The organism is Roseateles sp. L2-2 (assembly GCF_050613215.1).
Taxonomy (GTDB): domain Bacteria; phylum Pseudomonadota; class Gammaproteobacteria; order Burkholderiales; family Burkholderiaceae_C; genus Roseateles; species Roseateles noduli.
This window is the reverse complement of sequence record NZ_CP192509.1, coordinates 2022971-2079696: the sequence shown is the minus strand read 5'-3', so window position 1 is coordinate 2079696 and position 56726 is coordinate 2022971. Positions and strand designations below refer to the sequence as shown.

General features: G+C 68.4%; 50 protein-coding genes and 1 tRNA gene (2 of these 51 running past the window's edge). 18 read left to right on the top strand and 33 right to left on the bottom strand.

From position 1 onward, the window contains the following. Window positions 1-533, top strand: partial view of a sodium-translocating pyrophosphatase gene (locus ACQZ13_RS09445; RefSeq protein WP_431051325.1) — the final stretch only. Its footprint begins 1675 nt before the window's first position; the window shows 533 of its 2208 coding nt (coding positions 1676-2208); the start codon falls outside the window, past its left edge; it ends in the stop codon at window positions 531-533. Window positions 534-713: 180 nt separating this feature from the next. Continuing rightward, the gene (locus ACQZ13_RS09440; protein ID WP_431051323.1) at window positions 714-1571 is read left to right on the top strand and encodes a J domain-containing protein; all 858 of its coding nucleotides are present in this window, start codon (window positions 714-716) and stop codon (window positions 1569-1571) included. A 12-nt stretch (window positions 1572-1583) separates the two neighbouring features. On the opposite strand, the gene ACQZ13_RS09435 is transcribed toward ACQZ13_RS09440, so the two are convergent. The 5 genes from ACQZ13_RS09435 to ACQZ13_RS09415 all read right to left on the bottom strand — a co-directional run bounded on the left by ACQZ13_RS09435 (window position 1584) and on the right by ACQZ13_RS09415 (window position 6291). Further along, complete coding sequence (locus ACQZ13_RS09435) at window positions 1584-2213, bottom strand: ABC-type transport auxiliary lipoprotein family protein (protein WP_431051321.1); 630 nt, start codon at window positions 2211-2213, stop codon at window positions 1584-1586. Beyond that, window positions 2210-3172, bottom strand: coding sequence for an MlaD family protein (locus tag ACQZ13_RS09430; RefSeq protein ID WP_431051319.1), 963 nt, complete (start codon window positions 3170-3172; stop codon window positions 2210-2212). The genes ACQZ13_RS09435 and ACQZ13_RS09430 overlap by 4 nt, the downstream gene beginning before the upstream one ends. Window positions 3173-3262: 90 nt before the next feature. Further along, window positions 3263-4129, bottom strand: coding sequence for an ABC transporter ATP-binding protein (locus ACQZ13_RS09425; RefSeq protein WP_088403527.1), 867 nt, complete (start codon window positions 4127-4129; stop codon window positions 3263-3265). Further along, a complete protein-coding gene (locus ACQZ13_RS09420; RefSeq protein ID WP_431051317.1) occupies window positions 4126-5283 on the bottom strand; it encodes an ABC transporter permease in 1158 nt (385 codons plus the stop codon). Before ACQZ13_RS09420 ends, ACQZ13_RS09425 begins: the two co-directional genes overlap by 4 nt. Window positions 5284-5346: 63 nt before the next feature. After that, on the bottom strand, window positions 5347-6291 hold the full coding sequence (locus ACQZ13_RS09415; RefSeq protein ID WP_431051315.1) for a LytTR family DNA-binding domain-containing protein: 945 nt from the start codon (window positions 6289-6291) through the stop codon (window positions 5347-5349). Between the two features lie 155 nt (window positions 6292-6446). Here ACQZ13_RS09415 and ACQZ13_RS09410 point away from each other — a divergent pair, with 155 nt between their 5' ends. Further along, the gene (locus tag ACQZ13_RS09410) at window positions 6447-7682 is read left to right on the top strand and encodes an acyltransferase family protein (RefSeq protein WP_431051313.1); all 1236 of its coding nucleotides are present in this window, start codon (window positions 6447-6449) and stop codon (window positions 7680-7682) included. A 13-nt stretch (window positions 7683-7695) separates the two neighbouring features. Here ACQZ13_RS09410 and ACQZ13_RS09405 read toward each other — a convergent pair. The 13 genes from ACQZ13_RS09405 to ACQZ13_RS09345 form a co-directional block, all read right to left on the bottom strand. Further along, window positions 7696-7772 (bottom strand) — tRNA-Pro (locus ACQZ13_RS09405). 33 nt (window positions 7773-7805) lie between these two features. Further along, complete coding sequence (locus ACQZ13_RS09400; protein WP_088403522.1) at window positions 7806-8267, bottom strand: MerR family transcriptional regulator; 462 nt, start codon at window positions 8265-8267, stop codon at window positions 7806-7808. A 40-nt stretch (window positions 8268-8307) separates the two neighbouring features. Then, entirely contained in the window at window positions 8308-8673 is a 366-nt protein-coding gene (locus tag ACQZ13_RS09395; RefSeq protein WP_421035905.1) for an integration host factor subunit alpha, read from the bottom strand. 17 nt (window positions 8674-8690) lie between these two features. After that, window positions 8691-11105, bottom strand: a complete 2415-nt coding sequence (pheT, locus tag ACQZ13_RS09390; RefSeq protein WP_431051310.1) for a phenylalanine--tRNA ligase subunit beta — start codon at window positions 11103-11105, stop codon at window positions 8691-8693. A gap of 39 nt (window positions 11106-11144) precedes the next feature. Continuing rightward, the gene (gene pheS / locus ACQZ13_RS09385) at window positions 11145-12182 is read right to left on the bottom strand and encodes a phenylalanine--tRNA ligase subunit alpha (RefSeq protein ID WP_421035907.1); all 1038 of its coding nucleotides are present in this window, start codon (window positions 12180-12182) and stop codon (window positions 11145-11147) included. 205 nt (window positions 12183-12387) lie between these two features. After that, window positions 12388-12744, bottom strand: coding sequence for a 50S ribosomal protein L20 (gene rplT, locus ACQZ13_RS09380; RefSeq protein ID WP_067275752.1), 357 nt, complete (start codon window positions 12742-12744; stop codon window positions 12388-12390). 26 nt (window positions 12745-12770) lie between these two features. Continuing rightward, window positions 12771-12974 (bottom strand): 50S ribosomal protein L35, encoded by a 204-nt coding sequence (gene rpmI, locus ACQZ13_RS09375; protein ID WP_431051308.1) that lies wholly within the window; start codon window positions 12972-12974, stop codon window positions 12771-12773. Window positions 12975-13127: 153 nt separating this feature from the next. After that, window positions 13128-13673 (bottom strand): translation initiation factor IF-3, encoded by a 546-nt coding sequence (infC, locus tag ACQZ13_RS09370; protein ID WP_082938615.1) that lies wholly within the window; start codon window positions 13671-13673, stop codon window positions 13128-13130. 69 nt (window positions 13674-13742) lie between these two features. Then, window positions 13743-15668, bottom strand: coding sequence for a threonine--tRNA ligase (gene thrS, locus ACQZ13_RS09365; protein ID WP_431051306.1), 1926 nt, complete (start codon window positions 15666-15668; stop codon window positions 13743-13745). A 203-nt stretch (window positions 15669-15871) separates the two neighbouring features. After that, a complete protein-coding gene (locus ACQZ13_RS09360) occupies window positions 15872-16954 on the bottom strand; it encodes a phospholipase (RefSeq protein WP_431051304.1) in 1083 nt (360 codons plus the stop codon). A 69-nt stretch (window positions 16955-17023) separates the two neighbouring features. Continuing rightward, window positions 17024-19126, bottom strand: a complete 2103-nt coding sequence (locus tag ACQZ13_RS09355; protein WP_431051302.1) for a TonB-dependent receptor plug domain-containing protein — start codon at window positions 19124-19126, stop codon at window positions 17024-17026. Window positions 19127-19409: 283 nt separating this feature from the next. Then, the gene (locus ACQZ13_RS09350) at window positions 19410-21749 is read right to left on the bottom strand and encodes a Tex family protein (protein ID WP_431051300.1); all 2340 of its coding nucleotides are present in this window, start codon (window positions 21747-21749) and stop codon (window positions 19410-19412) included. 51 nt (window positions 21750-21800) lie between these two features. Next, on the bottom strand, window positions 21801-23555 hold the full coding sequence (locus ACQZ13_RS09345) for an acyl-CoA dehydrogenase family protein (RefSeq protein WP_431051298.1): 1755 nt from the start codon (window positions 23553-23555) through the stop codon (window positions 21801-21803). A 430-nt stretch (window positions 23556-23985) separates the two neighbouring features. Here ACQZ13_RS09345 and ACQZ13_RS09340 point away from each other — a divergent pair, with 430 nt between their 5' ends. After that, window positions 23986-25779, top strand: a complete 1794-nt coding sequence (locus tag ACQZ13_RS09340; RefSeq protein ID WP_431051296.1) for a M4 family metallopeptidase — start codon at window positions 23986-23988, stop codon at window positions 25777-25779. Window positions 25780-25915: 136 nt separating this feature from the next. After that, window positions 25916-27502 (top strand): M20/M25/M40 family metallo-hydrolase, encoded by a 1587-nt coding sequence (locus ACQZ13_RS09335; RefSeq protein ID WP_431051294.1) that lies wholly within the window; start codon window positions 25916-25918, stop codon window positions 27500-27502. Here ACQZ13_RS09335 and ACQZ13_RS09330 read toward each other — a convergent pair. Further along, window positions 27483-28379, bottom strand: coding sequence for a LysR family transcriptional regulator (locus tag ACQZ13_RS09330; protein WP_431051292.1), 897 nt, complete (start codon window positions 28377-28379; stop codon window positions 27483-27485). The genes ACQZ13_RS09335 and ACQZ13_RS09330 overlap by 20 nt on opposite strands. A gap of 104 nt (window positions 28380-28483) precedes the next feature. Between ACQZ13_RS09330 and ACQZ13_RS09325 the strand changes: the two genes are divergently transcribed. The 3 genes from ACQZ13_RS09325 to ACQZ13_RS09315 all read left to right on the top strand — a co-directional run bounded on the left by ACQZ13_RS09325 (window position 28484) and on the right by ACQZ13_RS09315 (window position 30695). Next, window positions 28484-29194 carry a glutathione S-transferase family protein gene (locus ACQZ13_RS09325; protein ID WP_431051290.1) on the top strand — a complete coding sequence of 237 codons (711 nt, stop codon included), beginning with the start codon at window positions 28484-28486 and terminating at the stop codon, window positions 29192-29194. Between the two features lie 49 nt (window positions 29195-29243). Further along, window positions 29244-30239, top strand: coding sequence for an MBL fold metallo-hydrolase (locus ACQZ13_RS09320; protein ID WP_431051288.1), 996 nt, complete (start codon window positions 29244-29246; stop codon window positions 30237-30239). Window positions 30240-30482: 243 nt separating this feature from the next. Continuing rightward, window positions 30483-30695 carry a cold-shock protein gene (locus tag ACQZ13_RS09315; protein ID WP_067275787.1) on the top strand — a complete coding sequence of 71 codons (213 nt, stop codon included), beginning with the start codon at window positions 30483-30485 and terminating at the stop codon, window positions 30693-30695. Window positions 30696-30761: 66 nt separating this feature from the next. Here the strand turns inward: ACQZ13_RS09315 and ACQZ13_RS09310 are convergent, their stop codons facing one another. From ACQZ13_RS09310 to ACQZ13_RS09295, 4 genes are all read right to left on the bottom strand, one after another. Further along, window positions 30762-30995, bottom strand: coding sequence for a hypothetical protein (locus ACQZ13_RS09310; protein ID WP_431051285.1), 234 nt, complete (start codon window positions 30993-30995; stop codon window positions 30762-30764). A gap of 67 nt (window positions 30996-31062) precedes the next feature. Further along, window positions 31063-31260, bottom strand: coding sequence for a hypothetical protein (locus tag ACQZ13_RS09305; protein ID WP_431051283.1), 198 nt, complete (start codon window positions 31258-31260; stop codon window positions 31063-31065). Between the two features lie 176 nt (window positions 31261-31436). Continuing rightward, window positions 31437-32627, bottom strand: a complete 1191-nt coding sequence (locus tag ACQZ13_RS09300) for a hybrid sensor histidine kinase/response regulator (RefSeq protein WP_431051281.1) — start codon at window positions 32625-32627, stop codon at window positions 31437-31439. Between the two features lie 101 nt (window positions 32628-32728). Further along, window positions 32729-33718 (bottom strand): aldo/keto reductase, encoded by a 990-nt coding sequence (locus ACQZ13_RS09295; RefSeq protein ID WP_431051279.1) that lies wholly within the window; start codon window positions 33716-33718, stop codon window positions 32729-32731. A 101-nt stretch (window positions 33719-33819) separates the two neighbouring features. On the opposite strand from ACQZ13_RS09295, the gene ACQZ13_RS09290 reads away from it, so the two are divergent. Together ACQZ13_RS09290 and ACQZ13_RS09285 are read left to right on the top strand one after the other, a co-directional pair. After that, window positions 33820-34743, top strand: coding sequence for a M14 family metallopeptidase (locus ACQZ13_RS09290; protein ID WP_431051277.1), 924 nt, complete (start codon window positions 33820-33822; stop codon window positions 34741-34743). 114 nt (window positions 34744-34857) lie between these two features. Beyond that, window positions 34858-35352, top strand: a complete 495-nt coding sequence (locus ACQZ13_RS09285) for a DUF1579 domain-containing protein (RefSeq protein ID WP_431051275.1) — start codon at window positions 34858-34860, stop codon at window positions 35350-35352. On the opposite strand, the gene ACQZ13_RS09280 is transcribed toward ACQZ13_RS09285, so the two are convergent. The 4 genes from ACQZ13_RS09280 to ACQZ13_RS09265 form a co-directional block, all read right to left on the bottom strand. Further along, window positions 35349-36032: a retron system putative HNH endonuclease gene (locus tag ACQZ13_RS09280; protein ID WP_431051273.1), complete on the bottom strand. Its 684-nt coding sequence runs from the start codon at window positions 36030-36032 to the stop codon at window positions 35349-35351. The genes ACQZ13_RS09285 and ACQZ13_RS09280 overlap by 4 nt on opposite strands. Beyond that, window positions 36032-37360, bottom strand: coding sequence for an AAA family ATPase (locus ACQZ13_RS09275; protein ID WP_431051271.1), 1329 nt, complete (start codon window positions 37358-37360; stop codon window positions 36032-36034). The genes ACQZ13_RS09280 and ACQZ13_RS09275 overlap by 1 nt, the downstream gene beginning before the upstream one ends. A gap of 76 nt (window positions 37361-37436) precedes the next feature. Further along, entirely contained in the window at window positions 37437-38426 is a 990-nt protein-coding gene (locus ACQZ13_RS09270; RefSeq protein WP_431051269.1) for a dipeptide epimerase, read from the bottom strand. A 25-nt stretch (window positions 38427-38451) separates the two neighbouring features. Next, entirely contained in the window at window positions 38452-39603 is a 1152-nt protein-coding gene (locus ACQZ13_RS09265; protein ID WP_431051267.1) for an NAD(P)/FAD-dependent oxidoreductase, read from the bottom strand. 125 nt (window positions 39604-39728) lie between these two features. Here ACQZ13_RS09265 and ACQZ13_RS09260 point away from each other — a divergent pair, with 125 nt between their 5' ends. After that, the gene (locus ACQZ13_RS09260) at window positions 39729-41180 is read left to right on the top strand and encodes a peptide MFS transporter (protein WP_431051265.1); all 1452 of its coding nucleotides are present in this window, start codon (window positions 39729-39731) and stop codon (window positions 41178-41180) included. Between the two features lie 67 nt (window positions 41181-41247). Here the strand turns inward: ACQZ13_RS09260 and ACQZ13_RS09255 are convergent, their stop codons facing one another. Further along, the gene (locus ACQZ13_RS09255; RefSeq protein ID WP_431051263.1) at window positions 41248-41979 is read right to left on the bottom strand and encodes a helix-turn-helix domain-containing protein; all 732 of its coding nucleotides are present in this window, start codon (window positions 41977-41979) and stop codon (window positions 41248-41250) included. A 232-nt stretch (window positions 41980-42211) separates the two neighbouring features. Here ACQZ13_RS09255 and ACQZ13_RS09250 point away from each other — a divergent pair, with 232 nt between their 5' ends. From ACQZ13_RS09250 to ACQZ13_RS09235, 4 genes are all read left to right on the top strand, one after another. Next, a complete protein-coding gene (locus ACQZ13_RS09250; protein WP_431051261.1) occupies window positions 42212-44461 on the top strand; it encodes a TonB-dependent receptor in 2250 nt (749 codons plus the stop codon). Between the two features lie 10 nt (window positions 44462-44471). After that, the gene (locus tag ACQZ13_RS09245; RefSeq protein ID WP_431051259.1) at window positions 44472-46469 is read left to right on the top strand and encodes a serine hydrolase domain-containing protein; all 1998 of its coding nucleotides are present in this window, start codon (window positions 44472-44474) and stop codon (window positions 46467-46469) included. 69 nt (window positions 46470-46538) lie between these two features. Beyond that, window positions 46539-48578 (top strand): serine hydrolase, encoded by a 2040-nt coding sequence (locus ACQZ13_RS09240; RefSeq protein WP_431051257.1) that lies wholly within the window; start codon window positions 46539-46541, stop codon window positions 48576-48578. 51 nt (window positions 48579-48629) lie between these two features. Further along, on the top strand, window positions 48630-50093 hold the full coding sequence (locus ACQZ13_RS09235; RefSeq protein WP_431053176.1) for a M81 family metallopeptidase: 1464 nt from the start codon (window positions 48630-48632) through the stop codon (window positions 50091-50093). Window positions 50094-50097: 4 nt separating this feature from the next. Here the strand turns inward: ACQZ13_RS09235 and ACQZ13_RS09230 are convergent, their stop codons facing one another. Together ACQZ13_RS09230 and ACQZ13_RS09225 are read right to left on the bottom strand one after the other, a co-directional pair. Beyond that, window positions 50098-50712: a M24 family metallopeptidase gene (locus tag ACQZ13_RS09230; protein WP_431051255.1), complete on the bottom strand. Its 615-nt coding sequence runs from the start codon at window positions 50710-50712 to the stop codon at window positions 50098-50100. A gap of 114 nt (window positions 50713-50826) precedes the next feature. Continuing rightward, window positions 50827-51747: a 2Fe-2S iron-sulfur cluster-binding protein gene (locus ACQZ13_RS09225; RefSeq protein WP_431053174.1), complete on the bottom strand. Its 921-nt coding sequence runs from the start codon at window positions 51745-51747 to the stop codon at window positions 50827-50829. Between the two features lie 93 nt (window positions 51748-51840). Between ACQZ13_RS09225 and ACQZ13_RS09220 the strand changes: the two genes are divergently transcribed. Further along, a complete protein-coding gene (locus ACQZ13_RS09220) occupies window positions 51841-53376 on the top strand; it encodes a PLP-dependent aminotransferase family protein (RefSeq protein WP_431051253.1) in 1536 nt (511 codons plus the stop codon). Window positions 53377-53417: 41 nt separating this feature from the next. Here the strand turns inward: ACQZ13_RS09220 and ACQZ13_RS09215 are convergent, their stop codons facing one another. Next, window positions 53418-53810 (bottom strand): hypothetical protein, encoded by a 393-nt coding sequence (locus ACQZ13_RS09215; RefSeq protein WP_431051252.1) that lies wholly within the window; start codon window positions 53808-53810, stop codon window positions 53418-53420. A 66-nt stretch (window positions 53811-53876) separates the two neighbouring features. Here ACQZ13_RS09215 and ACQZ13_RS09210 point away from each other — a divergent pair, with 66 nt between their 5' ends. Next, the gene (locus ACQZ13_RS09210; protein WP_431051251.1) at window positions 53877-54122 is read left to right on the top strand and encodes a helix-turn-helix domain-containing protein; all 246 of its coding nucleotides are present in this window, start codon (window positions 53877-53879) and stop codon (window positions 54120-54122) included. Between the two features lie 42 nt (window positions 54123-54164). Here ACQZ13_RS09210 and ACQZ13_RS09205 read toward each other — a convergent pair whose 3' ends face one another. Further along, a complete protein-coding gene (locus ACQZ13_RS09205) occupies window positions 54165-55214 on the bottom strand; it encodes a FecR family protein (protein ID WP_431051249.1) in 1050 nt (349 codons plus the stop codon). 2 nt (window positions 55215-55216) lie between these two features. Continuing rightward, complete coding sequence (locus ACQZ13_RS09200) at window positions 55217-55834, bottom strand: RNA polymerase sigma factor (protein WP_431051247.1); 618 nt, start codon at window positions 55832-55834, stop codon at window positions 55217-55219. A 236-nt stretch (window positions 55835-56070) separates the two neighbouring features. Here ACQZ13_RS09200 and ACQZ13_RS09195 point away from each other — a divergent pair, with 236 nt between their 5' ends. Further along, on the top strand, window positions 56071-56726 hold the 5' end (the start) of the coding sequence (locus ACQZ13_RS09195; RefSeq protein ID WP_431051245.1) for a TonB-dependent receptor domain-containing protein. The gene runs 1789 nt beyond the window's last position; the window shows 656 of its 2445 coding nt (coding positions 1-656); the start codon lies at window positions 56071-56073; its stop codon lies off the right edge, out of view.

The following is a 56726-nucleotide window of genomic DNA, read 5'->3' as shown; positions in this document are numbered from 1 at the left end:
AATACGGCCGCGCGGTGGACATGCTCACCGCCGCGGCGATCAAGGAAATGATCGTCCCATCATTGCTGCCGGTGATCGTCCCGATCGTGGTCGGCCTGCTGCTCGGCCCGGCCGCGCTGGGCGGGCTGCTGATGGGCACCATCGTCACCGGGCTGTTCGTCGCCATTTCCATGTGCACGGGCGGCGGCGCCTGGGACAACGCCAAGAAGTACATCGAGGACGGCCACCACGGCGGCAAGGGCTCCGAGGCCCACAAGGCGGCGGTCACCGGCGACACCGTCGGCGACCCCTACAAGGACACGGCGGGGCCGGCGGTCAACCCGTTGATCAAGATCATCAACATCGTCGCCCTGCTGATCGTGCCGCTGCTGCCGACGGCCGGCATCAGCGGCCCCGCCGCGGGGGCGCACACGCCGCCGGCCGTGACCGCGCCGGCAGCAGACACTGCCGTGCCGGCCTCCGCGCCCATCGGCGTGCCGGACGTGGTGGCCAGCGGGCCGACGGAGGCGGCCAGCGCGGCGTCCGCCCCCTGAATCGCGTCGACATGCCCTGACCGGCAGGGAGCGATCGGCCCGACTGGGCGACGCTCGCCCGGTCCTCGGTGAAAACGCTGAGAAAAACAGCCCCGGGAGGGGCTGTTTGCGCTTTGAAGGGACATGCGCACACGGCAGAATCGGCAGTCAATACCAGAACATCCAGGGATCCCGCTCAACATGCTCAGCCAGGCCATCACGCCGCGCGAATTCGAACGCCGCCGCGAGCAATTGGCCGAGCTCCAGCGCTACCTGGCGTCGCAGGAGGCCGAGTACGCGGACTGCCGCCAGCGCATGCAGCGCTTCGTCGACCGCTACGTCGCCGCACTGGGTCCGCTGTACATGGAGCTGGATGCGCTCGAATCGCAGCTCTACTGCGCGATGCGCTACCTGCACGACGCGCTGGCCCGCAACGGGCTCGACGCTCGCGCGCCCGATTCGCCCCGTGCCACGGCGATGCCGCATCTGCCGGTGCTGCCGGCCGGCGCGCCGCTGCCCGCCGAGCCTGAAGGCGGCCTGGTGCAGGTCGGACCGCCGCCGCTGAAGACCCTCTACCGCCGCGCCGCGAAGCGGCTGCATCCGGACCTCGCGCCGGACGACGCCGAACGCGTGCACCGCGAACGCAAGATGGCCGAGGTCAACGAGGCCTACGAGGCCTGCGACCGGGATCGCCTCGAAGCCCTGCTGCTGGCCGCCGGCGAAAGCCTGGTGAAGGTCCGCGGCGGTGACGCGGACGCCGTCATGGAATGGCTGCGCAGCGCGGAGCGGTCGGTGCAGGGCCGGCTGCGGGTCGTCCAGGCCCACCTGGCGCTGCTGAAGAGCCACACGATGCATGAGCTGGGCGAATCGATCGAGCGCGCGGAGAAGCGCGGCCTGGATCCGCTCGGCATCATGGCCAACCGCCTGCGCGCGCAGATCACCGAACGCCGCCAGGAGCTCTACATCGGCCAGCGCCTGCAGCCCGAATCGAGCATGGCCGAAGCCTTCCTGCGCCAGCGCCAGCAGCGCATGGGCGGCGGGATCGCGGCGTCTCACTGACGCCGCTTCGCTTCAACGGCGGCCGCGTCCTTGCGGCACCCGCGGCGACAGGGTCGCTGCCCACGCGGCAATCTCAGGACCGAGCGCATCGACCGCTGCCGCAGTCGCCTTGACGGCGCCCTCCGCGCTCGCGCCGGCGGGTTCCGACCGATCGAACGCGCGTTGCGTGCCGTCCTCGGCGGTCGCCATCACCCGCACCTGCACCTCGCTGCGCGAGGCGCTGGAGAAGTTCTGGAGGCTCTCTTCGAGTTCCAACGTCACGCCGATGCTCACCTGGGGATCGGCGCTGGCGGCCACGGGCGCGCGGGCGATCTGCTGGCGCATCCGCGAGGCGACGAGCACCGGCAGCGGCGCGGCCCAGCGCGAATCCCGGTACATGCGACGCGCATAAGGATCCGAGTCGGCGAGGCGATACGCGATGCCCGTGCCTTGCAGCGTTTCGGGCGCCGTGACGGCCTGGAGTTCGACGCGCTTGGCGAGCGCCGCCTGTTGCGGCCACGCAGGGGCGGGACCGAGGTCCATCTGCGTGGGCGCCGGCGGTCGGCTGCCACAGGCGCTGAGCATGGCGGCCAGCGCCAGTCCGCCAAGCAGCGCCGCGCGGCGCACGCCGCCGGTCCTCGGAAGTTCGATGTGGTCGTTCATTTCTTCGCTCCCGCCTCGAAGCCGGTTTCACCGGGTCCGGGCGCGCCGGGCGTCGGGCCGAGGATCAGGCTCTGCGGCTGGTCGCCGATGTTTTGCGCCGCGCGTTCCAGCGCGCGAGCGGCCGCCGACAGGTCGTCGAGCACCGCGCGTTGACGCGGCTTGTCCGCCGAGCCCACCAGCGACAGCTCCACGCGCCGCAGCGTGCGCTGCATCTGCACCGCCGCGTCGCCCAGTTGATCGATCGCGGCCGCCTTGCCCTTGTATTCGTCGACGAGTTCGCCGCCCTGCTTTGCCAGCGTATCGACGTTGCCCAGCGTGTTCCGTCCCGCGATCACGAGCCCGTCGGTGTTCTTCACCAGACTCGGCAGCGCCTGCGCCGTCGGCCGCAATTCCTTGACCAGCTGGTTGAGTCCGGCGGACGCCTCGTTCAACTGCGCCAGCGTCTGGCTCACCTGCTGCTGATTGCTGTCGCTGAGCACCTTCTGGATGCGGTCCATCGTCGCCAGCGCGCCCGCCGCGAGCTTCGGTCCCGCGTCCTGCAGCTGGTCGAGGAAGCCCGGCGACAGCGCGATCCGCCGCGTCTCCAGGACGCTCTGCTTCGGATCCTTGGGATCCTGCCCGTCGTACAGGTCGATGAACGACAGCCCCGTGATGCCCTGGTAGCCCAGCTTGGCCTGCGTGCCCGGGGCGATCGGCGCGTCCGAGTCGACCTCGATGTCGACCAGGATCTGCCGCGGTTGCGTCGGGTCGAAGCGGATCGTGTCCACCTTCCCGATCTGCACGCCGCGGAGCTTCACCGGCGCCTTGACGTTGAGTCCCGGCACGCCCGAAGCGGTCACCACCGTGAAGGTCTGCGTGTCGCCGCGGTCATCGCGGAACCACAGGATGACCGCCACCAGCGCCGCCCCGAGCAGCAGCACGAAGAGGCCCGTGGCCAATGCATGTGCCTTGTTTTCCATGTGCTCGCCCGAGTCCTTGTGATGTGTGGGTTGTTCGTTGTTGTCAGCGCGCGCGGCCTGCGATCCCCGCGATGTCCGCGATGCCCGTGTTCAGGCGGGCATCTCGTCGCGGTGCTGCAGCGCGTCGCGGTAGCTGCGCAGGTTGTCCGCCGCGCAGCGGTCCGCGTGGCCGAGGAAGAAGTTGCGGATGAACGGATGCTTCTGCTTCACCACCAGTTCCAGCGGCCCGTGCGCGATCAGGTGCTGGTCCGCCAGCACCGCCACGCGATCGGCGATCGCGAACAGCGTGTCCACGTCGTGCGTGACCATCACCACCGTCAGCGCCATCTCGCGCCGCAGGCTCTCGATCAGCTGCACGAAGTTCTTCGAGCTCGCCGGATCGAGACCGGCCGTCGGTTCGTCCAGGAACAGCAGCTGCGGATCCATGATCAGCGAGCGCGCCAGCGACACCCGCTTGATCATGCCGCCCGAGAGTTCCGCCGGCATCTTGATGCCGTCCTCCGCCTTGAGGCCGACCTGCTGCAGCTTGGTCATGACCAGCTCGGCGATCAGGTCCTTGGGCAGGCTCTTGAGCTCGCGCAGCGGCAGCGCGACGTTGTCGAACACCGACAGCGCCGAGAACAGCGCGCCCTGCTGGAACAGCACGCCCCAGCGGTGCCGCACCTGCGCGAGGTCGGTCGCCTCGCACTTGCCCAGCTTGTGGCCGAAGACCAGCACCTCGCCCTCGCTGGGCCGCTCCAGGCCCAGCATCAGCCGCAGCAGCGTCGTCTTGCCGCTGCCCGAGCCGCCGATGATGGCCAGCACCTCGCCGGCCGTGACTTCGAGACTCAGGTCCTTGTGGATGCGCACGCCACCCAGCACCGTGCCGACGTGGCGCACCTCGATCACCGGGTCGCCCGGCTGGACGTTCAATTCCCCGGTGGCTTCCGCCGAGGTCGGGTCGATACAACCGCTCATCCCTTGATCCCCAGGTCAGAGAACATCACCGCGAAGATCGCGTCCACGATGATGACCACGGTGATCGCGCTCACCACCGAATCGGTGGTGCCGGTCCCGAGGCTTTCGCTGTTCGGCTTGATCCGCAGCCCGAAGTGGCAGGCCACGAACGCGATCATGAGTCCGAACACCGCCGATTTGGCCAGTCCCAGCCACAGGTTGGCCACCGGCACCGCGGCCGGCAGGCCCTGCAGGAACTGGATGTAGTCCAGGCCCAGCGTCGCCCGCGCGGCCAGCATGCCGCCCAGCAGCACCATGCTGCTGGTCCAGGTCATCACCAGGGGCAACGAGAGTGCCAGGGCCACCATCTTGGGCACCACCAGCCGGATGGTGTGGGAGATGCCCATCACCGAGAGCGCGTCCAGTTCCTGCGTCACCCGCATCACGCCGAGCTGCGCGGTCATGGCCGAGCCGCTGCGTCCCGCCACCAGGATGGCCGCGAGCAGCGGTCCCAGTTCGCGCCAGACGCTGATGCCCAGGATGTTGATGACGTAGATGTCGGCGCCGTAGCTCTGCAGCTGCTTGGCGGTCAGGTAGGACAGCGTGATGCCGACCAGCACGCCCACCAGCGCGGTGATGCCGAGCGCCTGCGCGCCGCTGCGGTAGATGTGGGCGGAGATGTCCTTCCACGCGATCAGGTTGGGGTGGCGGATCAGCGTGCCGAGGTCGCGCGTCACCTGCCCGAGCAGCGCGGTCGCGTCGAGCAGATGGCTGGCGAGGTTGAGCAGGCCCTGGCCGAACTGGCGCACGTTCTGCGCGCGCGGCGGCTTGGCCGGCTTGCCTTGTTTGCTTCCCAAGCGGGCGAAGAGCGCCTGGAACATGTCCGCCATCGGCGCCGGCGGCCACTGCAGGTCTTCCGGCTGGCGGCGGCCCCAGGCCTGCCACAGCAGCAGCGCGCCGGTCGGGTCCAGCCGGCGCACCGCGCTCAGGTCCCAGGCCACGTTGGCGGTGGGCACGTCGCCCAGTTCCCCGCGCAGCGCCTCGACCCGCTCGCGCAGTGCCAGCAGCGTCCAGTCGCCCTCCAGCCGGGCCTGCAGGCGTCCGCCCTCGCCGGTCGCACGCAGCAGGCGCGGTGACGGGTCGTCGACGTCGTGGTTTTCCAGAGGGGCGTCCATTGGGGTCAGAGCATAGCCGCGCAAGGACGCTCCGGTGAACCCGGCGGACAGGAGTTCGCCCAGTCAGACAAGACGCTGTCGCAGGCGCTCCAGATAGGTGCGGCTGCACGGCAGGCGGCTGCCGTCGCGCAGGCGCAGGTGGGCGTCGCCGGCTTCGGTCGGCTCGATGGCCTCGATCAGGCTCAGCCGCACCAGGTAGCCGCGATGCACGCGCACGAACGCGGCCGGGTCCAGGCGTTGCTCGAACGCGCCCAGACTGCTGCGCAGCGGGTAGTCGTGCTGCTGGCGACGCAGGTTGACGTAGTTGCCGCAGGCCTGCACCCACTCGATCTCGTCCATCGGGAGCAGGAACTCCTTGCCGAGCTTCTTCACGAGCAGGCGCTCGGGCAATGGGGCCGTGGCCGGCGCCGGGGCCAGCGTCGGCGCCGCCGCCGGAATTGGCATTGCTGTCGGCACTGCTGTCGGCGTTGGCGTTGTCGTTGGCGCAGGAACCGGCGTCGGCGGTTCCGCCAGCAAGCTCGCCTCGCCCTGCCAGCGCCACACGAACAACCGGTAGGCCCCGGCGATCACCAGGATGAAGGCGTAACTGCGAACGTCCTTCAGTCCTTCATAGAACAACTCCAGCGGCCAGTTGCCGAAGTCGTAGACGGCGTCCTGCGTTGCATAGGCCAGCTTGCGCAGCGCCACCATGCCCAGCACATGCGCCAGACTCGTGACGAGCGCGAACACCAGGTGCCAGGGCAGATGCCGTCGCAGCACGCCCCAGCGCAGCGGTTTCGTATCCGCCGCGCGCACGATCCACGGGATCAGCACCATCCAGACGAGGGCGCTGGAGAACTCCCAGACCGCCGGCTCCCAGGTATCGAACCGCAGTCCGGCGCGGCGGATGTCCAGGTTGGTCGTGATCGTGTTCGCCAACGCGGAGCCGAGGAGCAGCGCGCTCCAGAGCGCACGCTCGACCCAGCGCCGTCGCCTCAGATAGATCCCCAGCCACTTGTCCTCGGTCATGGCGGCGCAGTGTAGGCGCGGGCGAGACGCTTGGAAGCGCGTTGAGGCGCAGACCCCGCGCGAGCGGCCCCTGGGACGGGGCGGCTCGTCACCGGGCGGGGGCGGTTCGTCACATACACGACGCGCAAGACCCGGCGGGGACGAAGCTGCAGCCCATGAACACCCCCCCCCTCCCCTCGCGCGGCGCTCCTTCGTCCCCCCGCCTGACCGAACTGGACTGGCTCCGCGTCATCGCCTTCGGCCTGCTGATCCTCTACCACTCGGGCATGTTCTACGTGAGCTGGGACTGGCACGTGAAGTCGCCGCGGCTCGTCCCCGCGCTCGAAGCCTGGATGCTCTGGCTGAACCCGTGGCGCATGTCGCTGCTGTTCCTGATCTCCGGCGCGGCGACCGCACTCATGGCGGAGCGCGTCCACGGCATCGACGGGCTGATCGGCTCACGCAGCAAGCGGCTGCTGCTGCCGCTGCTGTTCGGCATGACGGTGATCGTCCCGCCGCAGGCGTATCTGGAGGTGGTCGAGAAGCTCCACTACGCCGGCAGCTACGGCGACTTCCTGAAGCTCTACTTCCAGGCGTACCACGGCTTCTGCCGCGGCGACGACTGCCTGAAGCTGCCGACGTGGAACCACCTCTGGTTTCTGCCCTATCTCTGGGCCTACACCGTGATCGTGCTGCTGGCGCTGCGACTTCGCGCGGTGCGCGCCGTGTTCGCGCATCCGGGCTGGCGCCGCGTCGTCAGCGGCGGGCGCCTGCTGTGGGTGCCATGGATGGCGTTCGCGCTGCTGCGCCAGCATCTGCTGGATCGCTTCCCCGCCACGCACGACTTCGTCCATGACTGGTACCAGCACGGCGTGTACTTCGTGGTGTTCCTGCTCGGCTTCGCGCTTTACGGCAGCCGCGACGACCGCCATGGTGGGTGGGAGGCCGCCCGGCGTCTGCGCTGGATCGCGCTTGTCGGCTTCGTCGTGGTTCAACTGCTATCGCAGACGCTCACGGACGGATGGCGTCTCGCCCATGGCGAGGACTTCCCGGAGTGGCTGCTGATGGCGATGCGCGCGCTGAACGCCGGCAAGCAATGGCTGCCGATCGTGGCGGTGCTGGGATTCGGACGGCAGTGGCTCGCCGATCGCGATTCGCCGCTGCTGCGCTGGCTGACGCTGGCGGTGTTCCCGTTCTACCTCGTCCACCAGACGATCACGGTGATCGCGGGACACCTGCTGGCGCCGCTGCACTGGCCGCTCGCGATCGAGGTGGCCGCGATCGTCATGATCACGGCGCTGGGCTGCCTGTCCGCCGCGCTGCTGGCGATGCGCGTCAACGCGTTGCGCCCGTGGATGGGGCTGGGCCCGGAAAGCAAAAAGCCCGGCATCTTGCGATACCGGGCTTCCTGATTCTTCTAATAAATGGTCGGGGCGGCGGGATTCGAACTCGCGACCCCTTGCACCCCATGCAAGTGCGCTACCAGGCTGCGCTACGCCCCGACAAGCCTTAGATTCTATACGTATTCGAGAGGATCATGCAAGCAAACTCTCTCGAATCGCCAACAACTCGTCCCTGACCTGTTCCAAGGTGAGTTTCTCGAGCGACACCGACGTGTGCGCCGCGCTGTGCGCGACGTCCGCGGCCAGCGCGCGCGACGCTTCGCGATGGTCCCGGTACACGTCGAGCTGCGCGGCCGCCAGCGCTTCCGCGCGGAACTCCTGCGCGGTGGTCGCCGTGTGCGTCGCGTCGATCAGTTGATTGCGTGCGCCGCTGATCGTGAAGCCCTGGTCGTAGAGCAGATCGCGGATGCGGCGGATCAGCAGCACTTCGTGGTGCTGGTAATAGCGCCGGTTGCCGCGCCGCTTCATCGGCTTGAGCTGCGTGAACTCCTGTTCCCAATAGCGGAGCACGTAGGGCTTCACGCCGCACAGCTCGCTCACCTCACCGATGGTGAAGTAGCGCTTGGCAGGAATGGCGGGAAGCTGGACGTCCATGGGAATCAGCGGCTCCGGCAGCGGCGGGAAGGGTCAGACTCTACTCGAAGTCCCCCGTCGAAGGCGTGTTGCCTTGGACGGCTTCTTTCAATTTGTGACTCGCATGAAACGTCACGACGTTGCGGGCCGCAATCGGGATCGCTTCGCCGGTGCGCGGGTTGCGGCCGGGTCTGGGCGCCTTGCGGCGGATGTTGAAGTTGCCGAAGCCCGAGAGCTTCACTTCGCGGCCGCTGGAAAGGCTCTGGTGAATGATGTCGAAGAAGGCCTCGACCATGTCCTTGGACTCGCGCTTGTTCAGGCCGAGCTTGTCGAACAGCAGTTCCGCCAGCTCGGCCTTGGTCAGCGTGGGCGTCTCCAGGCTGCCGAGCAGCACGCGCGCCTGCTCCTTCAGATCGTCATCACTCATGGGTGTCCTCCCCTCCCTCAGCCTCGCAGGCGCGCGCCGAGACTTTCGCCCAGCTGCGCCACCACCTTCGCCACCGCCTGTTCGATGCGCTCGTCGGTCAGCGTGTTCTCGTCATCGAGCAGCGACAGGCGCACGGCCAGGCTGCGTTCGCCAGCCTTCAGTTCCGCCGTCGGCTGCGCCGGTTTGAAGACGTCGAACAAACGCGCAGAGCGTACCAGGGCTTCGCCGCTGGATTCGATCGCCCGGATGAGGGAGTCATAGGTGACCTGCTCATTGACGATCAGCGCCAGATCGCGTTGCACCGCCTGCAGGCGAGGCACGCCCTGACCCTGCGGCAGCGTGCGCGCCAGCACGGCGTCCAGCGACAGCTCGAACAGGACGGGTGCGCTCGGCAGTTCGTAGCCTTGACGCCACTTCGGATGCAGCTCGCCGACCACGCCGATCGGCTGGCCGTCCAGCAGCACGCGGGCGCTGCGGCCCGGATGCAGTGCGGGATGTTCGGCCGCTTCGAAGCGCAGCTCACGCGGCGCGAAGAGCGCTTCCAGGTCGCCCTTGACGTCGAAGAAGTCGACCGCGCGGTCCTTCTGCGCCCATTGCCGCTGGTCCGCCGGGCCCCAGGCCAGACCGGACAGCCGCATCGGCTGCGCGATGCCGGCGATGGTGGTGTCGCTTTCCTGCACCGACGCGTCGCGCAGGAACACGCGGCCGATCTCGAACACGCGCACGCGCGGCGACTTGCGCGCCAGGTTGTTGCGCAAGGCCTGGACCAGCGAGCCCATCAGCGAAGTGCGCATCACCGCCAGCGGCGCGGCGATCGGGTTCAGCAGCTGGATCGGGTTGGCGTTGCCGGCGAGCTCCTGCTCCCAGCGCGCCTCGACGAAGCTGAAGTTGATCGTCTCGAAGTAGCCCAGACCGGCCATCGCGTGGCGCAGCGCGTGCGTCGCGCGGCGCGATTCCGAACCCACCTTGCCGACCACCGGCGCCAGCGGCGGCGTCGCCGGCAGCTTCGGGTAGCCCAGCACGCGGATGACTTCCTCGATCAGGTCTTCCTCGATCTGGATGTCGAAGCGGAAGGTCGGCGGCGTCACCGTGACCACGCCGGGGGCCGAGGTGAATTCCAGACCCAGGCGCTTGAACACGCCTTCGCAGTCGGCCTGCGTCACCGGCATGCCGATGACCTTGGCGGCGCGTTCGACGCGCAGCGCGACCGGCTTGCGCTCGGGCAGTTGCGTGGTCTGGTCGTCCATCGGACCCGCCTCGCCGCCGCAGATCGATTGGATCAGCTGCGTGATCCGTTCGATATGGTCGACGGTGCCGGCCGGATCGACGCCGCGTTCGAAGCGGTGGCCCGCGTCGGTCGAGAAGTTGAAGCGGCGCGAACGCCCCATGACCGCCTTCGGCCACCAGAACGCGGCTTCGACGTAGATGTTCTTCGTGTCGTCGGACACGGCGGTGGCGTCGCCGCCCATGATGCCGGCCAGCGACTCGACCTGCTCGCGATCGGCGATCACGCCGACGGTGCCGTCGACTTCGATCGTGGTGCCGTTCAGCAGCTTGAGCTGTTCACCCGGCTTGCCCCAGCGGACGATCAGCTCGCCGTGGATCTTGTCGAGGTCGAAGATGTGGGACGGACGGCCCAGCTCGAACATCACGTAGTTCGAGATGTCCACCAGCGGCGACACCGAGCGCTGGCCGCAGCGGGCCAGGCGGTCGACCATCCATTGCGGCGTCTTCGCGGTCGTGTCGACGTTGCGGATCACGCGGCCGGAGAAACGGCCGCACAGGTCCGCGGCGTCGACGCGCACCGGCAGCTTCGCCTCGGTGGCGACGGCGGCCGGCTTGATCTCGGGCGCCAGCAGCGGCGCGCCGGTCAGCGCGGACACTTCACGCGCGACGCCGTAGACGCTCAGCGCGTGCGCCAGGTTCGGCGTCAGCTTCAGCGTGAACAGCGTGTCGTCCAGGTTCAGATGCTTGCGGATGTCTTCACCGACAGGCGCGTCGGCGGCCAACTCCAGCAGACCGCCGTGGTCCTCCGCCAGCTTCAGCTCACGGGCCGAGCACAGCATGCCGAAGCTCTCGACGCCGCGCAGCTTGCCCTTGCCGATCTTGAACGGCTTGCCGTCCTCGCCCGGGGGCAGTTCGGCGCCGATCGTGGCCAGCGGCACGCGGATGCCGACGCGCGCGTTCGGCGCGCCGCAGACGATCTGCAGCAGCTCCGGACCGCCGGCGTTGACCTTGCAGACGCGCAGGCGGTCGGCGTCCGGATGCTGCACGGCCTCGACGATCTCGGCCACGACGATGCCGTGGAACGGCGGCGCCACCGGGCGCAGCTCTTCCACTTCCAGGCCGGACATGGTCAGCAGCTCGGCCAGTTCTTGGGTGTTCAGCGCGGGGTTGCAGAAGGCCCGCAGCCAGGACTCAGGGAATTGCATGGGGTTCTCTCTTGCTCTCTAGGCGACCGGGGGCACGATTTACTTGAACTGCGACAGGAAGCGCAGGTCGCCGTCGAAGAACAGACGCAGGTCGCTGACGCCGTAGCGCAGCATGGCCAGGCGGTCGATGCCCGAGCCGAAGGCGAAGCCGATGTAGCGCTCGGGATCGAGGCCCATGTTGCGGATCACCTGCGGATGCACCTGGCCGGAGCCGGAGACTTCCAGCCAGCGGCCCTTCAGCGGACCGGAGCCGAACATCATGTCGATCTCGGCGCTGGGCTCGGTGAACGGGAAGTAGCTCGGACGGAAGCGGATCTCCATGTCCGTCGTCTCGAAGAACTGCTGCATGAAGTTCACGTAGACGGACTTCAGGTCCTTGAAGCTGATGTTCTCGCCGACCCACAGGCCTTCGACCTGATGGAACATCGGCGAATGCGTCGCGTCGCTGTCCACGCGGTAGGTGCGGCCCGGCGCGATCACGCGGATCTCGGGCATCGGCTGGCCGGCGTCGATCGCCGCGCGATGCTTCTTCACGTGCTGGACCGCGTAGCGGATCTGCATCGGGCTGGTGTGCGTGCGCAAGACATGACCCCCTTCGATGTAGAAGGTGTCGTGCATGGAGCGCGCCGGGTGGTCTTCCGGCGTGTTCAGCGCAGTGAAATTGAACCAGTCGTTCTCGATTTCCGGGCCGTCGGCGACGTCGAAGCCCATGGAGCCGAAGATCGCTTCGATGCGTTCCATCGCCCGCGTGATCGGGTGCAGGCCGCCGGTGCCGCGCTGGCGGCCGGGCAGCGTGACGTCCAGCGCCTCGGCCTTGAGTTGCAGCTCGAGTTCCGCGTCCGCCAGCGCCTGGCGGCGCGCGGTCAGCGCCGCCTCGATGCCCTGCTTGAGCTGGTTGATCTGCGCGCCGCGGGTCTTCTTTTCCTCGACGGGCAGGCTGGCCATGCCCTTCATCAGCTCGGTGACCTGGCCGGTCTTGCCCAGGAAACGCGCCTTGGCGTTCTCCAGGTCGGCGGGAGTCGTGGCGGCGGCGAATTCGCCGGTCGCCTGATGCAGCAATTGATCGAGGTCGTTCATCGCGGGGCGCCGACGGGCGTCGGCGGCGTTGGCGGAAGTCGGATGGCACAGCGGTGGAATGGCGCCCATCGCACCCTCACGCACCACTGCGCCGGAATGAAAAAAGGCCGACCACCGGGGTGTCGGCCTTTGAAAGAGGCAGCCCCGGCAGGACCGGAGCGGCCAGTCCACCCGCCGGCGAGCACCGGCGGGAGGACCATGGCTATCAAGCCAGAGCGGCCTTCACCTTGGCGAAGATGCTGGCGAAACCAGCAGGGTCGTTGACGGCGAGGTCGGCCAGGACCTTGCGGTCGATGTCGATCTCGGCCTTCTTCAGACCGGCCACAAACTTGCTGTAGCTCAGACCCAGGCCACGGCTTGCCGCGTTGATACGGGCAATCCACAGCTGGCGGAACACGCGCTTCTTGGCACGGCGGTCACGGTAGGCGTACTGGCCCGCCTTCATCACCGCCTGCTTGGCGATGCGGAAGACGTTCTTGCGACGACCACGGAAGCCCTTGGCCAGAGCCAGGACCTTCTTGTGACGAGCACGGGCGGTTACACCACGTTTGACGCGAGGCATGTTGTATCTCCTTGTCTAATGCTGGATTACAGACCAGCGGTGGGCAGCATCGCGGCGATGTGGCCCATGTTGGTCTCATGCACGGTCGTAGAGCCACGCAGGTGGCGCTTGTTCTTCGTGGTCTTCTTGGTCAGGATGTGGCGCTTGAACGCCTGACCGCGCTTGACGGTGCCACCCGGACGAACGCGAAAACGCTTTTTCGCGCTGCTCTTGGTCTTCATCTTGGGCATGACTGCTCCTTCTATGGGCGTCCCTCCAGGCGACCGCGGGTGACCGCGGTACTTGACCGGCCTGCAGGAGACTAATAAGCCCGCCGACGACCAGATCGACGGGCTGAAACTGAGACGGGGCCTCATCGGCCCCGCCGGGATTGTCTCAGATGCTCAGCGCTTCTTCGGCGCCAGCACCATGATCATCTGACGGCCTTCGAGCTTGGGCATGTGCTCGACCACCGCCACGTCGGACAGCTCGTCGCGGATGCGTTCCAGCATGCGCATGCCGATGTCCTGGTGGGTGATCTCGCGGCCGCGGTAGCGCAGCGTGACCTTGCCCTTGTCGCCGTCCTCCGCGATGAAGCGGCGCAGGTTGCGCATCTTGATCTGGTAGTCGCCTTCGTCCGTGCCCGGACGGAACTTGACTTCCTTGACCTCGATGACCTTCTGCTTGGACTTGGCTTCCGCAGCGCGCTTCTGCTCCTGGTACTTGAACTTGCCGTAATCCATCAACCGGCAGACCGGCGGGACTGCAGTGGCGGCAATTTCGACCAGATCGACGTCCAGGTCACCGGCCATCCGGAGCGCTTCCTGGATCGAGACGATGCCGATCGGCTCGTTCTCGGGGCCATTGAGACGGACTTCAGAAGCGATGATTTCGCGATTCAGGCGGTGCTTGCGCTCCGGAATCGCACGACGGTCAGCAAAAGTAGCGATGGTGGTTACCTTTAGGCGGGCCTTGGCAAGGGTCCGTTAATGATCAGTACAACGCAAAAAGCGCCCGACTCAGGCCTTGTCCGCGATGGCGGTCGAGAGCTTCGACACGAAGTCCTCCAGCGACATCACGCCCAGATCCTGGTTGCCTCGGGCGCGCACTGCGACTGCGCCGTTCGCCTTTTCCTTGTCACCGACGACAAGGATGAACGGCACCTTTTGCAGTGAATGCTCGCGGATTTTATACGTGATTTTCTCGTTGCGCAAATCTGCCTGAACCCTAACCCCTTGTTTTTGCAGCGTTTTCACAATGCTGGAAACGTAGTCCGATTGGGCGTCGGTGATATTGGCGACAACGACCTGCGTCGGGGCCAGCCAGACGGGCAGCGCGCCGGCGTGCTGCTCGATCAGGATGCCGATGAAACGCTCCAGGCTGCCGACGATCGCGCGGTGCAGCATGACGGGCGTGTGGCGCTCGCCGTCCTCGGCGACGTACTCGGCGCCCAGGCGCGCAGGCATCGAGAAATCGACCTGCATCGTGCCGCACTGCCACTGGCGGCCGATCGCGTCCTTGAGCGTGTATTCGATCTTCGGACCGTAGAAGGCGCCGTCACCCGGGGCGATGATGAACTCCACGCCGGAGGCGCGCAGCGACTCCATCAGCGCGAACTCGGCCTTGTCCCAGACCTCGTCCGAACCGATGCGCGCGTCGGGACGCGTCGCGACCTTGTAGATGATGTTGTCGAAGCCGAAGTCCTTGTAGACCTTCTGCAACAGCGCCGTGTAGGCCACGCACTCGGCCAGGATCTGGTCTTCGGTACAGAAGATGTGACCGTCGTCCTGCGTGAAGCCGCGCACGCGCATGATCCCGTGCAGGCCGCCGGTCGGCTCGTTGCGATGGCACTGGCCGAACTCGCCGAAGCGCAGCGGCAGGTCGCGGTAGCTCTTGATGCCGTGCTTGAAGATCAGGATGTGGCCGGGACAGTTCATCGGCTTGAGCGCGTAGTCGCGCTTCTCCGATTCCGTCGTGAACATGTTGTCGCGGTACTTGTCCCAGTGGCCGGTGGCCTCCCACAGCGTCTTGTCCAGCAGCTGCGGGCCCTTCACTTCCTGGTAGCCGTTGTCACGGTACACGCGGCGCATGTACTGCTCGACCTCCTGCCAGATCGTCCAGCCCTTGGGATGCCAGAACACGACGCCCGGCGCGTGCTCGTCGATGTGGAACAGCTCCAGGTCCTTGCCCAGCTTGCGGTGGTCGCGCTTCTCCGCTTCCTCCAGCATGCGCAGGTAGTTCGCCAGGTCGTCCTTGGTCGCCCAGGCCGTGCCGTAGATGCGCTGCAGCTGCTCGTTGCGGTGGTCGCCGCGCCAGTAGGCGCCGGCCACCTTCATCAGCTTGAAGAACTTCAGCTTGCCCGTCGACGGCACGTGCGGGCCGCGGCACAGGTCGGTGAAGCCGCCCTCGGCGTACAGCGAGACATCCTGGTCCGCCGGGATGCTGGCGATGATCTCGGCCTTGTAGGCCTCGCCGATGCCCTTGAAGTACTCGACGGCCTCATCGCGCGGCAGCACCGAACGCGTGACCTTCTCGTCCTTCTTCGCCAGCTCGCCCATCTTGGCTTCGATCGCCGCCAGGTCGTCGGGCGTGAACGGGCGCTTGTAGGAGAAGTCGTAGTAGAAGCCGTTCTCGATGACCGGGCCGATGGTGACCTGCGCGTCGGGGAACAGTTCCTTGACGGCATAGGCCAGCAGGTGGGCGGTCGAATGGCGGATCACATCCAGCCCGTCCGGATCCTTGTCCGTGACGATGGCCAGCTGCGTGTCCTTGTCGATGAGGAAGCTGGTGTCGACGACCTTGGCGTCATCGCCCGAGCCGACGCGGCCGGCGAGCGCCGCCTTCGCCAGGCCCGTGCCGATGGAGGCCGCGACTTCGGCGACGGTCACCGGTTGCGGGAACTCGCGCTTGGAGCCGTCGGGCAGTTGGATGGAGATGTTGGACATGAGGGGGAACTCCAGAAAACAAAAAAGCGCGACCACGTGCCGCGCTTTTTCTGGGGTGCTGACTTTTTCCGGACAGCTGATGAAAGACGTGACGAGCCGCGGTCGCTCAAACCTTCGCAGTGGAGGTGGTAGTCCGCGGTGTCATAACCATGTCGCCTTTCCCGGTCCTTGTTGGAAAAAGAAAATGAGACGTCCAGTGTAGCTCAGAGCGCCTGGATGTCGAGGGTGGGACGGGCGCAGGCTTCGCGGAACTCGTCCCTCAGCCGCTCGCCCTCGCGGACGGCGCGCAGCCAGTCGCGGGCGCGGCCGGGGACGTCGTTCAGGTAGCGCTGGAAGTCGTTGCGATCGGGCAGCTTGCCGTTGGGCAGCGTCTTCACCCACTCGGGGTTGGGTGTGAGCAGCACGACGTTGTCGAGGAAGGCGCTGGTCCGGTGCCGGTGCTTGAGCGCCTTGTCCAGCCAGCCCGGCACGACGCTGGCCTGGAAGTGCGGATACAGCGCGATGCCGTCGCCGACCATCGCGGCGTAGTTCAGGTGCAGGTGGTAGTCGGTGATGCCGCCGTCCCAGTAGGCGCCGGCGGGTGCGCCTTCGATGTCGTGCACGGCCTGCAGCCAGAACGGGATGGAGCAGCTCGCCAGGATGCTGGGCTTGAGGTTGCCTGCGTCCAGCGGCACCTGCCGGCTGCGGTAGTCGGCCAGCGGCATGGGCAGCGGCGAGCGCTTGTCGGAGAAGACGACCCGTTCCAGCCAGGCGCCCATCGCGCGCCGCGACATGGCATTGGCCGCGAACGCGCCCAGGTAGCCGAGCGGCGTACGCAACCGCCCTTCCCGCCCGAGCACATGCCTCCCACGCGAGGTGAACACATGCAGCCGGAACTGCGGATGCGACAGCACCTCGGCCTCGCGGCCGCCGAAGATCTCGCCGAGCTTTCCGGCGAACGCGCGCGAGACGGTCGCGGCGGTCGGCCGCTTGCCGGGCGCCGACTCGTAATCCTGATGGGCGTAGTCGTGGGCGAGGCGCTCGAACTCCGCATCCGCCTGCGCAGCGTCGCGGGTCAGGCAGGCGGTGGCCATGCGCCAGGCGCCGATGGAGGCACCGAGCAGGTGGACCTCCTGGCCGCCCGACGGCAGGAACTCGCCGAAGAGATGCGCGTCGAGCGCGCTGAGCACCAGTCCCTTCGGACCGCCGGCGGCGCCGGGCACGACGCGCACATCGGCGGCGCGCAGGCCGTGGTCGCGCAGCCGTTGGCGCGCACGGGGTCCGGCGAGGATCTGCAAGGCCTGCATCGGGCGGGTCGTCCTTTCAAGGTTCGAAGGCGCCCGACGCGGCCGATCTGTCGATTCCGACAGAGGGAATCAGAGCTTCATCTCCAGATTCAACTGGAACCAAGGCTTCAGACCGCGACCGGTGGCGTAGAACTGGTCACCGGGCAGCTGGGTCTCGGCCCGGGCGTCGAGCGGGAAGAGATTATTGGCCGAGAAGCGGACCGAGGTCTTGGGGCTGACCATCCACTGGGCGAAAACATCCAGGCCGCGGTTGCGCGAGTACTCGACGCTCTGACGATCGGTCTGACGCACCGTGTAGACCGGCGTGTAATTCAGATTGGCGCCGGTGGTGACCGGGACGCTGCTGAAGCGGTAGTCGAAGCCGAGGTTGGCGGTCCAGGGCTGCTGCTGGTCGAGGCGGTTGTCCGGCCCGTCGACGGCCTTCACGCGCGAGCGATAGACGCTCACGGAACTGCGCAGGTTCAGCGGCAGCTTGGGCTCGAACAGCGACGGGAACAGTTCCCCCGCGCGGCCCTTGAGCTCCATCTCGATGCCGCTGGTGGTGGCGCTGGAGAAGTTCATCGGCCGGATCACGTAGCGCGGGAACGGCACGAGGGCGGTGGGCGCGTCCAGCGTGACGACGTTGCGGATCAACTGGCTGATGTTGCGATGGAAGACGCCGAGGCTGAAAAGGCTGCCGCCGGTGAGGTACTTCTCGTAGGACACATCCACGCCCGTGGCGAGCTCCGGCTTCAGCGACGGATTGCCGACGCGGTCCGGGTTGAACTCGTCGTTGGTGCCGTCCGGCCGCTGGAACTTGCTGTTGAGCGTGTAACGACCCAGCATCTGCGTCAGTTCGGGCGCCTTGTAGCTGCGGGTGATGCTGGCGCGGATCATGTCGCGCCCCTTCGGGTCCAGCTTGTAGGTCAGGTGCCACAGCGGCGACAGCACGCTGGAGCTGTTGCGCGCGTCGGTGCCGACGCCGCGGCTGGTCGTCACGATCTGCTCATGGCGCAGGCCGAAGTAGGTCGACCACTGCGGGTTGATCTCCCATTCATCCTGGATGAAATAGGCCTGACGGCGGATGCGCGCGCCGAAGTTCTCGCCGTTCAAGCCGGGGAGCTGCTCCTCGCCGCCGACCAGCGTGTTGCGGATCTCGTCGCGCTTGCGGAACTCGAAGTCCCAGCCGACGGTGACCGTGTGCTCCTCGCCGAGGATGTGGCTGTACTTGCCGGCCTGCGTCACGCTGCGGTCGCGGCTGTCGAGCAACGCATCCACCGGATCGTCGACCGGACGCGTGCGGTTCTCGATGTGGTTCTTGGCGTCCTGCACGCCGGCCTTGAGCTCCCACTTCTGCGTCTCGCTGAAGCGGTTGTTCCAGGCCAGGTTGGCGCGCAGCATCTGCCAGGTGCCCTTGTTGTCGGCGTTGTCGTCCAGACGCGTGCCGTCGCTGTAGACGCCGTCCTGTGTCAGCCGCACCGAGTTGTTCCAGAAGCCCTTCTGCGCGAAGCCGATCAGCGACACGGTTTCGTCGTCGCTGAGCTTCCAGGTCGCGCGCGGCGCCGAGTTGAAGCCATGGCCCCAGTTGCGCATCTTGCCGTGCTGCGTGGCGACGACGGGATCGCCGTCCACGTCGGTGGCGCTGCGCTCGGTCGTGGAGGTCATCTCCTGCAGCCACTGGAACGCCGACAGCGGCACCGACACCGACACTGGCCCGAAGCGCTCACCATAGGTGAAGGTCGCGGACGGCACCGGATGGTTGATGTTGTAGCCGGCCCCGACGCGCAGGTCGCGCTGCGACAGCTTCGGCGCTTCCTTCAGGATGATGTTGATCGCACCAGCGACGGCCTGCGCGCTCTGGTCGGCGCTCGGGCCCTTGGTCAGCTCGATGCGCTCGACCTGCGCGGGATCCAGCTGGTCCAGCTTGAAGCCCGGAGGCGCCGGATCGCCGTTGATCAGGATCAGCGTGTAGCCGGAACCCAGCCCGCGCATGCGGGGCGCACCATCGGAGACGTTCACGCCAGGCAGACGCTTGAGCACGTCGGCCACGCTCGTGTCCCCATACTTGTCGAGCTCCTCGCGCCCGTAGATCTGCTTGGCCACCGGCGCGCGACGACGCAGCTCCGAATCGGTGTTCCGACCGCTGATCTCCACACGGTCCAGGCGCTTGCCCGACGTCGGCTCGTTGCCCATCCCGGGTGGCGCATCCTGCGCAAGAACAGCAGTCGCCGGCGCAAGCGCAGACAGGCAGACAAGGGCGCAAGCCCTGGCGATGGCGTGGGTCTTCAAAGGAACTCCCGAGGATCTGGTGTCGACACCGTGTCGGTCTGTCGACTTTTGTCTTTGACGGTAAACGGCGCGCAGCGTAGCCGTACGCCGCCCGTTTCGACACCTCAGGTGCGACCAGCCGCGAAAAATGTGGGATCAAACGCGATCCGGCGCCGTGGACGGCGCCGGATCCTGGCCCAAATAGCGCTCAGCGCTTGAGCTTGGCGAAAGCCGCCGCCATCGCGTTGCCGCCGGCCGGCTGGGCTTCACGTGCGCCGGATGGGCGAGCACCGCCCTGGCGCTCATTGCGACCCGCGGGACGGAAGCTGTTGTCCGGCTTGGAGCCGCCACGCGGCGCCTGCGCATCCAGCTTCATCGTCAACGAAATGCGCTTGCGGGCCAGATCGACCTCCAGCACCTTCACCTTGACGATGTCACCGGTCTTGACGACCTCGCGGGCATCGTTGACGAACTTGTTGGCCAGCTGGCTGACGTGGATCAGACCATCTTGATGCACGCCCAGATCGACGAAGGCGCCGAACTGCGCGACGTTGGACACCGTGCCTTCCAGCACCATGCCCTCCTTCAGATCCTTGAGGTCCTCGACGCCGTCGTTGAAACGCGCCACCTTGAAGTCAGGACGCGGATCGCGGCCCGGCTTCTCCAGCTCGCCGAGGATGTCCTTGACGGTGATGGCGCCGAAGCGCTCGTCGGCGAAAGCCTCCGGCTTGAGCGCACGGATCACGTCGGACTTGCCCATGACGTCCGAGATCGGACGCTGGACCTGCGCCAGGATGCGCTCGATGACCGGATAGGTTTCCGGGTGCACGCCGCTGACGTCCAGCGGGTTGTCGCCGTCGCGGATGCGCAGGAACCCCGCCGCCTGCTCGAAGGTCTTCGGGCCGAGGCCCGTGACGTCCAGCAGTTGCTGACGATTGCGGAACGCCCCGTTGGCGTCGCGCCAGCGCACGATCGAATTGGCGACGCTGGCCGAGAGTCCCGACACGCGCGACAGCAACGGCGCGGAGGCGGTGTTCAGGTCGACGCCCACCGAGTTCACGCAGTCCTCGACGATGGTGTCCAGCGTGCGCGCGAGCTCGCTCTGGTTGACGTCGTGCTGGTATTGACCGACGCCGATCGACTTGGGATCGATCTTCACCAGCTCGGCCAGCGGATCCTGCAGACGACGCGCGATGGAGACGGCGCCGCGCAGCGACACGTCCAGATCGGGCAGTTCCTTCGAGGCGAATTCCGAGGCCGAGTACACCGAGGCGCCGGCTTCGCTGACGACGACCTTTTCGATGACAGTGCCCGGCGCCATCGACTGAATGCGCTTGATGAGGTCGGCGGCGAGCTTGTCCGTCTCGCGCGAGGCCGTCCCGTTGCCGATGGCGATGAGGTTGACGCCGTGCGTCGCGCACAGGCGGCCCAGCGTGTGGATGGACCCTTCCCAGTCGCGCTTGGGCTCATGCGGGTAGACGGTCGAGGTGTCCAGCACGCGGCCGGTGTCGCTGACGACCGCCACCTTCACGCCGGTGCGGATGCCCGGATCCAGGCCCATGACGACGCGCTTGCCGGCCGGCGCGGCCAGCAGCAGGTCGCGCAGGTTCTCGGCGAAGACCTTGGTGGCGACCTTCTCGGCCTCCTCGCGCAGGCGCCCGAAGAGGTCGCGCTCCAGGCTCAGCGAGAGCTTGACCTTCCAGGTCCACGCGACGGTCTTGCGGATCAGCTCGTCGCCGGCGCGCTTCCCGTGGCTCCAGCCGAGGTGGCGCGCGATGCGGCCTTCGGCGAGCGAGGGCTGGCCGAGGACGACTTCCTCGTCGAGCGCCAGCTTGGCGTCCAGGAACTCCTGCGTGCGACCGCGGAAGACGGCGAGCGCGCGGTGCGAGGGCACGGTGCGGATCGGCTCTGCGTAGTCGAAGTAGTCGCGGAACTTGGAGATGTCGGGGTGGTTCTCGTCCTTGCCGTCCATCAGCTTGGACTTGAACAGGCCCTCCTCCCACAGCCATTCGCGGAGCTTGCCGATCAGCAGGGCGTCTTCGGCCCAGCGCTCGGAGAGCAGGTCGCGCACGCCGTCCAGCACCGCGAACGCATCGGCGAAGCCGGCATCCGGGTTGAGGAAGGCCCCCGCCTCGCTCATCGGATCGAGCGTCGGATCGGCGAACAGCTTGTCGGCGAGCGGCTCCAGGCCGGCCTCGCGGGCGATGAGGCCCTTGGTGCGGCGCTTCTGCTTGTACGGGAGGTAGAGGTCTTCCAGCTCCTGCTTGGTCGGCGCGGCGGCGATGGCCGCGGCGAGTTCGGGCGTGAGCTTGCCCTGCTCCTCGATGCTCTTGAGCACGGCCTCGCGGCGGTCCTCGAGCTCGCGCAGATAGCTCAGGCGGGCCTCGAGTTCGCGCAACTGGATGTCATCGAGGCCGTCGGTGGCCTCCTTGCGGTAGCGGGCGATGAACGGGACGGTGGCCCCGCCGTCGAGCAGTTCCACGGCCGCGTTGACCTGAGCCGGGCGAACCTTCAGTTCGGCGGCAATCTGAAGCAGGATCTTGTCCAAAACAGCGACGGGCCCAGGGCCCAGAGAGCAACGAAAGCGGGCAAGTTTAGGTCACGCGGGGAAGGCGCTCTGCAACAGCGTGTCGACGTCGACGCTGCGCGTGTCGAACGCCCCGGCGACCGCGCCCCAATGCGGGTCGAACCGGCTGGCGATGAACGCATCGGCGACGAACGCGGGCGAGTGCCGGCGCAGCAGCGCCGCCTGCGCGAGCAGCACCAGCCGGGACGCAAAACGACGGCCGAGCGCTTCCAGCTGATCGGGCGGCGTGGCCAGCCATCCGCGCAAGGCATCGAGCTCGCTGCGCAGCACCCGCTCGTCGCCGACGTCCGCCTCGACCTCGTCGAGCAGCGCCAGGAAGGCTTGCGGATCCCGCGCGACGGCGCGCATGACGTCCAGGCACATCACGTTGCCCGAACCCTCCCAGATCGAGTTGACGGGCGCTTCGCGGTACAGCCGGCCCATGATGCCGTCGTCGATGTAGCCGTTGCCGCCCAGGACTTCCATCGCCTCGCCCGAGAGCTCGACCGCGCGCTTGCAGACCCAGAACTTCGCCGCCGGCGTGACCAGCCGCATCCAGGTGCGCTCTCGCGGATCGTCCTGATGCTCGAAGGCGTGCGCCAGTCGCAGGCTCAACTGCATCGCGGCTTCGCTTTCGAGCGCCAGATCGGCGAGCACCGCGCGCATCAGCGGCTGCTCCGCGAGCCGCTTGCCGAAGGCCCGGCGATGCCGCGTGTAGTGCAGGGCCTGCACCAGCGCCTGCCGCAGCATCGCCGCGCTGCCGACGACGCAGTTCAAGCGCGTGTAGGTGGCCATCTCGATGATGGTCGGAATGCCGCGACCCTCCTCGCCCATCAGCACGCCGTAGGCGTCCTGGAATTCGACTTCGGAGCTGCTGTTGCTGCGGTTGCCGACCTTGTCCTTGAGGCGCTGCACGTTGACGGCGTTCTTCGTCCCGTCGGGCCGCCAGCGCGGCACGAAGAAGCAGCCCGGCGCGCCGTCCGGCGTCTTGGCCACGACCAGGTGCGCGTCGCACATCGGCGCGGAGAAGAACCATTTGTGGCCGGTGATCCGGTACTCGCCGCCGCGGCCGCCTCCGCTTCCACCGCCGTGCGAGACCGGCTCCGCGCGCGTCGTGTTGGCGCGCACGTCGGAACCGCCCTGCTTCTCGGTCATGCCCATGCCGAGCCAGATCGAGCGCTTCTGCGCAAGGGGCAGGTCTCGCCCGTCGTACTCGGTGCTGAACAGTTGATCGCGCAGCGCGTTCCACAACTGCGGCTCGCGGCGCAGCACCGGGATGCTGGCCTGCGTCATCGTCGCGGGACACAAGGTGCCGGCCTCGACCTGCCCGTGCAGGTAGAAGCCCGCAGCCCACGCGACCCAGCGGCCGGGCCGCTCGTCGCGGAACGGCATCGCGACCAGATCCGCCCGGCGGTACATCGCCAGCAACTCGTGCCAACCCGCGTCGAACTCGACGCGGTCGATGCGCCGGCCGCGTTTGTCGAAGCTGTCCAGCGTCGGCGTGACGCGGTTGATGCGCTCGGCGAGGGCGAAGGTCTCGGCCCTGCCGAGCGCCTCGGCATACGCGGCAAGACCCGGCACGAAGGCCTCGGCGCCGGCGCGCGCGAGCGCCGCCTTCAGCGCCGGGTCGGTCTCCAGCAGCGAGTAGCCGCTGAGCTCGTCGACCTGATTGGCCACCTCGTGGGTGCGCCATTGGGGCGCCGGGGCGGCGGCGGCCTGCCGGTCCACGTCGGCGGCGGCGGCGGCGGCGGCGGCGGTGTGCGGGGTGTTGGTCTCCATGGGCGTCATGGTGTGCGTCTCCTGATACGTCACCGGTTTCGAGCTTGTCCTCTGGATCGGGGTCGCGGCAATCGGGATCCTCGCCTATCGCGCGCCCGCCAGCCAGGGCCGTGCCCGGGAATCCGGTTGCAAGGGTTACACCGGCTGTAAGGCCTGACAGGCCGAACCGGCCCGCGCAGCCCCTACATTCGCCCAGTCGTCCGGACCACCCACAACCGACCTCGGGTCCTCCGAGGCACCCGGCGACACCTCGGGACGCGGCGCCAGCCGCACCTCCAACAACATCTGACACGGCCCCACCACTGGGTCGCGAGCAGAGGGGGCCGTCCCGTTCCTACCTGAGCGCGTACGGCCGTTTCTTCGGGAGATCTGATCGATCCATCACGAAAGAAAGAGGCTTATGTCTAAGGTTTCCACACAGGCAATCATCCGTCGCGCCGTGCGCGCCACCCTCCTCGCCGCCGCGGCCACCGCCGCCTGCCAGGCGATCGCCGCGGACCGCGTCCTGCTGGACGACACCTCCCCGGTGAACACGCAGATGCGCGCCACCAGCGCCGCGCCGCAATCCGCGGCCACCGCGCTCGGACTCGGCGCCAACGAGCTGCAGGCCGTGCGCAGCCAGGCCTACGCCGGCGGCAAGGTCGTGACGCGTCACCAGCAGTACTACCAGGGCGTCCCGGTCTGGGGCGAAGGGGTGGTCGAGAGCAGCGACGCCGGCACCTCGCGCTTCTCCGGCAGCATGCTGGCCAACATCCAGCAGGACCTGCCGACCACGCAGGCCAGCCTGACCTCGCAGGGCGCGCTGGCGCAGGCCAAGGGGTCCATCAACGCCGCCATCACCGAGAACGAGCAGGTCAAGCTCTACGTCCGGCTGAACCAGAACAACAAGGCGCAGCTGTTCTACCTGGTGTCCTTCGTGCGCCATGACGCCAAGCAGCCCAGCCGCCCCCACTTCATGATCGACGCCACCACCGGCGCGGTGCTGGAGCGCTGGGAAGGCCTGGCCCACAAGGACGCGACCGGCCCCGGCGGCAACGCCAAGACCGGCCGCTATGAGTACGGCACCGACTACCCGCCCCTGAAGGTGACCGACACCTGCCAGATGAACTCCGGCAACGTCGTCACGGTCAACCTCAACGGCAGCACCGGCGCCAGCAACACGCCCTTCCAGTTCACCTGCTCGCGCAACGAGTACAAGCAGATCAACGGCGCCTACTCGCCGCTGAACGACGCGCACTACTTCGGCGAGATCATCTTCAAGATGTACGGCGACTGGTTCAACATCCGTCCGCTGACCGGCACGCTGTACATGCGCGTGCACTACGGCAGCAACTACGAGAACGCGTTCTGGGACGGCACGGCGATGAGCTTCGGCGACGGCCGCACCACCTTCTATCCGCTGGTCTCGCTGGACGTGTCCGCGCACGAGGTGAGCCACGGCTTCACCGAGCAGAACTCCGGACTGACCTACTCCGGCCAGTCCGGCGGCATGAACGAAGCCTTCTCCGACATGGCCGGCGAAGCCGCCGAGTACTACCGCAACAACGGCAGCAACGACTGGCTGGTGGGCGCGCAGATCTTCAAGGGCTCGGGCGCGCTGCGCTACTTCGACGATCCGACCCGCGACGGCAGCTCCATCGGCAACGCGGCCGACTACCGCAGCGGCATGGACGTGCACTACTCCAGCGGCGTCTACAACAAGGCTTTCTACCTGCTGGCCACCAAGCCGGGCTGGAACACGCGCAAGGCCTTCGAGGTGATGGTCGACGCCAACCGTCTGTACTGGACCGCCAACAGCACCTTCAACCAGGGCGCCTGCGGCGTGGAAACGGCCGCGACCAACCGCGGCTACGCCAAGGCCGACGTGACCGCCGCCTTCGCCAGCGTCGGCGTGAGCTGCTCCGGCACCACGCCGCCGCCGACCGCGACGCCGCTGACCTCCGGCGTGCCGGTGACCGGCATCTCGCTGGCCACGGGCGCGACGAAGCTGTACAGCATCACCGTCCCGGCCGGCCGCTCCACGCTGACCATCAAGCTGTCCGGCGGCACGGGCGACGGCGACGTCTACGTCAAGCGCGGCTCCGCGCCGACGACCACGAGCTACGACAAGCGCTCGATCGGCTCGACCAACGCCGAGACGATCACCTTCTCCGCGCCGACCGCCGGCGTGTACTACGTGCTGGTCAGCGCGTACGCGAAGGTGACCAGCGCGACCCTGGTCGGGACGTACTGATCCCCGCTTGATCCACGGCTAGACAAGCCTGATCGATCCCGACGCGTCGCCCTGCGCGACGCCTCGGACTCCGGCGCGCCGCCCCGCGCGGCGCGCCGGCTTCGCCATTCCTGGAACGACTCCGGAGCAACCACCCATGCGTTCATTCCTCACCATCACCGCGGTGTGCGTCGGCCTGGCCGCGCTCACGCCCGCCTATGCGGGCGACAAGGTCTGGATCAGCCTCGGCGACGCCGCGCTGGCCCAGCTGCAGAAGCACCGTCCGGCCGCGCGCGCCGTGGCCAGCGTCAAGGCCGACGTCGCGCAGGATGCGTCGGCGCAGTCCTTCACCGCCACGAACGAAGGCATCCATCTCGTCGAGGTCGACGAGGACGCGCTCGCCTCGCTGAGCCACTCGATCCACGAGGAGCTGCGCCGCTGCGGCGGCTACATGTACCACCCGAGCCGCGAGGCCGGCATCGCCTCGCTGCAGCGCCACAGCACGCCGCTCGCGTCGCAGCAGCTGGCCGCCGCGCTGGTCGCGACGCGGCCCAGCTACACGATCGACCAGCAGGCCGTCGTGACGCCCATCCTGTCGCAGATGCAGGCCAGCAACATCGGCCAGACCATCGTCGACCTGTCCGCCAACATCAACCGCTACTACACGAGCACCAGCGGCGTGGCGGCGTCCAACTGGCTCAAGCAGAAGTGGACGACGCTGGGCGCGGGCCGCAGCGACATCACCGTCGAGCAGTTCACCCACGCGGGCTGGGCGCAGAAGTCGGTGATCGCGACCATCCAGGGCAGCGACAACGGCAGCGAAGTGATCGTGATGGGCGCGCACCTGGACTCGATCAACCAGTCCGGCGGCTCGGGCGAGACCATGCGCGCGCCGGGCGCGGACGACGACGCCTCGGGCGTGGCCAGCCTCACCGAGGTGCTGCGCGCGCTGGTGCAGGCCAACTACAAGCCGCGCCGCACGATCAAGCTGATGGCCTATGCGGCCGAGGAAGTCGGCCTGCGCGGCTCGCAGGAGATCGCCAACAGCTTCGCCGCCGCCGGCACCAACGTGGTGGGCGTGCTGCAGCTGGACATGACCAACTACAAGGGCGCCGCCAACGACATCTACATCTTCACCGACTACACCGACAGCGCGCAGAACACCTTCCTCACGAACGTGATCGCGACCTACCTGCCGACGCTGCGCGTGGGGACGGACCGTTGCGGCTACGCCTGCTCGGACCACGCGTCGTGGAACGCCAAGGGCTTCTTCGCGAGCATGCCCTTCGAGTCCAGCTTCAGCGCGGACAACCCGTACATCCACACCGCCAACGACACCTACGCCAACATGGGCAGCCAGGCCGACCACGCGCTGAAGTTCGCGCGCATGGCCGCGGCCTACGCGGTGGAACTGGGCAGCGACGGCCCCGGCACGCCGCCGCCCACGGACAAGACGGAGAACTTCAGCGGCAGCCTGGCGCGCGGCGAGAGCAAGAGCTTCGGCCCGTTCAAGGTCGCCAACGGCGGCAGCCTCGCGGCGAGCACGACCGGCACCGGCGACATCGACCTCTACGTCCGCAAGAGCGCGGTGCCGACCACCTCGACCTACACCTGCCGCTCCAACGGCTCGACGGCGACCGAGGGCTGCAGCGTGACCATGACGGCCAACGGGGACGTGTACGTGCTGGTCTACGGCTACTCGGCCGGCAATTACCAGCTGAAGGTCACGTACCGGCCGCAGTGAAGCAGTTCCGCAGCCACTTCCCGGCGGCGTCGTTCTGCGATCGCGGGTGCCACGCCATCGCGAGCCGGAACGGCGCCAGCTCGAACGGGAGTTCGAGCAGCTCGACGAAGGACTCGTAGCGCTGCAGCAGCTGGCGCGGGAGCGTCGTGACGAGGTCCGTCTGCGACAGCACCAGCGCGACCTGGTTGTAGCTGGGCACCGCCGCGGTGACGCGGCGGTGCCGGCCCAGCTTGGCCAGCACATCGTCGACGGACGATGAGAACTCGCCCTTGGCCGACACGATGACGTGGCCGAGATCGCAGTATTCATCGAGCTTGGGCGGCTTCGCTCCGCGCGGGTGACCGCGACGCTGCGCCAGCGCGAAATCGGCGCGCAGCAGGAATCTCGCCTTCAGCGATTCCGGCACCTTGTCGATGTCGCCGAGGAAAAGATCGACCTCGCCGCGCGCCATGCGCTCCACCAGCCCGACGTCGTAGGCCGGCACGACGGCCATGCGCAGCTCGGGATTGCCGTGACGCATCACCTCGGCCATCACGTCGAGCGCGAGGATCGTGAACACGCTGTCGTTGGCCGCGACGGTGAAGGTCCGCGCCGACGTCGCCGGATCGAAGTCGTGCGGCTGCGCCACGGCTTCGCGCAACTGCGAGAGCGCTTGCGCGAGTGCCGGCCGCAGCGCCAGCGCGCGTTCCGTCGCCACCATGCCGCGGCCGGTCTCCGACGGCACCAGCAGCGGATCCTGGAACAGCTCGCGCAGCTTGGCCAGATGCCCCGACAGCGTCGGCTGGCTGATGTGCATGCGCTGCGCGGCGCGCGTGACGTTGAGTTCGTCGAGCAGCGTGTCCAGCGAGATCAGCAGATGCAGATCCGAACGTCTCATATCCACGATTCCGATACCTCCCATCGACTCTGACGACTCACACCCGACGCCTCTCCGGTCCTACGCTTCGCTTCCCTTGAAGCCAGAACCACCCCGGAGCGCTCATGTCGTCCAGCATCGATTTCTACTACCACCCGACGCCGAACCCGTCGAAGGTCGCATTATTCCTGGAGGAAAGCGGTCTTGCCTATCGATTGATTCCCGTCGACATCGCCAAGGGCGAGCAGCACGGCGCGGCCTTCCGCGCCATCAATCCGAACGGCAAGGTCCCGGCGATCGTCGACGACGGTATCGCCGTCTTTGATAGCTCGGCCATCCTGCTTCACCTCGCCCGCAAGACGGGACGATTCAACGGCGAGCCGTCCGACGCCGGCCAGGCGGAGCTGCTGTCGTGGCTGATGTTCATCGCCTCGGGCGTCGGCCCGTTCACCGGCCAGGCCATCCACTTCACCCACTACGCGCCCGCCGGCGAGGCCTACGGCGCGCATCGCTACCGCTTCGAAGCGGACCGCCACTGGGCGATCGTGGAGGCGCGCCTGGCCACGCATCGCTACCTGCTCGGCGACGAGTACTCCCTGGTCGACATGGCGCTGTGGGGCTGGTGCCGCGGCCTGCAGTACCTGCTTGGGGCCGAAGCCTGGAAGCGCTATCCCAACGTGGCGCGGCTGTTCAACGAGATCAACGAACGCCCCGCCGCACGACGCGTCGCCGAGCTGCCGTCCCGCTTCGACTTCAAGCAGGACACCGACGCGCAGACGCGCGCCAGCCTGTTCACGCACGGACTACCGTCCGCCGCGACTGCCGCGACCGCCTGACCGCTCCACCATCACCTGCCATTCCGACCTCGACGTCCACAAGACCATGATGAATCGATCATTCCTCACCCTGACCCTGGCCATCGCCGCCGCCTTCGCCACCGTGGCGCCCGCCGTCCACGCGGAGGGCGCGAGCGCGCCCGCGCCCAAGCTCAGCCACATCCAGGCGGGCTACCAGCACTTCAAGATCGGCGCATTCGAAGTCGTCGCGCTGTCCGACGGCACGCTGCCCATCCCGGCGCAGCAGGTGTTGAAGGGCATCAGCGCCGACGAGATCGCGAAGCGCTTGGCCGCGACCTATCAAAGCACCGAGGTCGAGGCCTCGATCAACGCCTACCTGATCAAGGCCGGCGACCGCTTGGTGATGATCGACGCCGGCACCGGCGAGCTCTACGGCCCGACGCTCAACAAGATCAGCGCGAGCCTGAAAGGCGCCGGCTATGCGCCCGAGCAGATCACCGACATCCTCATCACCCACATCCACACGGACCACACCGGCGGCCTGATGGACGGATCGCGCCTCGTCTTCCCCAACGCGACGCTGCACCTCGAACGCAAGGAACTCGACTACTGGCTGGGCGCCGGCCAGCGCGAGCGCGCGCCGGAAGCCCTGAAGGTCTACTTCGACCAGGCCTTGGCGAAGGTCCAGCCCTACGTCGACGCGGGCCGCGTGAAGACCTTCAGCGGCGAGACCGCACTCTTCCCGGACATCCCGGGCATCCGCTCGCTGCCGGCGCCGGGACACACGCCGGGCCACAGTTTCTACGTGCTGGAGAGCCAGGGCGAGAAGCTGGTGTTCTGGGGCGACCTGCTCCACGTGGCCGACGTGCAGTTGCCCCGGCCCGATGTGACCGTCGCCTTCGACGTCGATCCGAAGGTGGCCGCCGCCACGCGCAAGCAGGCCTTCGCCGATGCGCTGAAGGGCCGCTACTGGGTCGCGGGCGACCACATCGCCTTCCCCGGCGTCGGGCACCTGCAAGCCGATGGCAAGGGATACCGCTGGATTGCCATGCCCTACGTCAACGACTACCACCCGCAGAAGTAGTCTTTGAGGGGCGGCTGACTCATCAGTGCTACGAATGACACATCCGTGCTACATTAGCCGGATAGATTCGCACAAGACCTTTCTTCTGAGGTCTTCTCTGCAGCCGCCGCCGGCCCTCCCCGGGCCCCTCGTGCGAGCGGACTGCTTCAGCAACACCCCCCCGCTGCAAGCTCTTGAGTGTCTCTGTCCCGGCACGCATCCGTGCGCCGGGTTTTTCCTGTCATTCATTCCAAAGGAAACAACATGACGACCAAGCAGGGCACCGTGAAGTGGTTCAGCGACGACAAGGGCTTCGGCTTCATCACCCCGGCCGACGGCTCCAAGGACCTGTTCGCCCACCACAGCGAAATCCAGAGCTCCGGCGGCTTCCGCACGCTGGCTGAAGGCGCCAAGGTCGAGTTCGAGACCAAGGACGGCCCGAAGGGCCCGCAAGCCTCCAGCATCCGCGTCATCTGAACGCAGACTGAGTGATGCCCTCAGGCCCGCCTCTCCCGAGGCGCGCGCCAGGGGCTCACGAGGGGCTCACAGCTTCCACCCGTCGCTCAAGAGCGACGGGTCGAGCTCCCTCCTGATCGCCTGCGCAGCCGCCTCGCGATCGTCGGCGACGCCCTCCACGTGGAGCACCCTCCGCGTCGGCAATCCGGGCCGCTGATAGATGACCGCCCCGACATCCGTCGCCGGCGCCGTCACGAATACCAGATCAAACGAATCGATCCGCAGTCCGGTGATGTTGGCCAGACGCGTCCGGATCAGCACGTCCGCTCCCGCATCCGCTTCCACGCACGCCCGCACGTCCGCTGGCTCGCGCGCTGCAGCGCGGCGCTCACACCAGCTCCTGCCAGTAGATGCGCTCGCCGTCCCCGGTGAGGCACAGCGCCCCGCCGCGCCATTCGAGCCAGCGTTGGCGCACCAGCTGCTCGATCAGCAGTTCGGGGATCTCGCTCGCGCGACGTCGGTGAAGCGCGTCCACACAGGTGCGCAATCCGATGCGCAGCGCTTCCAGGTCCTGCGGTGCAGCCATGGCCTTATTCCTTGCGTTTTCTTCGCGTTTCGCGCCACGACATGCGGCGCGAACAGAAGCGCCAAGCGATCACGGCGAGGACTTGCGGCGCGTTCGAGAGCCTCGAACGAAGCAAGGACTTCGGGATGACAACCTCACGGTCTATGCGCCGATAGTAGCGCAGCGGCCTCCCCGCCTTAAAGGTCGTTCGGAGCGTCCGCGCCTGGCGGCAGGTCGACAGGCGCAACGGCCGGCAGCTCGATCCGGAAGACGGTGCCCGCCTCGCCGGTCTCGACCGCGATGTGGCCGCCGTGCGCTTCCACGATCGTCCGGCACACGAAGAGCCCGAGGCCCATGTTGCTCGCCGCCGGCGCGTCGGTGGTCCGGTGCACCATCGGCTCGAAGAGGCTGCCCAGCACCTCGTCCGGGATCGGACGGCCTTCGTTGCGGACCGACAGGGTGCGCAGGTCCCCGCGACCGCCCGCCGTCACGACGATGGTCCGCCCTTCGGCTCCGTGCTGCGCGGCGTTGCGCAGCAGGTTGGCGATGACGCGCGAGAGCCGTTCGCCGTCCCACGCACCGTCGTCCGGGGACTGCCGCACCAGCTCGATGATCAGGCCGGGATTGGCGCCGCGCGCCTCGTCGATGGCCGCGGACGCCAGCGCGCCCAGGCGCTGCGGCGTGCGCCGCAGGATCAGGTCCGCGCCGAGCCGGCTGCGCGCGTAGTCCTGGATGTCGTCGAGCATGTGCGTCATGCGCCGCGACGCCGCCGTGATGCGGGCCGCCATCTTCTGCGTCATGTCGGCGGAAGGCGGCGCCTTGACCAGCAGCTGGCTGCTCATCGAGATCGCGTCCAGCGGATTGCGCAGGTCGTGCCCGAGGATCGCGAGGAACAGGTCCCGCGCGCGTTCCTCGTCGAGCCGCTTCCGGTCGAGTTCGTCGGACAGCGCGCGCAGCACCTCGCGCCGCCGCAGCAGCGCATGCAGGTTGGCGATCAGCACGTCCTCGTCGACCGGACGCGTGAGGTAGGCATCCGCGCCGCTTTCGAGCCCGTGGACGAGGTCGCGATCGTCGACGTGGATGCCGGAGACATGGATGATGGGGACAGCCGCCGCCGACTTCGACGCGCGCAGTTGGCGGCAGACCTCGAAGCCGCTGATGTCGGGCAGCATGACGTCGAGGATGATGGCGTCGATGCCGCACGCATCCCCTTCACCCTTGCCCTCGCCGCCGCCGACGGCCAGGCGCAGCGCTTCGGCGCCGTCCGGCGCCTCGATCACCGCGAAGCCGGCCAGTTCCAGCCGGCGCCGCAGCGCATAGCGGTGCGCGGCCTCGTCGTCGACGAGCAGGATCGTGCGCCTCCCGTGCGCCTGATGTGCGGCATCCATCCCTGTAGTCCTCGCGGAGCCTCCTCGCGTCGCCACCGGACGATGACGCCGGACTCCGAGCGCGAAGGGTAGCGCAAGCCCGCCCGTCGCGCGTCCCGGATTTACTCGTGTCCGCTGATGGCGTGCGGCACGTAGGGCGCTTGCAGCGCGGCGATCTCGTCGTCGGCCAGCACCAGGTCCAGCGCACCGACGGCGTCGTCCAGCTGCTCGAGCTTCGACGCACCGATGATGGGCGCCGTCACCTCCGGCTTCGCCAACACCCACGCGAGGGCGATCTGCGCCATCTTCACGCCGCGCCGGGCCGCGAGGTCCTGCACGGCCTGGATGACCGGACGGTCCTGGTCGCCCGTCCTGCCGTAGAGCCGCTTGCCGACGTCGTCGGTCTGCAGCCGCTGCGTGGCGACATCCATCGGCCGGGTGAGACGGCCGCGCGCCATCGGACTCCACGGGATCAGCCCGACGCCCTGGTCCGCGCATAGCGGGATCATCTCGCGCTCCTCTTCGCGATACAGCAGGTTGACGTGGTTCTGCATGCTCACGAACGGCGTCCAGCCGTTGCGTCGCGCCACCTCCTGCGCCTTCGCGAACTGCCACGCGTACATCGACGAGGCGCCCAGGTAACGCGCACGCCCCGAGCGCACCACGTCGTTCAACGCGCACATCGTCTCCTCGATCGGCGTGTCGTGGTCCCAGCGGTGGATCTGCAGCAGATCGACGTAGTCGGTGCCCAGGCGCGCCAGGCTCGCGTCGATCTCGGCGAGCACCTGCTTGCGCGACAGCCCGCGGCGATGCCGGACGCCTTCCGGCGTCTCGTACGGGAAGTACATCTTGGTCGCGAGCACGACCTCCTCGCGCCGCGTCATCTCCTTGAGCAGCACGCCCACCATCTGCTCGGAGGTGCCGCCGGAGTAGCTGTTGGCGGTGTCGAAGAAGGTGATGCCGCTGTCGACCGCCTTGCGGAAGAGGACGCGGGAGGTGTCGAGGTCCAGCGTCCAGCTGTGGTTGCCGACGTCGGCCGCTCCGAAAGTCATGCATCCCAGGCACAGCCGCGAGACGTCCAGTCCCGTGTTGCCCAGCTTGGTGTACTTCATGCGCGCAGCTCCTGGTTGAACAATGCCGGCGCAGGATAGTCGACCATCGCGGATGGGAGACACTCGCCGACTTGATGACCCTCCCCGGATTCGGAGCATTCATGAGCACAGCGCGCTTCTATCCCATCGGCACTCCCGGCGTCCCGTGGGGCGACGCGGAACGCACCGCCTGGCGCGAGCGCCAGGTCGTGTCCCGGCGCTATGAGGACGACGTCGTCCCGCGCGTCGAGGCCCTGGCCGACCGCTTCGAGGTCGTCCGCTACGGACAGCTGACCTACGGTGCCGACGCCTACCCGCTGCTCGCGTTGAAGAGCCGCTCGTGGGATCCGGCGCGGCCGGTGGCGCTGGTCACCGGCGGCGTCCACGGCTACGAGACCAGCGGCGTGCTGGGCGCGCTGCGCTTCGCCGAGGAACACGCCGAAGCCTTCAGCGATCGCGTGAACGTGATCGTCGTGCCTTGCGTGAGCCCCTGGGCCTACGAACGCATCTGCCGCTGGAATTACCACGCAGTCGATCCCAACCGGAACTTCGGCGCGCGACGCGAGGCCGCGGAGTCCTCGGCGCTGATCGAGCTGCTGACGCCGTACGCCGGCCAGTTCCTGCTGCACATCGACCTGCACGAGACGACGGACACCGACATCACGGAGTTCCGCCTGGCGCTGGCGGCGCGCGACGGCAAGCCGCTCGTGGCCGAGGAAGTCCCCGACGGCTTCTATCTGGTCGGCGACAGCGAGACCACCCGGCTGGACTTCCAGGAAGCCATCATCCAGGCGGTGGAGCAGGTCACCCACATCGCACCGCCGGACGCGGACGGCCACATCATCGGCGCGCCCTTGAGCGCACGAGGCGTCATCGAGTTCCCGGTCCGCAACTCCGGCTTGTGTGCGAGCGTGACGCGGGCGCCGTTCACGACGACCACCGAGGTGTATCCCGACAGTCCTCGCACGAATCCGGAGGAATGCGTGGAGGCGCAGGTGACGGCGGTGCGCGCGGCGCTGGACTTCGCGATCGCGCACAAGCCCTGAACGGTCGGGCTTCGCGCCGGGCCGTCTACCGCCGCCCGGCGCTCGCGCTGCTGCCAGAACTGGACGGCCGCGCGCGGAAACTGCCCGGGTCGACCACCCGACCCGAGGCCTTCCATGCACACGCCCTCCTCTTCCGGCGCCGATGACTTCGACTTCGAATTCGGCAGCTTCGCCATCCATCACCGCCGACTGAATCGCCGCCTCAGCGGCTGCGAGGACTGGACCGAGTTTGAAGGCCGCTGCACCACGCGGCCCATCCTCGGCGGGCTCGGCAACATCGAGGACAACGAGCTCGATCTGCCGGAAGGCCTCTACCGCGCGGTCGCGCTGCGCTCCTTCGATCCGAAGAGCGGCCTGTGGGCGATCTGGTGGCTGGACGGCCGCGCGCCCCACGCGCTGGATGTGCCGGTGAAGGGCCGCTTCGACGGCCCGATCGGGCTGTTCTTCGCCGACGACGTGCTCGACGGGCGAGACATCAAGGTGCGATTCACCTGGGACAAGCGCCACGTGCAGGAGCCCCGCTGGGAGCAGGCGTTCTCGGCCGACGGCGGGACGACGTGGGAGACGAACTGGGTGATGCGGTTCACCAGGGTTGCGAGCGATCTCTAAGCAGATCGTTGCAGGAAGTGCTTGACGGTGGTCGCGTAGGGCTCGTATCGCGTTTGTGCGATCTCGCCGGCCAGATACGCCTGCCTGTCGGCAGGTGTCCACGAAGCCAATTCGTCGAGATCGCCCACCACCTTCTTTTTATAGACCGACAAGGCCTTGGCGCGGGCCCCCTTCAATGTTGGATTGTCCAAGCCGAACACACGGATGGTTTCGCTGGCTCGATGAGCGTCGGCCTGCTCCAGTCCTTCACGCACGCGCACTTGCCCGGACGAATGGAAATGCAGGTAATCGTCAGGCTCATCCTGGTCTGGCTTGAGGAGTGCCGCCGAGTCGTAGGAAGTGCCTTTGCGGTCCTTGTAGTGCCCACAGTGATCATTCGAGCCGCACGCGAGAAATAGGTTGCTCCAGGCGAACGTCAATTGCGGAAAGTGGAGAGGACTCTTGCGCCGGAAATGCTCGATGTGCCCCTCGTGGAGAACCCTTCCCTCGCAATAGGCACATCGCAGCCCATACTCGTTGGCGTCCGGCGTCGTGACGCCCGGCTCTCCCTGCATCCGCACAAGTGCGGCCCGCAACTCACGCTTGCATTCGCGTCCTAGATTTTCCCAAGTGTGCGCGGGATAGCCGTAGCCCGTCAGGCACGCAGGAGGCGTCACCCCTGCACGATCAAGCTTGTGCATCAGCGCTGTGTCTCCTGCGACTGACGGAGCTTGAAACCCTGAAAGCGGATGAGCCTGTCGGCGTCGATCAGCACAGGGTGTCCCGCGCCATAGACGGCCAGCAGTCGATCGCGCAGCACCTGGCCATCGGCACTGTCGTGCTGCCCGCGCTCAATCACCGCGGTGTAGTCGGCGATCAACTGGGCTTCTTCCACGGGCGGAATGGGATTGACGCCCATCACGTCATTCAGTGCCACCGCACTCTCCAGTCCCAGGATTTCCTGATCGGGCGCCGGGGCCTGCCATCGGCCTTCGGTGTCCTTGAAGACGACCCGGACGCTCTCCCGCTTCACCGTGGAAAGCACCTGCGGGCTGTGGCTGCTGACGATGAACTGCAGCTTGGGGAATGCGCTGCGCAGACTCTGCATCACTTGCTGTTGCCAAGCCGGGTGGAGGTGGAGGTCCACTTCATCGATCAGGACGATGCCTGAACTCTCGCGGGGGGCCCTTTCTTTCAAGAACCCGTTGAGACGGACGCAGCGCAGGGCCAGATCAGCTGCCAGGGAAATCATGGCTCGCACGCCATCACTGAGCAGGCTGATAGGCAACGCCCCATGGTCGGCATGGACCATGGCAAGCTCCTCGAACACAAGGCTGTAATGGAAATGACTCCACCCCTCACCCGCCATGACGGCATCGACCGCATCGGCGATTCCGCGCAGACGGGGTTGCAGGTCCGAACCCTCATAGCCTGGCTGATCGCGCTGCTGAACGACAGCCAGCGACGCCTTCCGCATCCACTCCTGAAGTTGGACGAAACTGGACAGCGACGACAGGCAATCCTCGTAGCCCACCGTTCGGCTTTCGGTGAGCGTCGCCTTGGTCGATGAACTCTTGTGGCTGACCCAGAGCCGCTTGGAGCTGTAGTAGCGGATGACCGGCAGGGGCGTTTCGGCGTCATGGCGCAGTTGCGTCTGCAACGATGCCCCAAGACTGGCCAAGGGGGCGGCCTCCCTGCTCGTGGTCCGGCCCTTGGCGCTGTAGAGGGCGCGTTGCCACACGATCTGGGCCGGCTCGCTCAACGCAGCGTCGATGAGGACGGGGAAATTCTGTTCGTTCTCAAGACCGTTCCCGACCGGTCCATACCGCGCGTCCGTACGCCGGATGTGTTCGGACTTTCCCGAGTCGAATGCGCCGATGAACGGGCCGAGCGATGCCGCGATCGCTTCAAGGATGGTGGTCTTGCCTTGACCATTTCTGGCCGCAATGACCGTAAGTTCGGGGTGAAGGCTGATCTCAAACTCGTCGAAGCGACGATAGTTCTTCAGCTTGATCCGAGTCAGCCTCAAAAGGACCTCCGAGTGGTTGCACCTCATTATGAATCGGCGCAGCGACGACCCAGGAGACTGTCCATCCCGTTGGCGGCTACCCCCAGACCGCCACCGGGCAGTCCACCTTCCCCTCGCCGTAGCTCACACCCGGCACGACGTCCTGCACCAGGATCGTCGGCCCGTCGAGGTCGACGATGTCGCAGAGCTGGCCGACCAGCATCGCCGGCGCCATCGCCAGGCTGGTGCCGCCCATGTTGCCGACCATCACGCCGAGCTTGAGCACGCGCGCCCGATGCGCCATCAGCAGCGCTTCGGTGAGGCCGCCGCATTTGTCGAGCTTGATGTTGAGCACGTCGAAGCGCCCCGGCAGCGCTTCAAGTTCATCGAGCGTCAGGCAGCTCTCGTCCGCCGCGGTCGGCATGGGGAAGTCGACGAGCGCCATGTCGGCCTCGCGACCGCGCGCGAACGGCTGCTCGACGAGGCTGACGTCGCAGGCGACCAGCACCGGCAGCAGCGCCTCGATGCTCGTCGGCGTGAAGCCCTGGTTGGCGTCGACGCTGAGCCAGACGTCGGGACGCGCCGCGCGCACCGCCCGCACCCGCTCGATGTCGGCGTCGGTGTCGCCGGTGAGCTTGAGCTTGAGCGCCCGCGTGTCGCGCAACGCGAGCGCCCTCGTCGCCATCGCGCCCGGCTCGTCGGCGCCCAGCGTGATCGTCGTGGTCAGCGGGCGCGGTTCTCCGAGCCCGGCCATCTGCCACACGGCCTGACCGGTGCGCCGGGCTTCGAGCTCCCACAGCGCGCAGTCGACCGCGTTGCGCGCACCGCCCGGCGGCAGCAGGCGCCGCAGCGCTTCGCGGCCGATGCCGCCTTCGATCGCGTCGCGGACCGCTTCGAGCTGCGCCGGCATGTCCGCCGGGCGGTCGTTCAGGTAGTAGACGCCGGCGGCCTCGCCGCGCCCTTCGTCCGGACCGTCCCGCAGGACGACGCGCATCGCGGGCATCTCGGTGAAGCGGTAGCCGGAGATGACGAAGGGTTCTCGCAGCGCGAGCTGCTCGACGTGGGTGGACAGTTGTAGACGGGGCATGAGATGGGGAACTCGACGGAGAGGGTCAGGCGTTGCGGAAACGCTGGGGAGAGAGGTCTCGGGCATGGACGCCGGCGGCGGCGATGTCGTCGGGCAGGTCCTCGCCGCGGGCGAGCGCCGCCGCGGCGCGGCCCAGCGCGGGTGCGGTCTGGATGCCGTAGCCGCCCTGCCCCGCGCACCAGAAGAAGCCGGGCGCCGTGGGATCGAATCCGGCGACCGGCGTGCGATCGGGGCTGAACACGCGCAGCCCCGCCCAGCAATGCCGCACGCGCGCGACGCGCCGGCCGCTGAGGGTCTCGAAGCGGTCGACCGCGATCGCGACGTCCAGTTCCTCGGGCTGCGCATCGCAGGGCGGGCTCGGCGTTTCATCCGCCGGGGAGATCAGCAGCAGGCCGGCATCGGGCTTGAAGTAGTGGCTCTCGTCGATGGCGATGACCGCGGGCCAGTCGGCCGCCTCGGCGGCGGTGACGCCCGTCGGCACGTCGATCAGCGCCGCGGTGCGTCGCAGCGGCTGAAGCGCCAAGGGAGCGACGCCGGCCAGTTGCGCCACGGCATCGGCCCAGGCGCCCGCCGCGTTGATCACCAGCGGCGCGCGAATGCTGAATTGATCGGTGCGGGCGAGCCAGCCCTTCTTCTCGCGGACCAGCTCGCGCAGCGGCGATCCCAGATGCACGCGCACGCCGCCGGCCCGCGCCTGGCGCAGGAAGCCCTGATGCAGCGCGTCGACGTCGATGTCCGCCGAGGTGTCGTCGAGCAAGGCGCCCTCGATGCGATCGCGCTGCAGGATGGTCAGGCGCCGGATCACCTCGTCCGCGTCCAGCCGGCGCGTGTGCGCACGCACGTCCTCGTCGGCGGCGAACCGGTCCGCGACGGCCTGCTGCCCGGCGCCGATCAGATAGAGCGTGTCCCGCGCGCGCAGCAGCGGCACCTCGGCGAAGCCCGCTGGCGTCCGGTCGAAGAACGGCCGGCTGGCCCGCGTCAGCGCGCGGACCGGTGCGTTCCCGTAGAGCGCCGAGTACAGCGCCGCGGAGCGCCCGGTGGTGTGATACCCGGCGTGCGCCTCCGCTTCGAGCACGGCCACCGTCATGTGCGGCGCGAGGTTCGCCGCGATCGACGCCCCGGCGATGCCGGCCCCGATCACCAGGCAATCCACGCTGCGGGCGGTCGTCTCACTCATGGTTTTTAGCTACTTTCCAATTTGGAAAATAACTCTACCATCCTGACAACTCGATGCACAACCTTGTTTGACACGGGAAGACCCGCAGAACTTCCGCCGGAAGGACCGCGACGATGAGCGCCACCATGACCCCCCCCAGCACCACACCCGCCAACGCCGAGATCCCCGGGAACGCAGGGAACGCCGGCGACACCGGCGTCGATCGCTCCGCGACGCGCTCGCGCGCCACCTGGTTCGGACAGCCGCGCGGGCTCACCGTGCTGTTCCTGACCGAGATGTGGGAGCGCTTCTCTTTCTACGGGATGAGCGCGCTGCTGGTCTATTACATGACCAAGCAGCTGCATTTCACGCAGGCCGACGCCTCGTTGATCTACGGGCTGTACACGGGCGGTGTGTTCCTGACGCCGATCGCCGGCGGCTACCTGGCCGACCGCTGGCTGGGAAGGCGCCTGGCCATCGTGATCGGCGGCAGCCTGATGGCGGTCGGGCATTTCGCGCTGAGCTGGGAGGCGCTGTTCTATCCGAGCCTCGTGCTCATCGCGCTGGGCAACGGGCTCTTCCTGCCGAACCTGCCGAGCCAGGTCGGCGATCTCTACGCCGAGAGCGACCCGCGCCGCGGCGGCGCCTACAACGTCTACTACGTCGGCGTGAACCTCGGCGGCCTGCTCGCGCCGCTGGCCTGCGGCACGCTGGGCGAGGTCTACGGCTGGCACTGGGGCTTCGGCGCGGCGGGCGTCGGCATGTGCGTGGGGCTGGCGATCTATCTGCTAGGCGGCCGGCATCTGCCGGCGGACCGGCCGCGCGACACGTCCGCACGCGCCGCCAATGCCGCGAGCCCCGATGCGGCGGGGGCCGCGGGCTCGACGGGACCGGCGGATGCGACGGACTCATCGACGGCGTCGACGTCCTCGGGGGCATCTGCCGACGGCGCGGCGCGGCGCAAGCCGGGTGTCGCGGCGATCGTCGTGCCGCTGCTGCTGGTGGCGCTGTCGGTGATGGTGTTCCGCAGCGCCTACGCGCACAGCGGCAACACGCTGGCGCTGTGGGCGGACACGAGCGTCGACCTGCATGCGTTCGGCTTCGCGATTCCCGTGACCTGGGTGCAGTCGCTCAATCCGCTGTTCGTCTTCCTGTTCACGCCGTTGCTGATCCGCGCGTGGCGACGCGCCGCCGTGAAGGGCCGCGAGCCCGCGCCGGTCCGGAAGATGGCGATCGGCGCGGCCGGCGTCGCCGCGGCCTACCTGCTGCTGGCGGCGATGGCCGCGATGTCCGATGGCAAGCCGGTGAGCGGGCTGCTGCTGGTGGTGTTCTTCGCGGTCTACACGGTCGGCGAGCTCTACATCCTGCCGGTCGGGCTGGGGCTGTTTGCGCGGCTCGCGCCGTCGGGCATGGGCGCGACGGTCATCGCGGCGTGGTTCCTCGCAGCGTTCGCGGGCAACCTGCTGTCGGGGGTCGTGGGACGCGCGTGGGAATGGCTCGGGCCCGCAGGGTTCTTCGTGCTGCTCGCAGCGCTCGCGGCGGCTTCGGCGATCGCGTTATTGGCGCTCACGCCGATGCTCAAGAAGCTGGAGGATTGATCACTGCCACGGCAGCTGGCCCTCACCCCTGCCCTCTCCCGCAAGCGGGAGAGGGAGTAAGAAGAGCTCAGCGCTTCGAACCGCGCAACTTCGTGGCTGCGGCCTTCGCGCCCTTGCCGGAGGTGGTCGGTGCGGGCGCCGGCGCCGGCTCCTGCAGACGCTTGGACACATCGATGAAATGCTGGCTGAACCCGTCCGGCGTGCCGCTGCTGCGCGGCGCGCAGGTCGCCAGCACGCGGCAGCGCGCGTCGGACGCCTTCAGATAGGCGTGCCCCATTTCGCTGTCGAAGTAGATCGAGTCCCCGGCCTTCAGCACCACCGGCGCATACAGCTCGCAGTGGAAGGCGATCTCGCCCTCCAGCACGTACGCGAACTCCTCGCCGGGATGGCGGATGAGGTCGCCGAACTCCGCCTTGAACTCGTCCAACGTGCGCGCGTTGACCTCCGCGATCAACGGCGTGACGCGCTTGTTCAGCAGCTCCGTCGCGAGGTAGAGCTGCTGATAACTCTCCGTCACGACCTGCTGCCCTTCCCCGGCGCGCTCGACGATGCGACGTCCGCCGCCGCCCGGCGCTGCACGCGAGCCGGGCACGTCGGCCAGCAGCTCCGCCATGTCCACGCCCAGGCCCTTGCTCAGCAGCATCAGCTTGTCGTAGGACAGGGACATGTTGCCCTTTTCCAGTTTGGAAAGCGTCGACACCGCCAGGCCGGTCCGCCCGCTCACGTCGCTGAGCGTCAGGCCCAGACGGCGTCGCACGCTGCGGATGTGGTCACCAGGAAGGTTCGAGTCGATGGCCATGGTCGAGGGAAGCAAACAGTGAGGCGATCTTAGCAAGGCGGCCCCGCCGGACCACCGCGATCACCCTGAGTTGAAGCTTCGCGTCATAGCAGCTAAGGTTTCCACCAATGTGAAAGCTTTTTCCAAATTGGAAACTTGTGGTTCAACTTCGCCCGCCTCGCCAGGAGTCCACCGAATGAACGCCTCCCCCCGTTCCCGCCGACTAGCGCCCACTGCACGCTGCTCACGGTCCATGCGCCCCACGCGTCGATTCGCCTTCGCGCCGCTGCTGCTGCCCTGCCTCGCGGCGCTGCACGCCATGCCGGCGTGGAGTCAGGCGGCCGCGACGCCGCCTGCACCGGCGGCTGCGGCCTCGTCCGCCGGCGGCGTCGAGAAGGACGGCGACCGCGCCGCGGTCAAGGCGGAGAAGCTGGAGGTCGTGACCGTCACCGCGACGCGTCGCCGCGAGCCGCTGCGCGACGTGCCGCTGCGCGTCGAGACGATCAGCACGGAAGGCCTGGAGCGCTCCGGCGCCGGCTCGCTGGTGGACTACGTGGGCAGCCTGCCCGGCGTGGACGTCAGCAGCGACGGCGGTCCGGGCCGCGGCCAGGTCAGCATCCGCGGCATCAACGTGGGCAGCGCGGGCACGGCGACGGTCGGCACCTATGTCGACGAGGTGGCCTACGGCTCCAGCACCGCCTTCGGCGGCGCGGCGGTGGCCGCGCTCGACATGTCGCTGCTGGACCTGCATCACATCGAGCTGCTGCGCGGCCCGCAGGGCACGCTCTACGGCGCGGGCGCGATGGGCGGCCTGCTCAAGTACGTCACCAACGAGCCCGACACCCTGGAGTTCTCCGGCAAGGTCGGCCTGGGCGTGCGCGGCATCAAGGGCGGCGCGCTCGGGCACACGGAGAGCGCGGTGGTGAACGTGCCGCTGAGCGCCGGCGTCGCCGCCCTGCGCGTGGCCGCCTTCAACGACCACGACGGCGGCTACATCAAGGCCTCCGGCCTGGCGCCGGGCAAGCACGTCAACGACGGCGACACGCGCGGCGGACGGGTCTCGCTGCTGCTGGAGCCGATGTCGAAGATGAAGGTCCGCCTCTCCGCGGTCGACCAGAAGATCGAACGCGACGGCACCGGCGTGGTCCAGTACGACGTGGCGACCGGCAAGCCCCTCCACGGCGATCTGACCCACGACCTGTCGATCTCCGAGCCCTACAGCATCCGCACGCGGCTGCTGTCGGCGGATGTCGACTACGACTTCGGCTGGGCGCGCCTGAACGCCATCGTGTCCAGCCAGCGCTTCAACGGCGACACGCTGCTGGACGCGACCGAGATCCTCGGCGGCGGCGCCTTCGACTTCGTGCAGCTGGACAACCGCACCAAGCTGCGCAAGGAAACGCAGGAGCTGCGCCTGACGTCGGCGCGAGGCACCGTCGAATGGCTGGTCGGTCTGTATCACAACAAGGAACGCAACAACTACAACCAGCGCCTGTGGGGCCTGCCCACCGGCGCCGATGCCGACATGGAGCTGGTGCGCGTGGGCCAGCCCGCGAGCTACGAGGAGAACGCCGTCTACGGCGACGTGACCTGGAACCCGACCTCGGCGCTGTCCTTCACGCTGGGCGCCCGCGTGGCGCGCAACAAGCAGGCGTACGAGACCTTCACCAACGACGTCCCGGACTTCCCGGAGCCGGCCACGTCCAAGGATCGGTCCAACACCTACCTGGTGACCGGCCGGTATTCGCTCGACAAGCAGAGCAGCGTCTACGTCCGCGCCGCCAGCGGCTACCGTCCCGGCGGTCCCAACCCGCAGGCGATCGACGAGAACGGCCAGGTCATCCCCGGCGCGCCGACCTCCTTCGAGGCCGACACGCTCTGGAGCTACGAGGCCGGCTACAAGGCCGACCTGCTGGACCGGCGCCTGTCGCTGGAGGTCGCGCTCTTCGACATCCGCTGGAGCAAGCTGCAGCAGCCGCTCGCCTTCGGCGCGACGACGGTGATGGGCAACGCCGGCAAGGCCGAGGTGAAGGGGCTGGAGCTGGCGTCGCGCTACGCGATCAACGACGACTGGCGCCTGGAAGGCAGCCTGGCCTGGACCGACGGCAAGCTCAAGGAAGACGCGCCGGCGCTCGGCCCCTCGGGCGCGAGGCTGCCGAACTCGGCGAAGCTGTCCGTGTCGCTGGGCGCGCGCTACAACTTCGCGCTGGCCGGCAAGCCGTCCTACGCCAGCCTGCAGGTCCGCCACGTCGGCAAGCGCAACGCGGGCTACGACAGCGACACCACCTCCATCCCCAACTTCGTGATGCCGGCCTACACGCTCGTCGACGCGCAGTGGGGCATGGACTTCGGCGCCTGGCAGCTGTCGGCCTTCGTCCGCAACCTCACCGACAAGCGCGCGATCCTCGGCGCCGACACGGCGCTCACCGCCTTCGGCGGTCCCCTGCGCGCGACGCCGGCACAGCCGCGCACGATCGGCGCCTCGGTCAACTACAACTTCTGAACGCCGCCCCATGAAGCCACTGACCTTGCGCCTCTGCGCGCTGATGCTGGCCGCGTTCGGCGCCGTGCCGGACGCCTCCGCGCAGACGCCGACCACCACGCCCAAGTCGGCGCCGATCGCGCCGATCACCGCGACCGCGCCGGCGTCGGCCGCGTCCTCCGCGACATTGCCCGCCACTGCCAAGGCCGCCGCGCAGCCGATGACGCTGGCCGACACGCAGGCCTGGCTGGACGGCCTGATGCCCGCCGCGCTGAAGATGGCGCAGGTGCCGGGCGCCGTCGTCGTCATCGTGAAGGACGGCCAGCCGCTGATCCAGCAGGGCTACGGCTACGCCGACTGGGACCGGCGCGTTCCCGTCGATGCGGAGCGCACGCTGTTCCGCCCCGGCTCGGTGTCCAAGCTGTTCACGTGGACGGCGGTGATGCAGCTGGTCGAGCAGGGCAAGCTCAACCTCGACGCCGACCTCAACCAGTACCTCGACTTCAAGATCCCGCAGTTCAACGGCAAGCCGATGACGCTGCGCCACGTGCTCACGCACACGACGGGCTTCGAGGAGACCGCGCGCGACCTGATCACCTACACCGGCAAGTCGCCCGACCTGGCGAAAGTGCTGAAGGACTACATCCCGCCCGCGCTCTACGAGCCGGGCGCGCGGCCGGGCTATTCGAACTACGCGACGGCGCTGGCCGGCCACATCGTGCAGCGCGTCAGCGGCCTGCCCTTCGACGACTACGTCGAGCAGAAGATCTTCGCGCCGCTGGGCATGCGTCACGCGAGCTTCCGGCAGCCGCTGCCGCCGGCGCTCGCGCCGCTGATGTCGCAGGGCTACGAGAAGCAGGGCGAGCCCGGCAAGGGCTTCGAGATCGTCAGCCTGGCGCCCGCCGGCAGCCTGTCGGCGACGGGCGCGGACATGGGGCGCTTCATGCAGGCCTTCCTGCAGCAGGGGCAGCTCGGCGATGCGCGCATCCTCAAGCCCGAGACGGTGAAGCAGATGCACGGGCAGTTGACCAAGCCGATGCCGGACCTGCTCGGCATCGGGCTGGGCTTCTACCAGCACGACATCAACGGCCGCCGCGTCGTCGGCCACGGCGGCGACACCATCCTCTTCCACACCGACCTGCTGCTGTTCGTCGACGACGGCATCGGGCTCTACATCTCGGTCAACTCGCCGGGCAAGGACGGTCAGGGCAAGTGGCTGCGGGACACGGTGCTGGAGTCCTTCGCCAACCGCTACCTGCCGGACGCCCGGCCGGCCACGCCGCGCCAGGTCGACGACGCCACCGCGAAGCAGCATGCGCAGCAGCTGGCCGGTTCGTACCAGAGCACGCGGCGCGAGGATTCGACCTTCTTCTCGCTGCTGCCGCTGCTCAGCCCGCTGAAGGTACAGGCGCTGGACGACGGCCGCGTCGCGCTGGAGCTGGCCGGCTCGCGCAGCGTGTTCCGCGAGGTCAAGCCCTACCTGTGGGAGGAGGAACACGGCAAGCGCCGCCTGCAGGCCATCGTCGAGAACGGCCGCGTCGTGCGATGGGGCCTGGAGCCCTACGTCTTCGCCTTCGTGTTCGAGCCGGTGCCGGCGCTGTCGGGCGGCCTGGCGCTGCTGCTGGCCGGGCTCTCGCTGGTGACGATGCTGCTCACGGCGCTGCTGTGGCCGGTCGCCGCGGTCCTGCGCCGCAGGCACGGCGTCGCAGCACCGGGCCGGTCGCTGCTGGCGGTGCGAGTCGCCAGCGTGCTGGTGCTGCTGGCGGTGGCGCTGTGGACGCTGGTGTTCACCCGCCTAGAAGGCGACGGCGACCTGAGCGTCGTCCTGCCGCTCGCTCAAGTCCTGACCCTGACCGCGTTCATCGGCGGACTGCTGGTGTCGCTGTGGCAGGCGCGGCTCGCCTTCAAGGGCGGCGCGGCCATCGGCAAGGCGACGAAGGCGCTGGCCGTGATCTGGGTGCTGGCCTTCGCGGTGCTCATCGTGATCGGCGCCGCCCACCACCTGATGAGTTTCAACCAGAACTTCTGAACCCGAGGCTCCCGGGATGGAGTCGAGGCGCGCCCACAAGGCGCGCCTGTTTCGCTTGAAGGATGCTCGATGAACTCGATGAACTCGATGAAGAGGGCCGGACTCGCCGGCTTGGTGACCTTGGCGCTGGCGATGTCCGCAGCGTCGCCGTCTCATTCGCAGCCCAGCGGGCAGCCTGCGGCGATCCCGCCCGAGAAGCCGCTCACGCCCAAGGTCGCTGCCACGCCGGAGCCGCCGGCGCCGTCCGCTTCGGCGCCTCGCGCCGCCGTGGCGCTGACCGCCGCCGACCTCGAAGCGTGGCTGGACGGTCGCGTGGCCTACTCGCTCGAAGCCGGCGACATCGCCGGCGCGGTGGTCTCCGTCGTGAAGGACGGACAGGTCCTGTTCCAGAAGGGCTACGGCTACGCGGACGTGAAGGCCAAAGTGCCGATGAGCGCGGAGACCTCGATGGTCCGACCCGGCTCGACGTCCAAGCTGTTCACGTGGACGGCGGTGATGCAGCAGGTCCAGGCGGGCAAGCTCGACCTGGACCGCGACGTCAACGACTACCTCGATTTCAAGATCCCGCAGACCTTCGGCAAGCCGATCACGCTGCGGCATCTGATGAACCACACGGCCGGGTTCGAGGAAGGCCTCAAGGATCTGCTCGCCTACGACCCGAAGCTCGCGCCGTCCAACGAGGACTACCTGAAGCAGCATCCACGGCCGATGCTGTTCGCGCCGGGACAGGCGCCGGGCTACTCCAACTACGGCGTCGCGCTGGCCGGCTACATCGTGCAGCGCGTCTCCGGCGAGCCCTTCGACGCCTACGTCGATCGCCACATCTTCCAGCCGCTGGGCATGCAGCATTCGACGACGGCGCAACCGCTGCCGGAGAAGTTCGCGCCCTTCATCGCCAAGGGCTACCGGCAGGCGAGCGATCCGGCGCCCTCTCCGTTCGAGCTGGTCGTCACCGCGCCCGCGGGCAGCGGCAGTGCGACCGCATCGGACATGGCGCGCTTCATGCTCGCGCATCTGCAGCAGGGAAAGTTCAACGGCGCCGAGATCCTGAGCCCCGCCACCACCGCGCTGATGCACAGCCCATCCGCGCAGGCGCGGTCCGGATTCAACGTGATGGCGCACGGCTTCTTCCGCGAGTTCCGCAACGGCCGCACGCTGCTGGGCCACGGCGGCGACACCATCGTGTTCCATTCCGATCTGAGCCTGCTGCCGGACGAAGGCGTCGGGATCTTCGTGTCCTTCAACAGCCGCGGGAAGGACTCGGCGGTCTACCTCGCGCGCAAGGCGCTGATGGAGGGCTTCCTCGACCGCTACTTCCCCGGCAAGCCGGTCGTCGACGCGCCGGCGCTGGCGTCGGCACCCAAGGATGCGCAGGTGATCGCGGGGCGCTACCAGACGTCGCGCCGCGTCGAACACGGCTTCCTCAGCGCGCTGTACCTGATGAACCAGACGGTCATCGCGGCGAATCCCGACGGCACGATCCTGGCGCCTTCGGGCCCGACCGGCGAGATGGCCACCTTCCGCGAAGTCGCGCCGCAGCTGTGGCGCAAGCAGGGCGGCATGCAGGAGCTCGCGCTGGCCGACGTCGATGGCGTGAAGACGGTGATCGACAGCGAGAACCCCGTCTCCGTGCTGCAGGAAGCGCCGTTCCTGCGCTCGGCGCCGCTGACGCTGAGCATCCTCGGACTGTCGTTGCTGGTCCTGGCGGGAGCGCTCGTCGCCTGGCCGTTCGGCGCGCTGTTGCGTCGTGCGGACCGGGCCACCAGCGGCACGTCTGCGGCGTTGCATCGTCTGCGTCGCTGGCAGCGCATCGCTGTCGTCGTCGACCTCGTCTACGTGACCGCCTGGCTCGTCCTGATCATGCCGGTGCTCAGCACCGACCTCGCGATCTACAACGGCGGCAACGACTGGCTGTTCGGTCTCATGCAGCTGAGCGGCGTGTTCGCGATCGCGGCGGCGATCGTCGGCGTGTGGGTCGCGTGGAAACTGTTCCGCGTCGACGCGACACGCCTGACGCGCGTCTGGGGCGTGCTGGTCGCCCTGGCGCTGGCGGGCATCGTCTGGATCGGCGTGGTCGGTCAGTTGATGGCCTTCAACCTCAACTATTGAGCGTTCATGAGCATCAACAACGGCACGAGCGCCGCCAGCACCGGACGAACCATGAAGTTCTTCATCGCCCACCTCGCCACCGAGACCAACACCTTCGCGCCGGCGCCGACGGGGCTGGGCGGTTTCGAGGAATACGGGATCTTCCACGGCGACGCGAGCCGCCGCGATCCCGAAGGCACCGGCGCCTTCATGCGCTTCCTGCGCGAGCTGATCGAGGCGGACGGTCACCAGGTCGCCGAGAGCCTGTGCGCCATCGCGCAGCCGTCGGGTCGCACGGTGCGGCATGTCTACGAGGCGCTGCGCGACGAGATCCTCGCCGACCTGCGCGCGGCGATGCCGGTGGACGCGGTGCAGCTGCTGCTGCATGGGGCGATGGCTGCGGAGGGCTACGACGACTGCGAAGGCGATCTCGCGGCGCACATCCGCGAGGTGGTGGGGCCGGACGTCGCGATCGGGCTGGAGCTCGATCTGCACTGCCATCTCACGGCGCTGATGCAGCGCTCGGCGGATGCGATCGTGGCGTTCAAGGAGTACCCGCACATCGACGCGGAGCCGCGCGGCCACGAGCTCTACCGGATCCTCGTCGACACGGCGGCTGGCCGTGTGCGGCCGGTGACTTCGACATTCGATTGCAAGATGGTCGGGTTGTGGCATACGACGCGCGAGCCGATGCAGTCCTTCGTCGCGCGCATGCAGGCGCTGGAGCGCGAGCCGGGCGTGCTGTCGGTCTCGCTCGGCCACGGCTTCCCGTGGGGCGACGTGCCGGAAGCCGGGGCGAAGCTCTGGGTCGTGACCGACAACGACCCGGCGCTGGCGCGTTCACTCGCGGAGCAACTGGGCCGTGAGTTCTGGGCGCTGCGCGACGCCATCGGCCCGGAGCTCGTCGATGTCGACGGCGCGCTCGACCGTGCGCTGGCGTTGGGCGATGGTCCGGTCGTGCTCGCCGACATCGCCGACAACCCCGGCGGCGGCGCCCCTTGCGACAGCACCTTCATCCTGCGTCGCATCGTCCAGCGCGGCATCGGCAACGTGATCGTCGGCGCACTGTGGGACCTGGGCGCGGTGCACATCTGCCGCGACGCCGGCGTGGGCGCGGAACTCGACCTGCGCATCGGCGGCAAGTGCGGGCCGGCCTCGGGCGATCCGCTGGATCTGCGGGTGGTGGTGCGCGCGGTGGTCGAGGACCACACGCAATCCGCGCTCGGCACGCGCGAGCGGCTCGGCACCTGCGTGCGCGTGGAGGCGGCGAACGGCGTGCACATCGTGCTCTGCTCGATCCGCACGCAGACCTACGGCACGGATGCGTTCACCGGACTGGGTCTGACGCTGGAGAACAAGGCGCTGATCGTGGTGAAGTCGACGCAGCACTTCCACGCGGAGTTCGCACCTATCGCCAAGGCGGTGCTCTACGTCACGACGCCCGGGGCGATGAACTGCGACTTCGCGAGCACGCCGTATCGGCTGAGGTCGCTGGACTACTGGCCGAGGGTGGCGGATCCGCACGGGTTCGGTTGACGCATCAGCACGTCCTCGACATCAGCACGTCCTCGAAGAACGCGCCGATCGGCAGGACCTGATCGCGGACCTGGATCTCGAGCACCCAGAGCCCGTCGCCCGGCGCGAAGCCGGCTTGCGCCAGCTTGTGCCGGCCATAGAGCGCGTGAGGGAAATCGGACACGCGGTGGCCGGCCATCTCGCGGACCAGCGTGCATCCGTGGCGCTGTGCCGCCGCCTCCGCGAGCGTGTAGAGGTCCACGCCGCTCGCACCGTCCACCCAGGCGGCGCGGGCCTCGGTGAACGCCGCACGCGCCGCCTGAGCGCAACGCAGATGCGCCTCGTCGTCGCCGAAGACGAAGGTGTCGCCGTAGTCGCCCTCGTAGCCGTCCCAGACCGGGCCGATGTCGATGAAGACGATGTCGTCCTGGCGCAGGCGCCGCGTGGGATCGCCCGGCTCGCGCGAGGTGCAGGTCGTGTCCTCGCCGAAGCGCACGATCGTCGGATGCCAGTTGCGCTGCGAGCCCAGAGCGCGCAGTCGCCCGTCGGCCAGCGCGAGCGCCTCGGCGCTCGACATGCCGGGGCGCAGCAAGGCGGCGATCTCCGTCACTGCGGCGATCGACTTCTCCCGCGCCGACACGATGCCCGCGAGATCGAAGTGCGGTCCGCTGCGCTCCCAATCGTGCGTCGCGGCCTCGCGACCGCTAGCGACGAAGGCATCGGCAAACCAGTGCGCGGCGGGCAGGCCCGCGGCCTACAGCGCCAGACGCGCGTCGCGCAACATCGCCGGATTGCCGCAGGCGTGAACGCGAACGGAGGACCAGTCGTGTCCGCCCGCCAGCGCGTGGTCCTGCACATGACGCTGCAGGGCGTCGTCCTGTCCGGCATGACCTTTCGTCGCCTGCGGCGACACCGCGTGCCATCGCAGGCGGTCATCGGCAGCCGACCAGGTATCCAGATCCGCGCGGGCGTAGTGATCCGCCTCATGGCGGCCGCCCCAGTAAAGCGTGACGGAGGGCGTCGCGGGGTCGGCCAGCGCCGCCTGCAGCAACGCCCGTACCCCGGCGTAGCCGGTGCCGGTGGCCAGAAGCACCAACGGCGTGCCCGATACGAGCGTCGCGGGAACGCCGAACGGCGCCTCGACCTCCAGCGCATCGCCGGGCGCCAGCTCGCTCAGCAACTCATCGGAGAAACGGCCACCCGGCATGCGCCGGATCTGCAGCTCGATGGGATCGAGGTCGTTCTCGCGCCGATTGGCGATGGAGAAGCAGCGGTGGTCGCCTTCCGGCAGCTGGATGCGCAGATGTTGCCCGGACCGCGTCGCGACGCCCGAGCCCGGATCGAGCACAAGCTCGACGACATCGGGGCTCAGCGCACGGCGCGCCAGGACGTGCAGCGTGAGCTGTCGCGGCGGCGCTTGAGGCACCCAGTCCGGCACATCGAGGACGACATCGCCGCGGGCGCGCACCTGGCACATCAGCACCCGCCCGGGACCAGGGTCGATCGCGTTCGCTGAGGCGGCCGCGGCGCGCTCGACCTCACCATCGATGCATTGCGCGGCGCAGGAGCCGCAGGCGCCGCGCTGGCACGAGAACGGCACCGAGAGGCCCGCCGCCAACGCGGCGTCGAGCACGCTCGGATGGTCGGCCATGGGCACGCGCACTCCATGGGGCATGAGGGTGAACGCATCGACGGAGGTTTTGAGGACTTGCATGGACAGCGATCCTGCCTACACTGTGGCCTCCTCGGAACAGCCACTTCTATCCTTTTGAGCAAGCCACTTCTCAGCGGCGGAGCGACGACCGACGTCGGCACGGGCGGCGCGCCCTTCGACCTTCCCGCGTTGCCTCTTGTCGACGGTGAGACGCGTCAGGCTTGGGTGTATCGACTGCTGCGCGAGGCCATCCTGCAGGGGACGCTCAAGGCGGGGATGCGGGTGCCGTCGTCGCGCGCGCTCGCCGAGCGGCTGTCGGTGGCACGCTCGACGGTCGAGGTCGCCTTCGACCAATTGCGCGCTGAAGGCTACGTGGCCGGCGTCGTCGGCTCCGGGACCTACGTGAGCGCCACGCTGCCCGACCAGTTCCTGCGTCCCGAACGGTTGGCGCGAACGACGAAGGCTGCGTCGAACCCGATATCGTCAGAGGCGCCCCGCTCCGCCACCGCGCGCCCTTCGCGCCACGATGCGACCTTCGTTGCGCGTGTGGCCGACGCAGCGCTGTTCCCGCTCGCCGAGTGGCGCAGCCATCTTCAGGCGGCCGCTCGCGGCACGCGCTTGCAAGCCTCCGCGGAGGACGACGCCTTCGGGGCGTGGGAGTTGCGGACGGAGGTGGCGCGATACCTCGGCGCCGCGCGGGGCGTGTCCTGCGATCCGGCGCAGGTCATCGTCGTCGCAGGCATCCGCCAAGGCCTGAATCTCGCGGCGCGCGTGCTGCTGCGCGCGACGGACAAGGTGCTGATCGAGGACCCGGGGTACTCGCTCGCCGCCGACATCTTCGCGCCGTTCGCGCGGCGCCTGGCCGCCGTGGCGATCGACGAATCGGGCTTCTCGGTCGCGCGGGCGCGCCGGCACGCCGGCGTGCGGCTCGCCCACGTGACGCCGGCGCACCAGTCACCGACCGGCGTGACGATGCGGGTCTCGCGCCGCCTCGAACTGCTGAGCTGGGCGCAGGAGCGCTCGGTGTGGCTGCTGGAAGACGACTACGACAGCGAGTTCAACTACCGCAGCGCACCGCTGCCCGCGCTCAAGAGTCTCGACAAGGACGACCGCGTCATCCATTGCGGCAGCTTCAACAAGACGATGTTCTCCGACCTGCGCATCGGCTACGCCGTGGTGCCGCGGGCGCTGGTGCCCGACTTCGCCGCGGCGTGTCGCGCGATGGGGCCGCCGGTCGGACTGATCGAGCAGCGTGCGCTCGCCGCGTTCATCGCCGACGGAGGACTGGCGCGTCACATCCGGCGCACGCGCGCCGTGTATGCGCGGCGGCGGGAGCGCGTGCTGGAAGCGCTGCGTCATGCGGTCGCACCGGCGCCGCTGCGGACCAGCGGTGAACATGGCGGTTTCCACTTCACCTGGTGGCTGCCGGACGACGTGCCCGCCGACGCCCTGGTGAAGGAGTCGGCGGCGCGCGGGTTGCGGCTTGAGCTCGTGGCCGACTGCTGCCAGCGCGTGCAGACGGCACCCGGTGTCCTGCTCGGCGACAGCGCGCTGAGCGACGAGTCCCTCACCGACGCGCTGCCGCGGCTCGCGGCCGCGATTGCGGCGGCTCGGCAAGCCGTTCGTCCGCCAAGGACGAAACGCCGCTGAGCGGCGCGCCGACCGGCGTCAGGGCCGATCGAAGGTGAAGGTCACGTCGGCCCGCCGGGACGCCTTGCCTCGTCTTGAAAGAGGCCATCGCGCGCCCGCTTCAACAGCGGAAGCACCACGTGGAAGTTCCGGATCAGGTCGTCCTCGGACATGACCGGATGCGGGAAGCGGATCTGGTACACGCCCCAACGTCCTGAGGACGCTCCAAGGATCTCCAGGATGTCGGGGCCATCGCTCTCCCAGGCGATGCCCGCTTGACCGCCATCGGGGTCCTGGACGAAGAGATCCCCGTTCCGCTTCGGCCAGGGGCCCGGCCAGGGAGCGCCGACGTAGCCGAGACGCCATCCTTCCATCTGGGAACCGGCGATCAGCCGGGTGTCGTCGTAAACCGCCTCTTGTTTCATGTTGTCCCATTGCTCCCTGGCTGCAGTCATTCACCGCACGCCCAGTCTGCCTTGAGAAGCTGAAGGGAACGCCCCGTCCGGCGAGAATGCCCTCCCATGGCACAAGGCAAACGCATCTCCGTGGACATCGACGAGGGCGCCCTCGAGGCGATCAAGGCGCTGGGCGCCGCGGCGAAAGCTGCGCGCACGGCCGCCGGCGAAAGCCAGGGCGCGGCGGGCACCCGACTGGGTGTCCACGTCCAGACCATCGCGCGCATCGAGTCCGGCGAACCGGGCGTGGCCATCGGGCATGTCTTCGGGATGCTGGCGCTGTACGGGATCAGGCCGGGGCTACCGGGCTGACATCGTTCATCGCGGACGATCGATCGGTCCGCTGACAGCCGCTCACCGGATCACGATCTCGTTCCCCCGCTCCTCGACCTGGAGTCCGAAACCCGCGCGCAACAGCCGCGCGAAGCCGTCGACGTTGTTCACGTCGAAGGTGCCGTCGATGCGGGTCTGCGCCGCGCGTTCGTTCTCGATGCGCAAGGTCCGCCGGTTGTAGCGGTTGAACTCCGCCGCCGCCTGCGCGAGCGTCATACCGTCCAGCTGCAGCTTCCCCTGCATCCACGCCAGTCCGCCGGCCACCGCCTGCGGCGTTTCATGCGCGAGCTTGAGCGAGGCCCGCGTCGCTTCGCCCACGTCCGCCGCCGCCAGCACCGCCGAGGCGCCGGACTGTCCGTCCACCTGCACCCGTCCTTCGACGACCCGCACGCGCAGCCGATCGCCGTCCCGGCGCAGCGAGAACCGCGTGCCGATCACCGTCACCCGCTGCGCGCCCGCATGGATCACGAACGGCCGCCGCGCATCGTGGGCGATGTCGAAGTAGGCCTCGCCGCTGTCCAGCCACACGCGGCGCTCGCGCGCGTCGACCTCGGTGCGCAGCCGCGTGTCGGTGTTCAGGGTCAGCGACGAGCCGTCGGTCAGCGCCACCACCGCGCGCTCGCCCACCGCCGTGACGTGCGACTCCCCCGCGCGCCACGGCCATACGCCGCCGGGCTCGCTCAGGCCGATGCTCAGCGCCAGACCCAACGCCGCCGTCGCCCCCGCGCCCCAACGTGTCACACGGTGCGTCCAGAATGCCGGTCGGGCGATCGCCCGGAACGAACTCGGGACCTCCGGCTCGTCCCGTACGTGACCTGCGTCCTCGGCCCCCCGGGAGCCCTGCAAGGCCCGTAGTCGATCGGCGCGCGTCCATGCGGCCTCCAGGCGCAGGAATGCGACCAGGTGCGAGGTGGACTGCGCGAGCCAGTCGTCGAGCGCGTGCTGACGCTCCGGTGACCATCCCCGGCCGTCCCGCGCCGCGAGCCAGTCCGCCGCCGCGGCGTCCACGGCGCGGGCACTGGCGGCGGTCGCCGCTTCGCCTTCTTCGGGGGTCCTGTGATTGCTGTTCATCGTCAATGCTTCCGCGTCGGCAGGTCGTCGTCCCGCGCCGCCTCGTGATCGTCCTGGATGCGGCCGTCGCGCACCTTCGTGCCGCGCGCATCGCGGCCGGCGCCGCCCGCGCGCTCATTGCGGTCGCCGCGGCCCAAGGCCTGCGCCAGCGCCCGGATGCCCTTGGAGACCTGCCGCTCCACCGTGTCCTCGGTGATGCCGAGGCGCTCGGCCACCTCCCGCTGCGAGAGGCCCTCCACCTTGCGCAGCCGCACCACTTCGCCACAGCGCGGCGGCAGGGCCGCCAGCGCCGCTTCGAGCAACCTCAGCTCGCTGCGTCCCGCGAGGTGCCGCTCCGGACTGAGCTCGTCCGCCGTGGGCATCACGGCTTCCATGTCCGCGTAGGCTTCGATGGAGACGACCTGCGTCCGGCGGGCCCGGTCGATCAGCAGATGCCGCGCCACCGACAGCACGAAGGCCGGCGCCGAATCGGGCCGTCGTTGCGCGGCGGCGTCGAACACGCGTGCGTAGACCTCCTGCCGGAGATCGTCGATCTCGTCGACGTCGCGCCAGTTCCTGCGCAGGAAGCGCATCAGCTGCGGCTCGTGGGGAAGCACCTCCTCCACGAACCATCGTTTCAACTCATCGAGCGACACATCCGGTTCCCGCGTTCGACATCGCCGCTGATCGCAGCGTTCATCGTGGTTGTCATCATTCCGTCATTCATCCGTCCCCGTCATCTACTAGGACGAACGGCAGCCAGGAATCCGGTACGGCAGCAGCAGAAAAATAGTCTGAAATCTGTATGCCGGATCTCCGGATCTGGCGCGTCTAAGGAAGGAAGACCCCTCCCTCCCCTTCCGCCAAGGATCCCGTCATGTTCAGTCCCGTCCCCTTCCGCCCCGCCGTGCTGGCCCTCGCGGTGCTGTGCGCCGCCGGCGCCCAGGTCCAGGCCCTGGCCCAGACCCGCGCGTTCGACTTCGACATCCCGGCCGGCGAGCTCAAGCCCGCCATCGACCGCTTTGCCCGCGAGACCGGCGCCCAGATCTTCTACAAGGCAGATGACGTGCAGGGGATCGCCACCAAGGGCGTGCGCGGTCGTCGCGCGGAAGACGAGGCCTTGCGGGAGCTGCTGGACGGCTCATCCCTGACCTTCAAGCGCGACGGCACGCGCGCCCTGGTCATCTTTCGTCCCGCCGCCGGTACCGACGGCGGCGCCCCGATCGCCGTTGCCGCCGTTGCCAACGCAGCAGCCGCCAGCGATGCCGGCACGGCACGCGTCGACGACGCGGTCAGCGCCCTCGACACCGTGACCGTGACGGCCCAACGCCGGCCGGAGGCCGCGCAGTCGGTGCCCATCGCGCTGACCAGCTTTTCCGGCGCGACGCTGGACACCTACCGCGTCTCCAGCCTGCAGGACGTCGCGCGGCTGACGCCGGGCCTGCTGGTGTCCGCATTCAGCGTGTCCAACCCGACCATCGCGATCCGCGGCGCCAACAACACCTTCTCGCAGATGGGCGTGAGCAAGCCGGT

Coding starts and splice junctions, on each gene's coding strand:
- ACQZ13_RS09440 (WP_431051323.1), top strand. CDS start 714: ATGCTCAGCCAGGCCATCACGCCGCGCGAATTCGAACGCCGCCGCGAG.
- ACQZ13_RS09435 (WP_431051321.1), bottom strand. CDS start 2,213: ATGAACGACCACATCGAACTTCCGAGGACCGGCGGCGTGCGCCGCGCG.
- ACQZ13_RS09430 (WP_431051319.1), bottom strand. CDS start 3,172: ATGGAAAACAAGGCACATGCATTGGCCACGGGCCTCTTCGTGCTGCTG.
- ACQZ13_RS09425 (WP_088403527.1), bottom strand. CDS start 4,129: ATGAGCGGTTGTATCGACCCGACCTCGGCGGAAGCCACCGGGGAATTG.
- ACQZ13_RS09420 (WP_431051317.1), bottom strand. CDS start 5,283: ATGGACGCCCCTCTGGAAAACCACGACGTCGACGACCCGTCACCGCGC.
- ACQZ13_RS09415 (WP_431051315.1), bottom strand. CDS start 6,291: ATGACCGAGGACAAGTGGCTGGGGATCTATCTGAGGCGACGGCGCTGG.
- ACQZ13_RS09410 (WP_431051313.1), top strand. CDS start 6,447: ATGAACACCCCCCCCCTCCCCTCGCGCGGCGCTCCTTCGTCCCCCCGC.
- ACQZ13_RS09400 (WP_088403522.1), bottom strand. CDS start 8,267: ATGGACGTCCAGCTTCCCGCCATTCCTGCCAAGCGCTACTTCACCATC.
- ACQZ13_RS09395 (WP_421035905.1), bottom strand. CDS start 8,673: ATGAGTGATGACGATCTGAAGGAGCAGGCGCGCGTGCTGCTCGGCAGC.
- pheT (WP_431051310.1), bottom strand. CDS start 11,105: ATGCAATTCCCTGAGTCCTGGCTGCGGGCCTTCTGCAACCCCGCGCTG.
- pheS (WP_421035907.1), bottom strand. CDS start 12,182: ATGAACGACCTCGATCAATTGCTGCATCAGGCGACCGGCGAATTCGCC.
- rplT (WP_067275752.1), bottom strand. CDS start 12,744: ATGCCTCGCGTCAAACGTGGTGTAACCGCCCGTGCTCGTCACAAGAAG.
- rpmI (WP_431051308.1), bottom strand. CDS start 12,974: ATGCCCAAGATGAAGACCAAGAGCAGCGCGAAAAAGCGTTTTCGCGTT.
- thrS (WP_431051306.1), bottom strand. CDS start 15,668: ATGTCCAACATCTCCATCCAACTGCCCGACGGCTCCAAGCGCGAGTTC.
- ACQZ13_RS09360 (WP_431051304.1), bottom strand. CDS start 16,954: ATGCAGGCCTTGCAGATCCTCGCCGGACCCCGTGCGCGCCAACGGCTG.
- ACQZ13_RS09355 (WP_431051302.1), bottom strand. CDS start 19,126: ATGGGCAACGAGCCGACGTCGGGCAAGCGCCTGGACCGTGTGGAGATC.
- ACQZ13_RS09345 (WP_431051298.1), bottom strand. CDS start 23,555: ATGACGCCCATGGAGACCAACACCCCGCACACCGCCGCCGCCGCCGCC.
- ACQZ13_RS09335 (WP_431051294.1), top strand. CDS start 25,916: ATGCGTTCATTCCTCACCATCACCGCGGTGTGCGTCGGCCTGGCCGCG.
- ACQZ13_RS09330 (WP_431051292.1), bottom strand. CDS start 28,379: ATGAGACGTTCGGATCTGCATCTGCTGATCTCGCTGGACACGCTGCTC.
- ACQZ13_RS09325 (WP_431051290.1), top strand. CDS start 28,484: ATGTCGTCCAGCATCGATTTCTACTACCACCCGACGCCGAACCCGTCG.
- ACQZ13_RS09320 (WP_431051288.1), top strand. CDS start 29,244: ATGAATCGATCATTCCTCACCCTGACCCTGGCCATCGCCGCCGCCTTC.
- ACQZ13_RS09315 (WP_067275787.1), top strand. CDS start 30,483: ATGACGACCAAGCAGGGCACCGTGAAGTGGTTCAGCGACGACAAGGGC.
- ACQZ13_RS09305 (WP_431051283.1), bottom strand. CDS start 31,260: ATGGCTGCACCGCAGGACCTGGAAGCGCTGCGCATCGGATTGCGCACC.
- ACQZ13_RS09300 (WP_431051281.1), bottom strand. CDS start 32,627: ATGGATGCCGCACATCAGGCGCACGGGAGGCGCACGATCCTGCTCGTC.
- ACQZ13_RS09295 (WP_431051279.1), bottom strand. CDS start 33,718: ATGAAGTACACCAAGCTGGGCAACACGGGACTGGACGTCTCGCGGCTG.
- ACQZ13_RS09290 (WP_431051277.1), top strand. CDS start 33,820: ATGAGCACAGCGCGCTTCTATCCCATCGGCACTCCCGGCGTCCCGTGG.
- ACQZ13_RS09285 (WP_431051275.1), top strand. CDS start 34,858: ATGCACACGCCCTCCTCTTCCGGCGCCGATGACTTCGACTTCGAATTC.
- ACQZ13_RS09280 (WP_431051273.1), bottom strand. CDS start 36,032: ATGCACAAGCTTGATCGTGCAGGGGTGACGCCTCCTGCGTGCCTGACG.
- ACQZ13_RS09270 (WP_431051269.1), bottom strand. CDS start 38,426: ATGCCCCGTCTACAACTGTCCACCCACGTCGAGCAGCTCGCGCTGCGA.
- ACQZ13_RS09265 (WP_431051267.1), bottom strand. CDS start 39,603: ATGAGTGAGACGACCGCCCGCAGCGTGGATTGCCTGGTGATCGGGGCC.
- ACQZ13_RS09260 (WP_431051265.1), top strand. CDS start 39,729: ATGACCCCCCCCAGCACCACACCCGCCAACGCCGAGATCCCCGGGAAC.
- ACQZ13_RS09255 (WP_431051263.1), bottom strand. CDS start 41,979: ATGGCCATCGACTCGAACCTTCCTGGTGACCACATCCGCAGCGTGCGA.
- ACQZ13_RS09250 (WP_431051261.1), top strand. CDS start 42,212: ATGCGCCCCACGCGTCGATTCGCCTTCGCGCCGCTGCTGCTGCCCTGC.
- ACQZ13_RS09245 (WP_431051259.1), top strand. CDS start 44,472: ATGAAGCCACTGACCTTGCGCCTCTGCGCGCTGATGCTGGCCGCGTTC.
- ACQZ13_RS09240 (WP_431051257.1), top strand. CDS start 46,539: ATGAACTCGATGAACTCGATGAAGAGGGCCGGACTCGCCGGCTTGGTG.
- ACQZ13_RS09235 (WP_431053176.1), top strand. CDS start 48,630: ATGAAGTTCTTCATCGCCCACCTCGCCACCGAGACCAACACCTTCGCG.
- ACQZ13_RS09225 (WP_431053174.1), bottom strand. CDS start 51,747: ATGCCCCATGGAGTGCGCGTGCCCATGGCCGACCATCCGAGCGTGCTC.
- ACQZ13_RS09215 (WP_431051252.1), bottom strand. CDS start 53,810: ATGACTGCAGCCAGGGAGCAATGGGACAACATGAAACAAGAGGCGGTT.
- ACQZ13_RS09210 (WP_431051251.1), top strand. CDS start 53,877: ATGGCACAAGGCAAACGCATCTCCGTGGACATCGACGAGGGCGCCCTC.
- ACQZ13_RS09205 (WP_431051249.1), bottom strand. CDS start 55,214: ATGAACAGCAATCACAGGACCCCCGAAGAAGGCGAAGCGGCGACCGCC.